The organism is Sorangium sp. So ce394, assembly GCF_051474665.1.
GTDB lineage: Bacteria > Myxococcota_A > Polyangia > Polyangiales > Polyangiaceae > Sorangium > Sorangium cellulosum_D.
This window is the reverse complement of the sequence record NZ_CP150339.1, coordinates 11377844-11434662: the sequence shown is the minus strand read 5'-3', so window position 1 is coordinate 11434662 and position 56819 is coordinate 11377844. Positions and strand designations below refer to the sequence as shown.

Here is a 56819-nt window from a genome sequence, read left to right as displayed (position 1 = left end):
GACGCGCTCCGCTTCGCCCACTGCGAGCGGGAGCCGCCCCCGCCGTCTCGCTTCGCGCCGCAGGCGATCCCGGCCGCCCTCGATCGGGTGATCCTGCGCGCCATCGCGAAGGCGCCCGAGCACCGCTTCCAGACGGCCGACGACATGGACGCCGCCGTGCGCCGGCTGCGCGACGGGGCGCCGCACGGCGCGGCGGAGGCAGCCAGCACGGCAGCGCTCACCCCGACCGCCTGCGACGTCCCCACGGCCCGCGCCGCCGCGCCCGCCGCCGCGCAGCGCCTCCCGCCGCTCGCCTCGCAGGGCGGTGGCCGCGCCGTCGCCGCGCCCCTCGCGCGCCGCCCGCCGTCGCGCTCGCGGCGGCGCGCATGCACGGCGCCGCGCGCCGCCCGCGCCGCGTCGCGCGCTGCCGCCCTCGGCGTGTGCGCGCTCGCCGTCGCGTCCGCCGCGCTCGGGCTCACGCTCGCGGAGCGCTGGCTCGCGGCGAGCGATCACCCCGCGCCGACGCCGTCGGCGCCCGCCGCGGCAGAGGCGCGCTCGGCTGTAAGGTAGCCTCGTCGAGCCCGTTCTCCGGTCGACACCGCAATGCGGAGTGGAGGGACCATGAACCGGACGCGACGAATCGGGCTGGCTTGTTTGGCGGTATCGCTCCTCGCGGGCGCTGCCTCGTGCGGCGGCGGCACCGCGGCCCGGCCGACGGACGCCGCGACATCGAGGGCAGCCGATCCCGCGCCTGGGTTCGTCGCCTCGGGCAGCTCCGGCGCCTGGGACGGCGCCGCCTCCGAGCCGGGCGCGCCCGCCCCGCCGCCGCTCTCCGCATCGCCGCCCGCGCCCGCGGCGCCCTCTGCCGACTTCGAGGCGCCCTCCGCCGCGCACGGCGCCGGCCGCGTCGAGGGGGCAGCGCGCCGGGCCCCGAGCAGCCAGGTCGCGCCGGAGCCGATCGAGCGCCCCGGCCTCGGCACCGAGTGGGGCGAGACGCGCGTGTCCCGCATCTCGACCGCGCCGTTCGTCCGCGCCGACGTCGAGCGGCCGTTCGCGCTCGCGAGCCTGTTTTACAACGACGCCGAGGGGGCCCGCGCCATGGCGAGCGCGTCCGGCTTCCGCCGCACGTCGCCGCAGGCCTTCACGCTCGCCGGCGGCGCCGTCGCGATCGGGCTGCGCGGCGAGGGCGGCGGCTTCCTGAGCGGCTTCGTCGCCGGCGAGACGAGCCACGTCGTCGGCGAGGCCGGCCAGCGCTACAGCGTCGTGCTGCGCAACCTCACGCCGAACCGGATCGAGTGCGTCGTCTCCGTCGACGGCCTCGACGTCATGGACGGCCAGCCCGCGGCGTTCGACAAGCGCGGTTACCTGGTCGAGCCCCACGGCGAGCTCGAGATCGACGGTTTCCGCCAGAGCATGGACACGGTCGCGGCGTTCCGGTTCGGCTCGGTCCGCGGCTCCTACGCGAACCAGAAGCACGGCGACACGAGGAACGTGGGCGTGATCGGCGTGGCCCTCTTCCACGAGCGCGGCACGGCGCCCTGGACGCTCGACGACGTCCGGCGCCGCCGGGAGGCGAACCCGTTCCCGGGGCAGTTCGCCACGCCGCCCGGACTTTGAGCCGTTCCAGCGGTGATCCCGCGCCCGCCCCGCCGTCCGATAAAATCAAGCTCCCGCTCCGGCCCACGCCGGGCTAGGCCACCGCACGGTGTCGGACTTATTGAACCCGTCTCAACGTGCGGCCGTCGAGCACGAGCTCGGGCCAATGCTGGTGCTCGCCGGCGCCGGATCCGGCAAGACGCGCGTGGTGACCACGCGGATCGCGCGCCTGCTCGATCGCGGCATCTCGGCGCGCTCCATCCTGGCGATGACCTTCACCAACAAGGCCGCCGCCGAGATGCACGAGCGCGTCGGCAAGCTCGTCGGCGCCAAGGTCGCGCGCGAGCTCAAGGTCTGCACCTTCCACCGCTTCGGCCTCGACGTGCTCGGCGCCGAGACCCGCGCCCTCGGCCTGCGCGGCGGCTCGTTCGCCATCTTCGATCAGTCCGACGCGCTGGGGGTCATCCGCGAGATCCTCCGCGAGCTCCGCGCCGGCAAGAGCTACGACGTCGGCGCGATCCTCTCGCGCATCTCGAACGCCAAGAACGCGTTCCTCGAGCCCGAGGCGTGGGCCGAGGCGCAGCGGCAGGGCAAGGGCATCGACGACTACGACGAGATCTCGATGCTCGTGTACCCGCGCTACAACGCGGCGCTGCGCTCGTTCCAGGCCTTCGACTTCGACGACCTCATCTGCGAGGTGGTCCGCCTCTGGCAGACGCGGGCCGACGTCCTCGAGCGCTGGCGGATGCGCTACCGCTTCGTGATCGTCGACGAGTACCAGGACACGAACCGCGCCCAGCTCGAGCTTTTGCGCCTGCTCTGCGGCGAGCACCGCAACGTGGTCGTCGTCGGCGACGACGACCAGTCGATCTACGCCTGGCGCGGCGCCGACGTGCGCAACATCCTCGATTTCGAGGAGCATTTCTCCGGCGCGAAGGTCGTCAAGCTCGAGCACAACTACCGCTCGCGCAAGCCGATCCTCGACGTCGCCAACGCGGTGCTCGCGAAGTCCGGCGCCCGGCGGCACAAGAAGTCGCTCATCGCCACCCGCCTGGACGGCGACAAGGTGCGGTCCATCATCTGCGTCGACCCCGACGTCGAGGCGAGCTTCGTGGCCACGGAGGCGCAGCGCCTCCTGGAGCGGGAGGCCGCGCGGCCGAAGGACATCGCCGTGCTCTACCGGTCGAACCTCCAGGCGGCCGCGATCGAGTCGGCCCTCAAGGAGCGGCAGATCCCGATCCGGATGATCGGCGGCCAGCAGTTCTTCGAGCGCAAGGAGGTCAAGGACCTCATCGCCTACCTGCGCGTCGCGCTGAACCCGCAGGACGAGATGTCGCTGCGGCGCATCCTGAACTACCCGGCGCGCGGCGTCGGCGACGCCGCGGTCGCCAAGCTCGGCGCCTACGCGACGGCGCACGACACCTCGCTCTGGACGGCGGTGTCGCGTCCGCACGCCGTCCATGAGCTGAGCGCCGCCGCGATCGAGGGGTGCCGCCAGCTGCTCCGGATCATCGAGGCCGCGCGCGGGCGGCTCGAGCGCGGCGAGCCCTCCGCGGAGGTCGCGCGCGCGCTGCTCGCCGACGCCGGCTTCAAGGAGGACATCATGACCGGCTCCTCCACGAACAACGCCGCCGCGCGCCGCTGGGGCAACCTCGAGGGGCTGCTCAACGTCTTCGCGCGCCGCGACGAGAAGGGGAAGGGGGACCGCGCGAGCTTCGCCGAGTTCCTGCGGCTGCTCGCGCTCCGGCAGGACTCCGAGGAGGAGGAGGCCACCGACCGCGTGACGCTCACCACGATGCACGGCGCGAAGGGCCTCGAGTTCCCGTACGTCTTCGTGATCGGCCTCGAGGAGGGGCTGATGCCCCACCAGCGCAGCCTCGACGAGCGCGCCACGGACGCCGCGCCCAGCGGCGCCGAGGGGGGCGACACGGGCGGGCACAGCATCGAGGAGGAGCGGCGGCTCTTCTACGTCGCGGTCACGCGGGCCCGCGATCGGCTCTACCTCACGCGGGCGAAGCACCGCGGCTCGCGCGGCAAGATGGTGCCGAGGACGCCGAGCCGGTTCCTGCTCGACATTCCCCCCGAGCTCATCGAGGAGCGCGAGGAGCTCGCGCCGGTCGCTCCGGGGATGGAGAAGGTCAAGGCGGGCGCCGCGGGGGTGCTGGCGGCGCTGGCGATGAACCCGTTCGCGGGCGATCCGCCCCTGATCCCCCGTCGTCGTTGAGTGGGGCTCGCCCGCGCAGGAGACGGGCCCAGATTACGTCTCCCGTCTCCCGTGCGCGTCTGCGTGCGCGTGCTCGTGCGCGCTGACTCCGGGGAATCGCGCACGCGCACGCGCACGAAGGACGAGCACGAAGGACGGGAGACGGGGGACGAAAGACGGAGGAGGGAAGAGGGGAGACGGGGACGAGAGACCGAGCACGGTCTCTCGTCCTAGCTGAGAACCGCTCTAGATCGCGGCACCCTCCGCCGCCGCGAAGCCGGCGCGGGTGATCTCCTGCACGCCCTTGCGCGTCACGAAGTCGCGGAAGCTCTCGCCCTCGGCGCGACCCGCCATGTAGAAGCGCGCGATTGCGGCGATCACCTTGGGCGTCTCCTCCTCGGGGATGCGGCCGTCGAGGCGCTCGCCGATGCGCGCGTTCGGGCCGCAGCCGCCGCCCACCCGGAGCGAGTAGTGCGGGCGCTCGACCCCGTCCTTGCCCTTCACCATCAGCCCCGTCATCCCGATGTCGGCGACGTGGTGCTGCCCGCACGAGTTCGGGCACCCCGAGATCTTGATGTCGAACTCGCCGAGGGCGCTCACGAAGTCGTCGGCCTCCTGGCGGCTGCCGTTCGGCACCAGGTGCTCCCGGATGCGCGACCCGACCTCCATGCTCTTCGTGATCGCGAGCGTGCAGTAGTCGCCGCCCGGGCAGGTCACCACGTCGGTGACGTGCCCCGCGTCCGCCTCGGCGAGGCCGATCTGCGAGAGCTCACGGTGCAGGTTGAGCAGCTGCCCCTCCGGCACCCAGCGCAGCACGAAGTTCTGGGTGTTCGTCGCCCGCACCTCGCCGTTGCCGTAGCGCCGCGACAGGTCGGCCAGGCGCTTCAGCTGCTCGCTCGTGATATCGCCGAGCGGCAGCTTGACCGTCGCCACCCGGTAGCCGGGCTGCTTCTGCGCGATCGTGTTGGTCCGCTTCCAGCGCGCGAACGCACCGTCGCCGAGCGTCTCCCGCAGCGGTGTGAGCGGGGGCGGATCGTTCTCCCGGTACCTGCCCACATTCTCCGCCAGCTCGGCCGCGAGCGCGTCGCCGCGCTCCGCCTTGATGCGATCGAACTCCTCGTCGAGCCTGCGAAGGAACTCGGCCTCGCCGATCTTGCGCAGCAGGAACTTGAGGCGCGCCTTCTTCCGGTTCTTCCGCTCTCCGTCCCGGTGGAACACGCTCACCACGGCCTCGCACAACGGCAGCAGATCCGACTCCGGGATGAACTCCTTCCAGAGGTGCGCGATCTCGGGCGTCGAGCCGAGCGAGCCGGCCACGTAGACCGCGAAGCCGCGCCCGCGGTCGCCGATCTTCGCGAACAGACCGATGTCGTTGATCATGACCTGCGCGTGGTCGCGCGCGCTCCCCGAGAAGGCCACCTTGAACTTCCGCGGTAGCCGCCGGTTGTGCTCGTGGAAGAGGAAGTGCTTGGTGACCGCGAGCGCGTAAGGCGTCACGTCGAACACCTCGTCCTCGACCACGCCAGCGAGGTGCGACGCGGTGATGTTGCGGAGCGTGTCCGCACACGCGCCGACCGTCGTCACCCCCGCGCGCGCGAGCACGCGCTGCAGGTCGATCGTCTCCTCGATCTCCAGGTAGTGGAGCTGGATGTCCTGGCGGGTCGTGACGTGCGCTAGCCCGCGACCCCACCGCTCCGTGACTTCCGCGAGGGCTTCCAGCTGCGCAGCCGTGAGCTGCCCTCCGGGAATCTTGATGCGCTGCATGTGCTTCACGTGCGCGAGCTGCGCGTAGACCCCCATGGCCAGCCGCAGCGGGCGGAACTGGTCCGGGGTCAGCTCACCACGTTTGAATTTGGCGACGTTCTCGGCGTGTTCGTCGATGGCCGCCGCAAGGCGCTCGACTGGATGCAACATAACCGATGGTATTCCCTATATTTCCGACGCGTCAAGTGCGACAATTCTGAAGGCCGGTGCACCGAAGATCCCGGCCCCTCGGCGCCCCCACCCCGGCGCCCCCCCACCTCAGCGCCCCCATGAAGACCGAACTGCCGAACTCGACCGATGCTGTGCACGCGGGTGTGCTCCGCGACCGGCCGTCCCACACCCTCGCCCCCGCGATCGCGCAGACGGCGACGTACACGTTTGCGAACACGGCGGATCTCGAGCGCTACTTCGCCGGGGGCGACACGGACCCGGAGCGCCAGGAGTACGGCCGCTACGGCAACCCGACCGTGCGCGAGGTCGAGCAGCGCATCGCGGCGCTCGATCGCGCGGAGGACGCCGTGCTCTTCGCGAGCGGCATGGCGGCGGTGACGACCACGGCGTTCGCCCTGCTCAAGGCGGGCGACCACGTCATCCTCTTCCGCGACGTGTACCGCCGCACGCGGCAGTTCGTGATCAACGTGCTCTCGCGGCTCGGCGTCGAGCACACGCTGATCGACCCGGGCGCGTTCGACCAGCTCGAGGCGGCCTTCAAGCCGCGCACCCGCTTCGCGCTGAGCGAGTCGCCGACGAACCCGTACCTGCACTGCATCGACCTGTCCCGCTTCGCCGAGATCTGCAAGAAGGCGCGCGTCAAGACGATCGTCGACGCGACGTTCGCGACCCCGTGCAACTCCGACCCGATCGGGCGCGGCATCGACCTCGTCGTCCACAGCGCCAGCAAGTACCTGTCCGGCCACAACGACGTCCTCGGCGGCGCGGTGTCCGGCTCGAGCGCGCTGATCTCGCTCGTCCGCGACATGCGCAGCGTCCTCGGCGGCGTCATCGATCCCCACGCCGCGGCGCTGATCGGCCGCGGGATGAAGACGCTCGCGCTCCGCGTCGAGCGGCAGAACGCGACGGGGCTCGCTGTGGCGCGCGCGCTCGAGGCGCACCCCGCCGTCGAGCGGGTGTTCTACCCCGGGCTCCCGTCGCACCCGGATCACGAGGTCGCGGCCGCGCAGATGCGCGGCTTCGGCGGCGTCGTGAGCTTCATCGTGCGCGGCGGGCGCGAGGCGGCCGCGCGCGTCGTCGACGGCACCCGCATCGCCGCGATCGCCCCGAGCTTCGGCGGCGTGGAGACGCTCATCGAGCAGCCCTGCATCATGAGCTTCCACGAGCTCAGCGACGAGCAGCTCGCGGCGATCGGCATCTCCCCCGCGCTCATCCGCCTCTCGGTCGGCGTCGAGGAGACGGAGGACGTCGTGAAGGACGTCCTCGCCGCGCTCGACGCGCTCGGCAACCGCTAGCCCCCGAGCTTCTTCAGCTTCCGCTGCAGCGTCCGCCGGTCGATCCCGAGCAGCTTCGCCGCGGTCGCCACCACGCCGCCCGACTCCCGGAGCGCGGCGCGGATCGCCTCGCGCTCCAGGTCGTCGAGCTTCAGGCTCCCGGGCGGCGGCGTCGGGGCCGACGCCGAGGAGGGGGGCGGCCGCTGCCGCTCGCGGAGGCCCGCGGCCTCGCGCAGGAGCTTGTCCGCGTCGACGGGCTTGCTGAGCAGCGTGTCCGCGCCCTCGCGCATCGCCGCCACCGCGAGCGGGATGTCCCCGAACCCGGTCAGCATCACGATGGCCGCGTCGGGCTGCAGCTTGCGGTACTTGGCGAGCGCGCTGAGCCCGTCGCCGCGCGGCATGCGGTAGTCGATGACCACGAGGTCCACCGGCTCGTACTCGAGCGCCACGAGCCCCTCGTCGATCGTCGCCGCGGTCCTCGCCACGACGCCGCGGCGGCGCAGCGCGCCCTGCAAGGTGGTGCGGAACGCGTCGTCGTCGTCCACGAGCAGCGCCGTCTCGATCCGTCGCGTCATCTTCACCTCAGGCCGCCCCGGCGCGCTTCAGCGCGGGGGGCAGATCCGCGTCCATCGGGCCCGGGGTTCCGTCGAGCCGGAGGCGCAAGGTCGCCTTCGCCCCGCCGGTCTCGACGCTCTCCATGCGCAGCACCGCGTTCATGCGCGAGGCCATCATCGAGCTGATGTAGAGCCCGAGCCCCATCCCGCCCTGCGACATCTTCGTCGTCTGGAACGGCTCCCCGAGCCGCCCGGCGATCTCGGGGCTCAGCCCCGGACCGCTGTCCGAGACCGCGATCTCGCAGACGTCGCCGCGCTCGATGACGCTCACCTCGATCCGCTGCTCGGCCCGGTCGTCGGTCGCCTCGGCCGCGTTCGCGAGCAGGTTGACGAGCACCTGGCGCAGCGCCGGCTTGAGCACGTTCGCCTGCACCGGCCGCGGCGTGTCGAACGCGATCTCGCCCCCGTAGCCGAGCCGCGCGAGCTCGGCCTTCGCGAGCTCGCGCACGAAGCGGGTGAGCTCCAGCGGCTCGAGCCGCTGGTCGAGCCGGATCTGCCCGCGCATTAGGCTGATGATGTCGCTCGCGCGCCGGGCCTCGCCGGCCACCGTCTCGGCCATGCGCGCCGCGTCCTCGGAGCCCGTCTCGCGCGCCACGTCGACGAGGTCCTTGCTCGCGAGGAGGATCGTCGCGAGCGGCGTGCTGAGCTCGTGCGACATGCCGCCGACCATGCGCCCGAGCATCGCCAGCCGCTCGTTCCGCTGGCTCTGCTGCCGGAGCTCCTCGAGCCTATGCGCGTACACGACGACGAAGAAGCCGAGGAACAGCGTCAGCGACGTGAGCGAGACGAGGTCGCCGAGCTGCCGGATGCGGTCGCCGTCGAGCGACGCGGACTCGAGCGGCAGCGGCTCCGCGTCGGTGAGCACGCCGATCGCGAGCAGCGTCAGGAGCCCCACGAGCACGGTCGTGCGCCGCGGGCAGAGCAGGCCGGAGAGGGCGATGTGGAAGGCGAGGAAGACCGCGAACGGGTTCTCGAGGCCGCCCGAGAACCAGAGCATCCAGGCGTTCGCGACCACGTCGCCCACGAGCTGGGCGCGCGCGAGCTCCTGCGCCGGCTCGCGCGCCGAGGGCTCGCCCCCGTCGAGCGGGCGCGCGCGCCGGACCCGGTAGGTCCAGGCGAGGTTCGCCACCGTGATCGCCGCGATGCCGAGGACGAGCGGCCCTAGCCGGAGGTCGGGCACGAGCTTCCGGCTCGCGACCGTCGTCGCGATCATCCCCGCGATCGCGACCCACCTGAGCTGGATCAGCCAGCGGTCGGCGGTGTCCCAGGACGGGGGCTTCGGGCCGGACAGCAGCACCGCGAGCCGCCGCCGCGCGGCCGGCGGCGCGCCGCTCTTGGTGGGGTCGGCGTCAAGCGCCCAGGATTGGAAAGAGGATTGCATCCGCGCGCGGACAGGGAGGGCTTCCAGGGCGCGGTCGAGGCGCCCGGCGTTCAGCCGGGAGCAACCTTTCGACGTTGCCTTTCAACCGCTCCCTTGTACCGCGCACCAAAGCCGCGAGCACGCGCGAGGTGCACCCGCGCCCACACCCGGGGGTCGGCAGGAGAAACCCCTGTAATTCCCGGAGCTTACGTTTGTGCGCCAGCTTACATCCGGCGCTCGACCGCGGGGCGCGCGGCCCCGCGGCCGGTCACTCGGTGCCCTGGTGGACCTGCTTGGGCGGCGGGGCCACCTTGTGCGGCTTCTTCACGACCCAGTTGTCGGCGGCGCGCTTGCCGTCGAACGGCGCCTTCCAGTCCGCCGGCCGCTCGGCCTCGATCTCCTCGGCCCGGCCCCGGTTGGTCGTGTCGAACATGGTGAAGCCGATGAAGATCGCCAGGAAGATGAGCGACGAGGCGAAGATCAGGGTGTGGAATTTGTGGTCCCACTTGAGGTGCATGAAGATGAACGCCACGACGCTCGCCTTCACCGTCGCGATGAGGACCGCGATGGCCAGGTTGGCGGCGCCGAGGTCGACGTAGCTCGCGCCCACGGTCACGACCGTGAGCACGAGCAGCGTGAGCCACGTGGCGATGTAGACCTTGAGCGGCAGGACGTGGGGCACGTGGTCGGCGCCGTGGCCGTGGCCGTGCCCGTGTCCGTGCGCGTCGGCTGCTTCTGCGTGTGTCGACATGCTGTCCTCTAGGCCTCAGCCCACCAGGTAGAGCAGGGGGAAGAGATAGATCCAGATGAGGTCGACGAGGTGCCAGTACAGCCCCACCCCCTCGACCGGCAAGTAGTAACGGCTCGAGAACTCACCGCGCGTATTGCGGATGAGGATCCACGTGATGAGCCCCATCCCGATGACGACGTGCAGGCCGTGGATGCCCGTCATCATGAAGTAGATGGCGAAGAAGATCCCCGCGTGGGCCGTGGTGAAGCCCTGGGCGGTGAAGTACTTCCCGGGCAGCAGGCCGTCGTGGAACTTGTGCTGGTACTCGAAGTACTTGATCACGAGGAACGCGGCCGCGCAGAGCAGCGTGATCACGAGCAGGCGCGTCGTGGTCTTCTGGTCGCTCTTCTGCGCCGACCGGACGGCGAGCGCCATCGTCAGGCTGGAACAGATGAGCACCACCGTGTTGATGCCGCCCATCACCTTGTCGAGGTGGTGGTGGGCCTCCACGAAGGAGTCGAAGAACCAGGTCCGGAAGATCGCGAACGCGCAGAACAGCCCGCCGAAGAGGAGGACCTCGGTGACCAGGAAGAGCCAGATGCCCATCCTGCTGGCGTCGAACTGCGTGTCCGCGGAGTCGAAATGATGGGCGACGTGGAAATTGGGGGACAGGACCGGCCCTGCCTTGTTCGGCCGATCGGCGGCCTCGGCGTGCGCGCTCATGCTTTCTCCGTGTTGAAGTCGTATGCGCCCTTGGTCACGATCGGGGTGCGGACGAAGTTCTCGGTGATGGGCGGGGAGGCGGTGGTCCACTCGAGGCTGAGCCCGCCCCAGGGGTTCTTCGGCGCCGGCGCGCCGGAGCGGAGCGACCGGATCAAGCAGACCAGCATCACGAGGATGCCGGCGCCCAGGATCCACGAGCCCACGGTCGAGAAGGCGTGCAGCGGCTGGAACTGATCGAGGTAGTTGTAGTAGCGCCGCGGCATCCCGCGGCTGCCCAGGACGAACTGCGAGAAGAACGTGACGTTGAAGCCGATGAAGACGAGCACGCAGGCGATGGCGGCGAGCCGCTCGGAGTACATCTTCCCGGTGATCTTGGGCCACCAGTGGTGGAGGCCGCCGAAGTAGGCGATGACCGTGCCGCCGACCATTACGTAGTGGAAGTGCGCGACGACGAAGTACGTGTCGTGCAGGTGCAGGTCGACGCTGAGCATCCCGAGGAAGACGCCGGTCAGGCCGCCGATCGAGAAGAGGATGAGGAACGACAGCGCGTACAGCATCGGCGCGTTGAAGCCGATCGAGCCGCGCCACAGCGTCGCGGTCCAGTTGAAGATCTTGACCCCGCTGGGGATGGCGACGAGGAAGGTCAGGAACGAGAAGATGATCGCCGCGAGCTCGCTCTGGCCGGAGGTGAACATGTGGTGGCCCCACACGAGGAAGCCGACCAGGGCGATGGCGACGCTGGAGAAGGCGATCGCCTTGTAGCCGAAGATCCGGCGCCGCGCGTGCACCGCGATGAGCTCGCTGATGATGCCCATGCCCGGCAGGATCATGATGTAGACGGCCGGATGGCTGTAGAACCAGAAGAAGTGCTGGTAGAGCACCGGGTCGCCGCCGAGCGCCGGGTCGAAGATGCCGATGTGGAACGCGCGCTCGGCGATGAGCAGGAGGAGCGTGATGCCGAGCACCGGCGTCGCGAGGATCTGGACGATGCTCGTCGCGTAGAGCGCCCAGAGCATGAGCGGCATCTTGTACCAGCCCATCCCGGGCGCCCGGAGCTTGTGCAGGGTGACGACGAAGTTCAGCCCCGTGAGCACGCTGGAGAAGCCGAGGATGAAGACGCCGAACGTGACGCTCAGGACCGACGTGGTGGTCACCGTGCTCGAGTAGGGCACGTAGAACGTCCAGCCGGTGTCGATGCCGCCCGTGACGAGCGACGAGAGGGTGAAGAGGGCGCCGATCCAGTAGAGGTACAGGCTGAGGAGGTTCAGCTTCGGGAAGGCGACGTCCTTCGCGCCGATCATGATCGGCAGGAGGAAGTTGCCGAGCGCGCCGGGGATGCTCGGGATGATGAAGAGGAACGTCATCACCGCGCCGTGGAGCGTGAACATCTGGTTATAGGCGTTCGCGCTCATGATCGTCGCCTTCGGCGTCAGGAGCTCGAGCCGGAGGACCAGCGCGAAGACCCCGCCCATGAGGAAGGCGATGAAGGTGCTGACGAGGTACATCAGGCCGATCCGCTTGTGATCGACCGTGGTGAGCCACGACATGATCCCGCTCTTGGCCCGGATGTAATCCGTTTCGTGGCCGCCGTGCGGTGCCGTATTGACGTCGAGGGTCGTTACTGTCTGCGACATGACTGCTTCTCCCCGGCGCTCACTTCACCGTCTTGAGGTAAGCGATGAGCGCGTCAACTTCTCTGTCCTTGAGGAGCCCCTTGAACGACGGCATCACCGGCGGGTAGCCGCGCACGATCTGGCCCTGCGGGTTGAACACGCTCTCGCGGAAGTAGTTCTCGTCCGCGGTGACCTTCGAGCCGTCCGCGAGCTCCTCCTCGCGGCCGAAGAGCCCCTTGAGCGACGGACCCTGGAGGCGCGTCCCGTCGAGCGAGTGGCAGGTCGCGCAGCTCCGCTTGGCGAAGAGCGTCTTGCCGAGCTCCTCGGGCGGGAGGTCGCTGTTGTTGTTGCCCTCGAGCCACTTCTCGAAGTCCGACGGCTCCATCACCTTGACGGTGGCCAGCATGTCCGAGTGGCCGGAGCCGCAGTACTCGGTGCACAGGAGCACGGTCTCGCGCGTGTCCGTCGCCTCGAACCAGACCGACGTGTACGACCCCGGGACCACGTCCTGCTTCACGCGGAACTCCGGGATGTAGAAGCTGTGGAGGATGTCCTTCGAGCTCAGGATGAGCCGCACCGGGCGCCCCCGCGGCACGGCGAGCTCGTTCACGGTCGTCGTCCCGTCGGGGTAGGTGAACGTCCAGATGTACATCTCGCCGGTGGCGTTGATCTCGTACGACTCGGCCGGCGCCACGGAGGCGTGCACGTAGCCGCGCATGCCCACGAAGAAGAGCGCAATGAGGATGGCGAGCGGGATCAGCGTCCACACGACCTCGACCGTCGCGCTGTGGTCGATGGGGCTCGTCTTGTCGTGCTCGCTGCGCCGCCGGTACTTCACGGCGAACAGCACGACCGCCCCGGTGACCAGGACGAAGAAGAGGACGGAGACCCAGTAGGCCGCGGCCCAGCCGGCGTCGATGTGCTCTGCGAGCGTCGACCCCGCGCGGGGCAGCCAGAAGGAGCCAAGTTCGATCGGGTTCTTATTCTCCATAATTGTGGCTCCGCCACCTTGTGTCCTAGGAAGCCTCGTTTACGCGCGCCCTCGTGCGGGCGCGTTCGGTCCGCCAGAAGCGCATGAGCCAGAGCCCGAGCAGCACGACCGTGAGGACGCCGGCGGCCTTCATCAGCCGCTGCGTCGCCAGGACGTACCCTCGGGCGTTGGGATCGTAATGGAAACAGAACAACAGCACCCGATCCCAGGCGCTCCCGACCTGCCCGCTGCCCGCTTCGCGCAGCGCGAGGCCGAAGTTCTTCTGTGGAAAGGAGATGCCGTACAGCGTGCGCGACAGGCGTCCGTCCGGCGTGAAGACGAACGCGCCCGCCGCGTGCGCGTACTGCTTGGTCGTCTCGTCCCATCGGTAGTTGAAGCCGACCGTGCTGGCGAGCGCCCGCACCGAGGCCTCGTCCCCGACGAGGAAGTCGAAGCCGTCGCCGGCGACCGGCCGGCCGTAGGCCTCGATGTAGTTCGCCCGCTTCTTGCGCGCCGCCTCGGGCGTGTCGCGGGGATCGAAGCTCACGACGAGGGTGCGGTACTCCTTGCCGGCGCTCCAGGCGCTCTCCTTCATCGCCTGGAGGACGCCGTTCAGGACCAGCGAGCACAGCATCGGGCACTCGAAATAGCCGAGCACCAGGACGAGGGGCTTGTCGCCCGCCGCGTACCGGCCGAGCTCGACCTCTTGTCCCGACTGGTCGCGGAGCCTGAGCTCGCGCGGCAGCTGGGCGCCCGGCCGCTCCTCGATGTCGATGCCGACGAGCTCTGTCGGAATGGTTGTGTCCGCCGCCCGCGCGCGCCGCGCCGGGGTGACGGTGGCCACCACGAGCGCGAGCACGGCGAGCAGGGCGGACAGCGGGCGAGACATCACTGCACCGGAGCGGACGACGGCGCCGGGCTGGCGGGCTTGGGGGCCGCGCCGCCAGGCTGCGCGGGCTGGGCGGGCTTGGGGGCCGCGCCGCCCGGCTGCGCGGGCTGGGCGGGCTTGGCGTCGGCGGGCTTGGGCGCGTCGGAGGGCTTGGCGTCGGCGGGCTTCGCGTCAGCGGGCTTCGCGTCGGCGGGCTTGGCGTCGGCGGGCTTCGCGTCGGCGGGCTTCGCGTCGGCGGGCTTGGCCGCGTCCTTGTCGCCGGGCTTCGCTGCGTCCTGTCCCTGGAGGGGCGCGCCGTTCTCGGCGTTCGGCGCCGCGGCCTCGTCGGGCTTCGTGCTGCTGTCCTCGGGCTGCCCGGGCTGCGCCGCCTGCGCGGGCGCGGCGCTCGCGCCGGGCAGCGGCTGCCCGATGCGCTTCTCCTGGTAGGCCTTCAGCGTGAGCGCCACGGCCTGGTCGACCGGGATGCGGACGACGCCGTCCTTCTCGCTCGCCCACTGGTAGTGGCTGAGGCGCTCCTTCTCCATGGCCCGGAGGCCGCGGAGCGCGCTGTTCGGCGGCTCGAGCACCTTGCTCGAGATCTCCCGCTCCATCGTCGCCTTGAAGACCTCGTTCACGAAGAGGACGGTCACCACGAGGGAGAGCAGCGTGGCGATCACGATCACGAAGATGAGCGAGTTCGGCGGTCGATCCGCCTCGGCATGCTCGTGCTCGGTCTCCGCGTGCTCGGTCGCAGTGTTGTCGGTCGCTTCGCTCATGGCCGGCTCCTTACGGGTTGTCGATCCGAGCCGCTTCGGCAAGGTGGGGGTCGTTCAGAGGATACAGCGGGCTCTTGGCCGCTTGAAGGGAGAGCATCCACGCTCCCACGCCCAGCGGGCCGAGCAAGCCGGCGAGGTCGATCCAGCTCAGGTGCGCGCCGTGGTGATCCATGTTCGGCATGACCAGCCAGTAGAGGTCGACGTAGTGCATCACGAGGAGGAGCACCGACGCCGCCCCGAGGACCAGCGGGCTCCGCTTGGCGTGCCGCGACAGGAGGACGAGGAACGGCACGACGAAGTGGCCGAACAAGAGGGCCAGGCTCACGACCTTCCACGAGCCCTCCCAGCGGTGACGATAGAAGATCGTCTCCTCCGGGATGTTGGCGTACCAGATCAGCAAGAACTGCGAGAACGCGATGTAGGCCCAGAAGATCACGAAGCCGAAGAGGAGCTTGCCGATGTCGTGCTGGCGCTCGACGTTGCTCACCTTGCGCAGGAGCCCCGCCTTGTGGAGCGCGATCGTGATCAGCGCGAGCGCCGAGAGGGAGCTCGTGGCCGCGCCGGCGAACACGTAGACGCCGAAGATCGTCGAGTACCAGTGCGGGTCGATGCTCATCAGCCAGTCGAACGCCGCGAACGAGAGGGTCAGGGCGAAGACGATGACGGCCGGGGCGCTGCTGGCCCGCATCTTCGCGGTCGGGCGGAAATCGGCGCTCTCGTCCTGCGCGCGGGAGGTCTTGATGAACCAGAGCGCGAGGCCCGTCCACGCCGCGAGGAACACCGCGGCGCGGATGTAGAAGAAGGTCGGGTTCAGGTACGCCGCCTTCTCGTGGAGCACGTGATCGTTCGCGGCCTCGGGCCCCATCCAGTGGTGGTAGACGTCGTGGGCGAGCACCGCGATCGGGAGGAACAGCACGACGCACGCCGGCAGGACGCCGCTCATCCACTCCATGTGGCGGCGCGCGGCCGCAGACCAGCGCGCGCGCGTCAGGTGCTGGATGATCACGAAGAACAGCGCGCCGAGCCCGATCGTCACGAGCCAGGTGAAGCCGGTGAGGTACGAGAACGCGAAGCGCTTCGTGTCGACGATCGCCGCCAGCGCCGAGAGCGCCACGCCGACGACGGCGAGCACCATGCTCCTCGAGACGAGCCGCTTCGCGACCGCCTTATCGAGGACCTTCGCGTCCTCGGCCAGAGCACTTCCGTGGGACTTCATGGAGTTCCGCTCTCCTTCGCGATGTTGCTCCGCTGGGCCTCGGGGACATCGTCGATGCGCCCGTGCTGGCTTTGCTGCAGGACGCGCACCCACGTGACGATCGCCCACCGGTCCTTGACCGGGATCTGCTTCCGATATGCCGGCATGTTCCGCACGCCGTTCGTGATGACGTTGAAGATCTCGCCGTCGGGCAGGCCGCGCGCCCGGTCGGACGCGAGGTCGATGGGCGGCGGGTACCCGCGCTTCACCACCATGCCCTGCCCGCTGCCGCTCTGGTCGTGGCAGGGCGCGCAGTAGATGTTGAAGCGGTCCTGGCCGCGCCGGATCACCGTCTCGTCGACGGTGATGGGCGCCATCGCCAGGAACGCCTCGCCGTCCTTGCCGGTGCGGTAGGCGTCGCTCTCGTCGAGCGCCCCCTGGTGCACCGTGCCCTGCACGAGCGGGCGCATCGCCCGGCCGTCGGCGAAGAGGCGCGTGCCCTCCTCGGGCTGGAACTTGGGCTGCCAGTCCATGTCCCCGAAGACGTGGATCGGCGGGTCGCTGCTCGCCTGTCCTCGACAGCCCGCGAGGACGACGAGGAGGGGAATACACCAGCGGTTCACGAGGACACCTCCCTGATGCCCTGCGCGCCTACGCGCTGGAGGAGGTTGCGCGTCTCCGTGGCATCGAACTTCGGGTCGCTCACCTCGACGCTGATGAAGAAGGCGTCGTCGGTCGCGCGCGGAAATGAGGGGTGCGTCATGGTGGGGTGGAAGAACGACGGCAGGCGCCCGAGCGCGAAGAGCGAGAAGAAGCACGTGAGCGCCGCGAAGAGGACCGTGAGCTCGAAGAAGATCGGGATGAAGGCCTGGTACGAGAACGACGGCTTGCCGCTGATGATGAGCGGATAGTCGTGGAGCTGCGTGTACCAGGCGAGCAGGATGGCGCTGATGAGCCCCGTCGCCCCGCCGCCGAGCACGAGCCACGGCAGCGGCGTCGGCTTGAGCCCCATCGCCTTCTCCAGCCCGTGCACGGGGAAGGGCGTGTGCGCGTCGAAGCGGCTGTAGCCCGCGTCCCGGAGCGCCTCGCACGCGTGGTAGATGTCCGCCGGGGTCGAGAAGTAGCCCATCAGCGCGTAGGGGGCCGACGCCGCGGCCGCTGCCTCCTCGGCCCGGTGCTCCAGCTTGCGCTCGAGCCCGAGCGCGGCCTTCCCGTGCGGCCCCTCCGCGTGGGGCTTGTCGTACTCCGCCTCGTCCTTGGGCACGAAGCCCTGCGCCTCGTCGTCGCCGGGCTGGCTTTCGCGATCGGAGTCCTTGAGCTCTCCTGCCTCCTCGGCCGAGGCAGGCTCCCCGGAGCGCTTCTGGCTCGGAGGGTCGCTGTCACGCTGCATGATGAGCCTCGTCGTTGCTGTGCGAGCCGTGAGGATCGGCCGCCGGCGTGATCCCCTTCACCTCGCTGATCGCGACCATCGGGAGGTAGCGGACGAACAGCAGGAAGAGGGTGAAGAAGAGGCCGAACGAGCCGAAGAACGTCGACATGTCCCAGATGGTCGGGCGGAAGTAGGTCCAGCTGGACGGGAGGAAGTCGCGGTGGAGGCTCGTCACGATGATGACGAAGCGCTCGAACCACATCCCGATGTTGACCAGGATCGAGATGATGAACATCGCGGGGATGCTGGTGCGCACCTTCTTGAACCAGAAGAGCTGCGGGAAGATGACGTTGCAGCTCACCATGGTCCAATACGCCCAGGCGTACGGCCCGAGGATGCGGTTCGCGAAGGCGAACCGCTCGTAGGCGTTGCCGCTGTACCACGCGATGAAGAGCTCCATGCCGTACGCGTAGCCGACCATGGTGCCCGTCGCGACGATGACCTTGTTCATGTTCTCGAGGTGCCGGATGGTGATCAGGCCCTGGAGACCGAACGCCTTGCGCGCGAACACCATCAGCGTGACGACCATCGCGAACCCGCTGAAGATGGCGCCGGCGACGAAGTACGGCGGGAAGATGGTGGTGTGCCAGCCGGGGACGATCGAGACCGCGAAGTCGAACGACACGATCGTGTGCACGCTGAGCACGAGCGGCGTCGAGAGGCCGGCGAAGATGAGGTAGGCCTTCTCGTAGTGCAGCCAGTGCCGGTGCGAGCCGCGCCACCCGAGGCAGAGGATGCCGAAGACGATCTGCTTCGTCCGCGTCGTGGCCCGGTCGCGGAGCGTGGCGAGGTCGGGGATGAGCCCGACGAACCAGAAGAGGGCCGAGACCGTCGCGTAGGTCGAGACGGCGAACACGTCCCAGAGCAGCGGGCTCTTGAAGTTCGGCCAGATGCTCATCTGGTTCGGGATCGGGAACAGCCAGTGGGCGAACCAGATCCGGCCCAGGTGGGCCACCGGGTAGATGGCGGCGCACGCGACGGCGAAGATCGTCATCGCCTCCGCCGCGCGGTTGATGCTCGTCCTCCACTTCTGGCGGAAGAGGAAGAGGATGGCGCTGATGAGCGTGCCGGCGTGACCGATACCGACCCAGAACACGAAGCCGGTGATGTCCCACGCCCAGTTGACCGTGGTGTTCAGCCCCCAGATACCGATGCCGGTCCCGACGAGGTGGACGAGCGAGCCGCCGAGGACGAGCAGGAGGCTGACGGCGAGGCAGAACAGGATGAGCCACCCCGAGGGCGGCTTGTTGAGCACGATCCCCGCGACCTTGTCGGTGAGGGAACGGAAGTCGTCCTTCCCCTGCACGAGCGGCGCCTCGTCCAAGAGGGCAGCGCGGTCGGAGATCCGGGGGTGATCGACCTGGAGGGGTGCAGTGGCGCTCATGCGTCGGCGAGCTCCGGGTTCTTGTTGCGGATCCTGGCGAGGTAGGTGACCCGCGGCTTTGTGTTGATCTCGTCAAGCATCCGGTAACCGCGCGGGCTCGCGGACGTCACGGACACCTGGCTGTTCTGGTCGTTGAGGTCGCCGAAGACGATGGCCTGCGTCGGGCAGGCGCCCTGGCACGCGGTCACGATCTCGCCGTCCTTGATGTGCTCCCGGCCCTCTCGCTTCGCCTCGATCTTGGCGTGGTTGATCCGCTGCACGCAGAAGGTGCACTTCTCCATGACGCCCCGCGATCGGACGGTGACGTTGGGGTTGAACTGCATCTTCCGCGACTCCGAGTCCGGCTGGCCGTATTCGAAGAAGTTGAACCGGCGGACCTTGTACGGGCAGTTGTTGGCGCAGTACTTCGTGCCGACGCAGCGGTTGTACGCCATGTCGTTCAGCCCCTCGGGGCTGTGCGTCGTGGCGGCGACCGGGCACACCTGCTCGCACGGCGCGTTCTCGCAGTGCTGGCAGGGGAGCGGCTGCTGGATGCTCTCCGGCTCGTCCGGGTTCGTCCCCTGGAAGTAGCGATCGACCCGCAGCCAGTGCATCTCGCGCGTCTGGCGCACGCCGTCGGCGCCCACGACCGGGATGTTGTTCTCGGCCTGGCAGGCGACCACGCACGCGTTGCACCCGATGCAGGCGTTGAGGTCGATGCTCATGCCCCAGGCGTGCCCCTGCCGTCGGTTCGGCTCCTGGAACAGGCTGAGGAGCGGCGGCACGTGGACCTGCTTCTTCGCGAACTCCGGGTCGTTCTCGAGCTCGGCGAGCGTCCCCTCGCGCGCGAGCGGGCGGCCCTCCATGACGAAGTGCTCCTGCGTCCGCGCGAGCTCCACCTTCTCGCCGGTCCTCTCCAGCGAGAAGCCGCCGGCGAGCTCGAAGGCGTCGCTCTTGCGGAGCGGCGTCGTGTCGACGCCGACGCCGCGCCCGACCCGGAGCGCCGCGCGCCGGCCCTGGCCGACGCCGATCGCCACCGAGTCGTCCGCCTGCCCCGGCGCGACGACGACGGGGATCCGGACCTGGGCGCCGCCGCCCGACAGCGTGACGACGTCGCCGTCCTTCACGCCGAGCCGCGCCGCCGTGGACGGCGAGAGGTTCGCGCCGCTGCCCCAGGTGAGCTTGGTCATCGGGTGGGGCAGCTCCTGGAGCCAGCCGTTGTTCGCGAACCGCCCGTCCCACGCGTGCATGTCGGGCCGGAAGGTCACCTCCAGGCCCTCGGCCGCGGCGGGCGCGAACGCCCGCAGCGCGTCGACCGCGGCCTGCGTCGTGGCGGTCACCTGCTCGTCCGCGAGCGCGGTCCCCGCGAAGAGGCCGTCGTGCAGCGCGCGGCGGAGGTCCTGCTCGGTGCGCTTCGCGCCCTCGGCGTTCAGCCAGGTCGCCCGCACGAGGTCGTACGCGGTCCGCGAGCCGCCGAGCAGGAGCTCGATGATCTCGGCGTCGGTCCTGCCGCCGAAGATCGGCGCGATGAGCGGCTGCACGACGCTGGCCGTCCCGTCCTCCGCCCGGACGTCGCTCCACGACTCCAGCGGGTGGGCGCGGTTCAGGTGCCAGCGGGAGCGCTCGCTCGTCTCGTCGACGTGCGTCGAGACGTGCACGCTCACGGGCACCTTGGCGAGCGCGTCGGCGAAGCGCGCGTCCGCGGGCGCGTCGAACGCCGGGTTGCCGCCGAGGATGATCAGCGTCTCGACCTCGTTCTTCTCGATGGCGCGCGCGAGCTCGACGAGCGCCTCGGGGCCCTCGCGCGACTCGTCGAACGGCGCGACGAGCCGGACGGCCTTGCCGGTGTTGTCGAGGGCGAGGTTGATGAGGTGCGCGAGGGCGTGGACCTCCTTCGGCAGCGAGCGCCCGACCACGACCGCGCCTTGCCCGCGGTTCGCCGCGAGATCGGCGGCGATGGCGGCGACGTGGCGGGTCGCCTTGGCGTCGAGCCCGCCGGCCTTGCCCTCGATCGCCTTCAGCAGCTCCGCGTCGAGCGCGACCCCGCGCTTGCCGAGCTCGGCGGCGAGCGCGAAGGCGAAGGCGGGGATCTTGCGGCTCTGGATCCGGAGCCGGTGATCCGCCGACGCGCCGGTGATCGTGAAGGTGCTCTCGACCGCGTAGAGGCGGTTCATCACCTTCGGGTCCTTGTCGACCGTGCGGCCCGCGGCGAACGCGCGCGCCTGCTTGACCGGGCTGCCGTCGGTGCCGAACAGGTCGGCGTCGAGCGCGACGATGACGCGCGCCTTCGCCAGGTCGAGCGTGGTCTCGAGCGGCTTGCCGAACGCGAGCCGCGCGCCCTCGCGGGCGGCGTCGCGCGAGAACGGCTCGTACCGGACGACGCGCGCCTCGGGCAGCGTCTTGCGGAGATCGGCGAGGCGCGCGGCCAGGGTGGGCGATCTGTGCGCCTCGGTCAGGATCGTGAGCCCCTTGCCGCCGCGGCCGCGGAGCTTGTCGCCCTGCTCGCGCAGGAACGCCGCCGCGTCGTCCCAGGACTTCTCCGCCGCGCCCTCGCGCGGCGACTTGCTGCGGTCGGGATCGTAGAGGTCGAGGACGGCGGCCTGGGTGTAGATGGTGGTCGCGCCCAGGCTCTCGGGGTGCTTCGGGTTGCCCTCGATCTTGGTGGGCCGCCCCTCGTGGCTCTCGACGAGGACGCCGAAGGCCGTGCCCATCATCGGCAGCGCGGTCGCGAAGAAGAGCGGCTGGCCGGGGATGACCTCCTCGGGGGCGCGCGAGTACGGCAGGATCTGCTCGACGGGCCTGCGGCAGCCCACGAGGCCGCCGAGGGCGAGCGACGCGCCCATGAGGCTGAGGAAGGTGCGCCGCCCGACGCCCTCCGGCGGCTCGAACGCGGCCGGAGGGAACTCGCGCCCGAGCGCATCGACGAAGTCGGGCGAGCCGGCGAGCTCGTTCAAGCTGCGCCAGTAGGTCTTTCCAGAGATGTCCTGGGCGAGGGGGAGGGGAGTTCGTTTCATCGGTGGCACCCCGAGCAGTGGAGCGGCGCCTGCACCTGCCGCCCGGAGGTAGTGACCGCTGGCACGCGATCTTGATAAGGTTCCGGGTTCGGGGGGACCCCGGCGCCCGCCATGACGGCCGTCGAGGGCGCCATATCCATCTTGGTGACGTCGGCGGGATTGCGGAGGTGGGGGCCCGGATTGCGGTGGCAGTCCAGGCACCATCCCATCGTGAGCGGCGCGACCTGCCGGACCTTGTGCATCTGGTCGATGCGGCCGTGACAGCTCACGCAGCCGACCCCTGCGGCCAGATGGGCCGAGTGGTCGAAATAGGCATAGTCGGGCAGGTTGTGGACGCGCACCCAGGGAATGGGTTGATCGTTCGCCCAGCTCTCCTGAACGAGCAGGAGCTTTTCGCTGTCCCTCCGCACCTTGGCGTGACAATTCATGCACGTCTCGGTCGGTGGAACGGCGGCGAAGCCGGAGACCTCCACTGTGTTGTGGCAGTAACGGCAGTCGATACCGAGGTCGCCGGCGTGCAGCTTGTGCGAGTAGTCAACCGGTTGATCCGGCTGATACCCGACCTCGAGGTGTTTGTTGGTACCGTAGTACCAGAATCCGCCGATCACAGCGGCGCCGAGGGGCAGAACTCCGAAGAGCAGCCCCAGGGGCACCACTTTGTTGGCCCATCGTGGGAACAGGAACCGAGCCATAGGGTTGTGTGGTGCGTCGGGAGCGACGCGCGGCCCAGTTATGGCTTGCTGGCGGGGTGCGACAAGACGGCAAAGTGCCGCGTGACCGCGGCAGATTGCCGCTGTGGATAACTGAAGCCCCACGGAGCGGCAGGTCGCCGCTGGGTGCGGCAACTTGCCGCGGCTGCCGGCGTTTGTCCTTACGGATGCGCGGGCGGCGCCGGCCCGGCGCTGGATCGAAAAAGGAGCGGAAACATCAGGCGAAGCGCGCGCCGGGGGGAGGGCGGCCGGTCGGGGAGGGGCCGCCGCGGCCGCCGCGCCCGCCGTACCGCGGGGAGCTCAGAACACCGGGGTGAACGCGCGCGGCGCCCTTTTCTTCCTGAGGCAGCGGGTCGCCCTGCTCATGTAACAGACGGTGACGGCCCGCCGCGGCCGGCCGCTCCGGTTCGCCCCGGAGCAATGCCAGAGGTAGTTGTGGATCAGCAGGGCCTCGCCCGCGGCCGCCGGCAGCGCGATCTTGCGGGCGTCGGCGTCGGCGGCGCGCACGACCGCGCCCGGGACGACGCCGCCGAGCGGCGTCGCGAGCCCGCCGAGGTGGCTGCCTTCCAGCACCTCCACGCAGCCGCCGTCCGCGGGGGCGTCGTCGAGCGCCGTCCAGATCTGCAGCTCGGGGTCGCGATCGAGCCCCCAGTAGCTGCCGCCGTCCTGGTGCCAGGGCAGCGGCGTCCCGCCGGACGCGGCCTTGTTGAAGAGCACGGCCCGGTAGATCGAGATCTCCCCGTGGATGAGCGAGCGCGCGATCCGCTCGAAGAGCGGGTTCTCGATCCAGGCGAGGAACAGCGGGTCCTTCTCGAGCTTCTCGAGCTTCCGGTACGACGTGCTCGGCCCCTCGTAGCCCTTGCCGTAGGGCAGGTCCTCGTAGCGTCCGGACGCGGCGTCGTGCTGGAAGAAGAGCCCAGGGTACGTCACGCGCCCGAGCATCAGGTCGTCCGAGCGCGCGCGGAGCGCGGCGAGCCCCGCGTCGGTCATCACGCGCCCGAGCCGGGCGTACCCGCGCGCGGCGTAGTCGGCGAGAGGGCCCGCGAGGTCGAGCGCCCTGGCCTCGGGCAGCAGGAAGTCGCCCGCGCGGCCGCTCGTGACGCCGTCGCTCGCGGCGCGATCGCTCGTCGTGCCGTCGCTCATCGCGCGTAGCTCGCGTCGGTGCCCAGGTGATCGCGGTAGAGCGCGTCCATGCGCCGCGCCGCCTCCGGCGAGAGCGGGCGCGCCATCGCGTCGGCGGCCGCGTCGAGGTGCTCGGCCAGAGTCGGGCCGACCAGGACGGAGTCGACTACCTCGCGCCCCGCGAGCCAGGCGTACGACAGCGCGAGCAGGCTCATCCCCTCGTCGGCGGCCACGGCCGCGTAGCCGGCGGCGAGCTCGAACATCCGCGCGCTCCAGTACCGGCGCTGGTAGAGGCGGTTGCCCTCGAAGCGCGAGCCCGCCTGCGCCGCGTCCGGCCCCGCGTGCCGCCCGGTCAGGAGCCCGCCCGCGAGCGGGTTGTACACCGCGGTGGGCACCGAATACCGCCGCGCGAACGCGGCGTACTCGAGGTCGAGCTGGCGGATCAGCGCGTTGTAGAGCACCTGCGAGACCGCGGGGCGCGCCTTCCCCTCGGCGTCGCGGCGCGCGATGATCTCCAGGATCTGCCACGAGGCGTGGTTGCTGACCCCGAAGCGCAGGATCTTCCCCTGCTCCAGCAGCGCGTCGATCGCCGCGAGCGTCTCCTCGACGGGCGTCTCCGGGTCCGGCGCGTGGAGGTAGCAGACGTCGACGCGGTCGGTGCCGAGGCGCCCGAGGCTCTCCTCGACGGCGCGGATCACCTGCGCGCGCCCGAGCCCCTCGGCCTTGCCCCGGACCCGGCGGAGGCCGACCTTGGTGGCGATCTGCGCCTCGGCCCGGCGGCCGCGCAGCGCCCGGCCGAGGATCCGCTCGGACGCGCCGTCCTGGTAGAGGTTGGCCGTGTCGAACGCGGCGATCCCGCGCTCGAGCGCGCGGCCCACGATGCGCTCGGCCTCCTCGGGCGGCGTGCGGCCGCCGAAGTTCATCGTGCCCACGACGAGCGCGGGCGGCGCGCCCGGGCGCCGCTTCGCCGTCATTCCAGCCATTTCGTCCGCGATCACGCCGCCCTCATCACGCCCGCGCGACGAGGAGCGCGAGCACGTACACGATGAGCCACACCAGCCACAGGGTGCTCATCCGGCGCCACCCCTGCCGAAACCCGTACATCGGCGCGAGCGGCGGCACCACGAGCGCGACGAGCCCGCGCCATCGAGGCGCGCTGCGGAGCATGAGCCGCGCTGCCAGCGCGACGTGGGTGGTGACCCAGGTGGCGAACGCCAGGATGAGCGTCGCGGTCGCCGCGATATCCTTCACGGGGCGAAGCCTAGCGTCGCCGGCGCGCCACGCCCCTGGAAATCAGCGACGCAGGAACGTGGAGAGGGCGGCCCGGCGCCCCTCCCGCGCGCCGCGCGCCCCGGCTCTGTCGCGCTTGCAAATCCGGGCTAAGCTTGGCCCGTGCCCCTGCGCGACATCCCGTGTTTTCGTCCGGATTCCTTCCTCGCCGCGCGCGCCGTCCCCCTCGCGACCCGCTTCGGGTCGGCGATCGCCGGCGCGGCGCGCGCCCTCGTCGAGCGCGAGGGGCGCCTCATCCCCATGAGCCTGCTCGCCGGCGCCGCGTGCAGCGTCGCTGTCGGCCTCGGCGCGGCGCACGCGATCTCCACCCCGCCCGACACGCTGCCGGTCGCCGAGGTGAAGCCGGGAATGAAGGGATACGGCCTCACCGTCTTCTCCGGCACCACGCCCGAGAAGTTCGACGTCGAGGTCATCTCCACCCTCCGCAATTTCCGCCCGAACCAGGACCTCATCCTCATCAAGACCCAGCACCCGCGCCTCGAGATCGCCCGCACCGTGGCCGGGATGAGCGGCAGCCCGATCTACCTGAACGGCAAGATGATCGGCGCCTACGCGTACGGCTGGCTCTTCGGCGCCGAGGCGATCGCCGGCGTCACCCCGATCAAATCGATGCTCGACGAGCTCGCGCGGCCGCTCCCGCGGTCGATCGCCCCGAAGGTCGGCGGCCCGCTGCCCGCCCCGGTGAGCGCCATCGGCGGCGCGCCGCGCGGCAACGCGCCGCCCCGGGCCGCCGCGCCGGCCCGCCTGCACGGGGGCCGCGGCTTCGCGGGGCCCGTCGACGCCTACGATCTCGCCGGCCACGCCAGCCAGCTCGCCGCGCGCGTCGCGCCGGCGCTCGCCCCGCCCGAGGCGACGAGCCTCGCGCGCGCCTCGACGCCGGTGATGCTCGGCGGGCTCGGCGGCACGTCGCTGCGCATCGCCAGCGACCTGCTCGGCCCCATGGGGCTCGAGCCGATGCAGGCCGGCGGCGGCTCGTCCGCGAACCCCGATCCGGGCGCGCCGACCAAGTACGTCGACGGCGGCGCGATCGGCGTCGAGCTCGTGCGCGGCGACATCTCCGCCATGGGCATCGGCACGGTCACGCGCGTGTCCGGCGACAAGCTCGTCGCGTTCGGCCACCCGATGATGAACGGCGGCGTCACGAACCTCCCCACCGCGATCGCCCAGGTCCACTGGATCCTCGCGAGCCAGAACCGCAGCTTCAAGATCGGCGAGGCGGTGCGCACGGTCGGCTCGCTGGTCAACGATCGGCAGGCCGCGATCGTCGTCGACAGCGCGGCCAAGGCGCCGGTCTTCCCGATGCGCGTCCAGATCGACGGCGTGAACGGCGCCCCGCACCCGACGTGGAACGTGGAGGTCGCGCACGACCAGTTCCTCGCGCCCTCCTTCGTGTCGATGGCGCTCGGCAACGCCGTCGAGGCGACCACGGCCGAGCGGCGGGACATGACCTGGCGCGCCGTGAGCCAGCTGAAGATCGGGCGCTACGGCACGATCTCGCTCGTCGACTTCGGCGCCGGCAACGGCGCCCCGCTCACCTCCGACGACTTCGTCCGCAGCCGGCTCGTCCGGTCGATGGGGGCGCTCCTCAACAACCCGTGGGAGGAGGTCGCGATCGAGCGCGTCGACACCCGCGTGAAGGTCACGTTCGACCGCGAGGTCGTCCTCCTGCGCGGCGCCAAGGTGCTCGAGCCCGAGATCGACGCGGGCGCGCCCGCGCGCATCCGCCTGGATCTCCAGCCCCACCAGGGCCCCCTGGAGTCGCGCGTCATCGAGGTGCCGATCCCGCGCGAGCTCGCCGGCGGCCAGGTGGAGATCGAGCTCTCGCCCGGGTACGAGGTCGAGCGCCCGATGGCGACCCCCAACAACGTCGCCGAGCTCGTGGCGATGCTGCCGCTCCAGAACCACGACGCGGAGAGCGTCGTCGCCACGTTCAAGCTCCGGGAGAACGGCGCGGCGTACCGCGGCAAGGTCGCCTCGAGGCTCCCCCCGGGCGCGATGGACACGCTGCGCCCGAGCTCCGACTCCGACGCGCCCGAGGCCTTCGGCGCGCAGGTGCAGGTGCCGATCTCCCTCAAGCGGTTTATGGTCGGGAAAGACACCGTGAGCGTCAAGGTTCGGCCTATCCTTCGCTGACCGCGCGGCCGCCCGCCTCCCTCCTCTCCGCCCTGACCCCCTCCTTTCCCTGCGACCCATGAGCACAGAGCGCTCTTCTGCCCGTCCCCTTTCGTCTCGCCCTCACGCCCTCTCCTCGCCGCGCCGGCTGCTCGCGGCCGTCCTCGCCGCCGCGGGGCTCGTGGCGCTCCCGGCCCACGCGGTCGGCACGCGCAGCTTCGAGCTCAAGTCGCTCGAGGACCTCAAGGGCGGAGATCTCACCGGCGTCAGCGTGGACTCGAACGGCATCGTGCGCGCCGGGCTGACGCTCGGCGCGACGCCGCTACCGGACGCGACGTCCGTCTGGAGCTCCGTGGTGCTGCCCGACGGCACCGTGCTGCTCGGCACGGGCAACGAGGGGAAGATCTACAGCGTCTCGGGCGGCCGGGTGACGCTCGCGGCGACGACCGGGCAGATGGCGGTCAGCGCGCTCGCGCTCGCGGAAGGCGGCGACGTCATCGCCGGCACGTTCCCCGAGGGCAAGCTCTACCGCTTGCCGCGCGGCGCCGGCAACGGCGGCCCGGCCCAGCTCTTCGCCGAGCTCCCGCAGACCGAGGACGTGTGGGGGCTCGCCTACGACCCGAAGGCGAAGGCGCTCTACGCCGCGACCGGCTCCGAGGGCAGGCTGTTCCGCGTCGACGCCGCGGGCAAGGCCCAGGTGTACTTCGACAGCGACGAGCCGCACCTCGTGAGCGTCGCGGTCGCGGACGACGGCGCCGTCTACGCCGGCTCGAACGGCAAGGCGCTCCTCTACAAGCTCACGGCGCCCGGCCGCGCGACCGTGCTCCACGACTTCGACGCGGACGACGTGAAGGCGATCGCGATCGCGCCGGGCGCGAAGGGCGGCGCGGTCTACGCCATCGCCAACAAGTACGCCGAGGCGTTCGCCGCCCCGAGGCGCAACCGGAGCGGGCCGCCGACCCCGCAGCCGACGCGGGCGCCGAAGCCCGGCAAGGGCGTGCTCGTGCGCTTCGATCGGAGCGGCGTCGCGGAGAAGATGATGAGCGACGACGACACGCACTACGTCTCGCTCGGCCTCGGCGACGACCTCATGCCCTACGTCGGGACCGGCGCCGAGGGCCAGCTCTACACCGTGAGCGACAACCACGTGGCGCGGCTCGTCGCCGACACCGACGAGCGCCAGGTCGGCGCCTTCGTGATGGCCGGGAAGCGCAGGTTCGTCGCGACCACCGACCCCGCCGTCTTCCACGAGGTGAAGGGCGTCGGCGGCGCCGAGGCGGTGTGGACGAGCAAGGTGCTCGACGCCGGGCTGCGGGCCGCGTTCGGGCGCCTCACGTGGCGCTCCGACGGCGCGCTGGAGCTCGAGACGCGCAGCGGGAACACCGACACGCCGGACAGCACCTGGAGCCCGTGGTCCCCGGCGCTCGCCGCGCCGGGGGACACGAAGAGCCCGCCGGCGCGCTTCGTCCAGATCCGCGCGCGCTGGAGCCGGGATCCGGGCGCCGCGCTCCGCGAGGTGAAGCTCTCGTTCGTGACCGACAACGCGCGCGCCGTGGTCACCTCGATCGAGGCGGCGCCCAAGGGCCAGACCAAGCCCCCTCGCACGAACCTCCCGCCGTCCGGCGGGGAGGCGCCCAAGCCGGTGAGCGCGCTCCAGCTGACGTGGAAGGTCGACAACCCCGATCAGGACGACCTGCGTTATCGCCTTTCGTACCGCATGGAGGGCCAGTCGACCTGGCGCAGCATGCTCAAGCCGGGCGAGAAGGTGACGCGCGCCGAGCACGTGTGGGACACGACCGCGCTCCCCGAGGGCGAGTACCGCATCCTCGTCGAGGCGAGCGACGAGCTGGCGAACCCGCCCGAGCGCACCCAGCGCCATAGCCTCGAGTCGGGCACCGTCCTCGTCGACAACACGCCGCCGGTGTTCCGGGCGCTGTCGCTGCAGGGGCGCCGGCTCACCGGCGAGGTGGCGGACGGCCTCGGCCCGGTCGCGCGCGTCGAGGTCTCGATCGCCGGCCTGGAGGAGTGGCGGCCCATCTTCCCGACCGACGGCATCTTCGACGAGCCGGTGGAGCCGTTCGAGGCGGACCTCAGCGCCCTCGTGCCGCCTGGATCTCACCTGCTCGCGGTGCGCGCCTACGACAGCGCGGGCAACGTGGTCACCCGCGACATCGAGGCGCGGTAGCCGCCGTCCCATGCCGCCCTCGCCGATCGCCATCGCAGCGCTCGGCGCGACATGGGCGTCATGCTTGCGCCAGGAGCGCCGGCGGCCGAGGCGCACCCGCGCCCGGCGCGCGCGCGGAACATGCGCTCGAACATGCGCCCCGACGTCGCGTCCACGGGGGCTCCTGCGTCCTGGAGAGCACACCCCGGGACGGCACATTCTGTGGATACCCGAGGACGACATGATAAGCTCGCTCTGCTTGTCCTTTTCTCGTGCCCCTGGAATGAGCTCCCCCCGCGCCCTTCTGGTTGTCGGTCTCGCCGCGATCTCGGCGTTTGCGGTCTCCGCGTGCGGGATGTCGGACGCCGCTTCCTCCGGCGAGGTGTCCAGCGATGATGGGGGGTATGGCGGGTTCAACTCGGGATACGGGGACGGGGGCGGGTCGGCCGCGACGGCCGGATCGGGCGGCACCCCTCCGTTCGATGGCGGCGGCGGCGCCGTGGACGAGAGCGTCGATATCCCGGGGCCAACGGCGTCGCCGGACCCCTACACGCGCTTCGCGCACCTGTGCGGCGACGGCTGCACGCCGGGGGGCGATCCGACCGAGTGCTCGTCCAGCAGCGGTGACGGGTCCGGAACGGGGGGCACCACGGCGCAGCCGCTGCATTGCCAGCTCGTGCTCGGCGAAGGCGACGCGATCCCGAGCTGCCGGCCGGTGGGCCGCTACGCGGCGGGCGGCCCGTGCCACCGCGGCATGGACTGCGCTGCGGGGCTGGGGTGCGCGGCGGCCGACGGGCAGGGCGGGGTGTGCCGGCAGTACTGCTGCGGCAACGTCGAGAGCTGCGCGCCGGGCACGTACTGCGAAGAGCGATCGATGGCCGAGTCGCTCGCCGAGGGGAACACCCCGGTCACCATCCCGGTCTGCGTCCCCGCGACGAGCTGCGAGCTCCTCGACGACAGCGTGTGCCCGGCGGGCCTGACCTGCACGATCGTCCGCGAGGACGGCACGACGAGCTGCGTCGTGCCCGGCGACGGGCGCGCCGACGACCCTTGCCCGTGCGCGCCCGGCTTCGTGTGCTCGATGCTGACGAACCAGTGCAAGCAGCTCTGCCGGATCGACGGACGATCGCAGGACTGCGGCGCGAACGCCAAGTGCCAGGGCGGCAGCACGGTCTACCCCCCCGGGTTCGGCGTGTGCGTCAGCACGATGTAGCTGCGGCCGGTCGGGGTCGCGCCGCGGACCGGCCGGGGTCGCTTCGTGAAAAAATGTTGGCGCGCCGCGCTCCGGCGTGAATCGGAGCGGCGGGCGCGTCCAGCCGTGGTCATGCTGGACGCGTGCAGCGCCCCCTCCTCTCCTTCGTTCTTTTCATCGGCATCTTCAGCGCCATCGTGGCCGGCGTTCACTACTACCTCTGGCAGCGCCTGATCCGCGCGCCCGAGCTCGGCCCGCTCTGGCAGCGCATCGGCAGCGTCGCCCTGGTGGTGCTCGCGTCGCTGGTGCCGCTCGGCCTCTTTCTGAGCCGCGCGCTGCCCCGGCACATCGGCGGTGTCGTCGCCGGCGTCGTCTACACGTGGGTCGGGCTCGCCGTCCTGCTCTTCTTTCTCCTGCTCACCTCGGAGGTCGTTCGCCTCGGCGCCCACGGCGTCACCGCGCTCCTGAACCAGCCGCTCGACGGCGACCGCCGCACGTTCCTCTCCCGCGCCATCGCCGGCACGGCCGGCGCGCTGGCCGTGGGCTTCGGCGTCGCCGGCGCCGCGAGCGCCCTCGGCGAGGTCGCCGTCCGCCCGGTGCGCGTCCGCCTCCGCCGCCTCCCCGCGGCCATGTCCGGCTTCCGGATCGTCCAGCTCACCGACCTTCACATCGGCCCCACGATCGGGCGCGCGTGGCTCGAGCGCGTCGTCGCGCGGGTGAACGCCCTCGAGCCGGATCTCATCGCGATCACGGGCGATCTCGTCGACGGCTCGGTGGAGGAGCTCCGCGAGCACACCGCGCCGCTCGCCGCGCTGCGCGCCAGGCACGGCGTCTTCTTCGTGACGGGCAACCACGAGTATTACTCCGGCGTCGAGGCGTGGATCGCGGAGCTCGGCCGGCTCGGGGTGAGGGTGCTCCGCAACGAGCGCGTCTCGATCGGCGACGGCGACCACAGCTTCGATCTGGCCGGCGTCGACGACTGGAGCGCGCGCGGCATGGGCCGCGGCCACGGCCCGGATCTCGGCCGCGCGCTCGCGGGGCGCGACCCTTCGCGCGAGCTCGTGCTGCTCGCGCACCAGCCCAAGCAGATCCTCGACGCCGCGGAGCGGGGGGTGGGCCTCCAGCTCAGCGGCCATACCCACGGCGGCCAGATCTTCCCCTGGGGCCTCTTCGTGCGGCTCGACCAGCCTTACGTGGCCGGCCTGTCCTCGCACGGCGAGAGCCAGATCTACGTGAGCCGCGGGACGGGCTACTGGGGTCCGCCGATGCGCGTCGGCGCGCCGTCCGAGATCTCGTTGATCGAGCTCGAGGGCGCCGCCGTGACCGAGGCCGTGGCGTAGCGCGACCCAGATGGCCTAGAGCGGGCGCGCCGGGTCCTTCTTGCAGTTGATGACCGCCGCCGGGTAGCTGCTCGGATCGGTGATGCGCTCCATGGCGAAGGTCGAGCCCTTGAGGTCCAGGCTGATCGGCCTCGCCACGGTGCCGGTCACGGCGCCGCACACGAAGTCGGCGGGCGCGCAGAGCGTGCCCGACAGCGTGATGGTGGCCTCGAGCTCGCCGCCCGAGATCGGGTTGGCGTTGCCCGGCACGACGATCGTGGGCAGCTCCGCGGCGAACGTCCCGTCCTCGGACAGCGCGAAGGGGCCCACGTCGACCGACGGACCGGTGGGCGTCCGGCGATCGGCGGCCTCGAGCGGCTGGAAGGTCATCGAGAAGCTCAGTCCGTCGTCGCTCGCCTCGGTGGTCAGGTCGGCCACGAAGACGATCGGGGTTCGCGGGCTGATGCGCGCCGAGAGGTTGAAGAAGAACTCGCCATCGACGGCGCCTGGCTCCGGCGGACAGCCTTCCCCGCCGCCCCCCGTCCCGTCGCTGCCGCCGCCGCCCGCCTGGTGTTCACGGACGGTGGTATCGCGAGCTTCGAAGTCACCGAATCTGCCCTCCGGGTCGGCGCACCCGACGAGGAGCGCGGCGGACGCGAGGCAAGGGAGCGCGGCGGATGCGAGCGTTGTCCGGATGGAGCGGGAGAAAAGCATTTGACACCGTGCGAGAGGTGACATTTCACTCGATCGGGTCGAGCATCCCGCGACCCTCAGGGGACGCAACCCTACCATGCAGGGTCTGTCGCAGGCGCCGCATTCCTCCCCTCAGAATCGAGAACACCGGCAATGCCCATCCACCGCCACCGTCTCGCGCTCTCCGTCGGCCTCCTCGGCGGCCTTGTCTGGACCGCGCCTGCGTTCGCCGGCGGCTTCGCGACCGCGCGCTTCGGCGGCGAGCACGGCAACCCGATCACCAGCAATCCGACCGCGATCTACTACAACCCCGCTGGCATCGCCGAGAGCGAGGGGATTCACCTGTTCCTGGACGGAAATCTGGCGTTGCGCGCGGCCTCCTACACACACCCGCAGGCGCCGTCCGATGATGTGACCGCGCCGGGGGCGAACACGGGGTCGGCGACCCTGCTCAACCTGGCCGCCTCGCCGATGCTCGGCGCGTCGGCCAAGCTCGGCGACCTGGCGCTCGGCGTCGGCGTTTACGTGCCCTTCGGCGGCGCTGCGTCCTGGGACACGAACGGCGCCTTCGAGGGCCATGGCGAGCTCGCCGGGCCGGTCGACGGGGTGCAGCGCTGGCACTCCATCGAGTCCGAGCTCCAGGCGATGTACTTCACGCTCGCCGCGGCCTACCGGATCCCGGCGCTCCGCCTCAGCCTCGGCGTCTCCGGGAACCTGATTCGGGCCCAGGTGAACACCGTCCGCGCCCGCAATGCCTCCGGCGACAACCTCCTTGCGACGGAGGGGCGCTCGCTGCTCGAGGTGAGCGGGCTGCACGGCAGCTTCGGCGTCGGCGCGCTCATCGAGGCGGTGCCGGAGAAGCTCTGGATCGGCGCGTCGTACCAGTCGCGGCCGAACGTCACGGGGGGAGAGACCCTCGAGGGCACGCTCACCAACCGCTTCAACGGCGTCTCGAGCCCCCCGACCGACGTCGAGCTGCACCAGGACCTGCCCGACATCGTGCGGCTCGGCGCCCGCTTCGCTCCGGCCGAGCGCCTCGAGCTCCGGGTCTTCGGCGACTGGACGCGCTGGAGCACCATGGAAAACCAGTGCCTCACCATGGTGGGCGCGGCGTGCGAGATCCGGAGCGACGGCTCCGCCGCCGACCCGGCCGGCGTGGTGCAGAACATCGCCCGCCGCTGGAGCGACACGTTCGGCGTGCGCGCGGGCATTAGCTACTGGCCGCGGCCCTCGAGCGAGGTCTTCGGCGGCGTCGGCTACGACTCCAACGCGGTCCCCGACGACACCCTGGACCCCTCGGCCACCGATTTCCACGATGTCTCGTTCTCCGTGGGGGGCCGCTTCCAGGTCGCGGAGCGGCTGCACCTCGCCGCGTCGTACACGCACCTCTTCTACGTCGGCCGGGACACCACGGGGAAGAGCATCGCCGCGGGCCTGGCGGGCAGCTCGCGGGCGCCCGACTCGGGCGGGATCTACACGCAGAACATCGGCGTGCTCAACCTCAACGTGGACGTCGCCTTCTGACTCAACGTGGACGTCGCCTTCTGAGCGGCGCCGCGGCGAGGCGCGGCGGCGCGGCGAGGCCGCTCACGGGGCGCTGCGCCGGGTCCGGCGGAGCAGGCTGAAGATCCGCGCCCCCAGCTCGGGGGCGCGGAACGGCTTCACCATGTAGTCGTCGGCGCCGCTGGCGAACGCGTAGACCATGTCCTGCGACGAGGCGTTCGCCGTCAGGAAGAGGACCGGCAGATCGCGGAGCCCTGGGTCCTGCCGCAGCGTCCGGCAGAGCTCGATGCCGTTCATCCTCGGGAGGTTCCAGTCGAGCACCACGAGGTGGAAGGGCGCGCTGTGGACGCGCTCCAGCGCCTCCTCCGCGCTGGCGACCGCGACGACGGCGAGCTCGACCGCCTCGAGCATCGTCGACAGCATCTCCCGGATCTGCGGATCGTCGTCGACGACGAGGATCCGCGAGCCCTTGCCCTTCAGCCGGAGCGGCGCGGTGGGCGAGGGGACCCGGCCCACCGCGCCGGCGCCCTTTCCGCCGGGGGGCGCGGCGGGCCGGACCTCGGCCTCGGCGCGGACGAGCGCCGCCGCGTCGGTGTCGGGCATCGAGCCGGGGCGGGTCGCCTCCGTCCGCGCGAAGTGGGCGAGGCGGCGCCAGTCGCGCGGCTCGAACGTGAGCCGCGCCCCTTCGGGCGAGACGGAAGCGCACGCCGCGGCCGACGTCGCGCGGCGGTTTTCGCCCAGCTCGAAGACGGCGAGCACCCACTCGCCATCCGCGACGATCTCCCCCGCGGGCAGCCCGAGCTCGAGGTCGCCCTCCTCCGGATCGCCGACGATTCGCTCGAACTGCTGCAGATCCGGGAAGCGGTAGAGGACGCTCCGCACGTCTTGACGCTACACCCGCGCTAGCATCTCGCAAAGGGTCCGACTAAGCTCGCGCCGCGATGTCATTCCTGCGCTGGATGCCGCCGCTCCTCGCGTTGCTCTCGATCGGCGTCACGGGCTGTCCTGGCAACTCGGGCTCGAGCGAGCCCAAACCCGCCCCGCCCCAGGAGGTGTCGGTCTCGCTTCCGGGGGTGGACACCTCGTCGCTCACGCCCCGCGAGCGTCGAGAGTGGGCCGCCCAGGTCTCAGAGCTCCTCTCCCCCTGCCCGGACACGCCCGTGAACATCGCGCAGTGCGTGAAGGAGCAGCGCGCCTGCAAGGCGTGCCTCCCCGCCGCGCAGCTCCTGCTCAAGCAGGTCAAGGACGGCCGGTCGAAGAAGGAGCGCGAGGAGGCGTTCCGCATGCGCTTCGACGCGAACAAGGTGAAGACGCTCGCCACCGACGGATCGCCCGAGATGGGGCCGCCCGACGCGCCGGTCACGATCGTCGAGTGGGCCGACTTCGAGTGCCCGTTCTGCCGGCTCATGTCGCCGCTGCTCGAGGGCCTCGTGAGCCGCTTCGATGGGCAGGTGCGGCTGGTCTTCAAGTTCTATCCGCTCCAGGCGCACGTCCACGGCGAGCCCGCCGCGCGCGCGGCGATCGCCGCGATGAACCAGGGCAAGTTCTGGGAGATGCACCACCTCCTCTTCGAGAACCAGGACAAGCTGGAGCAGGCCGACATCGAGCGCTACGCGCAGCGGCTCAAGCTCGACCCGGTGAAGTTCCGCGCCGACCTCGTCTCGACCGAGACGAAGGCGCGCATCGAGAAGGACAAGAAGCAGGCCGAGGAGGTCGGGCTCGAGGGGACGCCGCTCATCTACATCAACGGCCGCGAGGTCGACCTGCAGCTCCTCACGAACCCGGGCCAGGACCTCGAGGACTGGGTGAAGCTCGATCTGGAGCTCCTCGGCAAGACGCCGCGGCCGGCGCCGCCGAAGCCGGCCGGCACCGAGGCGGGCGCGCCCGACGCGCCCCCCTCCGGCAGCACGACCCCCGCCGCCAGCGCGACGCCCGCCGCCGGCGGCAGCGCGCCGGCCGGCAGCGGCAGCGCGGCGCGCCCCGCGGCCTCTGCCGGCCCTGCCAAGCCCGTGCAGCCCGCCCAGCCGAGGACGCCTTGAAGGTCGCCGACCCGTGCGGCTGTTTCCCGACGGGCCGGCACTACCCTGGGATCGCGCACCTCCTCAAGGTGCGCGCCGTCGGCGTCGCGTCCGAGATCGACGCGGGCAGCGCCTGGATCGACCAGCCCATCGCCTTCATCGACGTCGAGACGACGGGGCGCGATCCCGCGGGGGATCGCATCATCGAGCTCGGCATCGTCATCGGCCGCTCCGGGGAGATCCTGACGCGCTACAACTGGCTCATCCATCCGGGGCGGCCGATCCCGGCGGAGAGCACCGCGATCCACGGGATCAAGGACGCGGACGTCGAGGGCAAGCCGTCGTTCGCCGAGGTCGCGGAGGAGATCCTCGCCTGCTTCAAGGGGGCGATCCCCGCGGCGTACAACGCCGCCTTCGACCGCTCGTTCCTGCTCGCCGAGCTCGATCGCGTGGGCATGCGCCCGCGCGAGCCGCCGCCCGCCATGCGGCGGGAGGTCGACTGGATCGACCCGCTCACGTTCGCTCGTGAGCTCTACAAGAACGAGGAGAGCCGCGCCCTCGGCGACATGGCCGCTCGGCTCGGGATCACCTTGGACAACGCGCACCGCGCGACGGACGACGCCGAGGCGGCGCTGCAGGTGCTGTACGCGCTCGCGAAGGATCCGCGGGTGCCCCGCGCCTACGGCGGCCTGATCCAGGAGCAGCGGCGGCTGGTCCGCCTGCAGGACGAAGCGCGGCGGCTCTGGCGGAAGGCTCCGGCCCCCGCGGCGCCTCCGACCACGAAGCCCAGCTGACGCCATGGTCGACGGGCCGAAGCGGCGCCTCCCGGTCGTCGGCAGCGGCCCGACGGCGGGGCCCGGCGCGCCGAGCGCGCCCGGCGCGGGGCCTCCCCGCGGCGCGACGGGCTCGCCGGAGAAGCGCAGGCTGCCGGTGCTGCAGGGCGGCGGCGACGACGACGGCGAGGAGCGCCCGCCGTGGCACTGGATCGCGCTCGGCACGGTGGCGATCTTCATCGTGTGGCTGCCGCTCGCGGGGCTCGCGAACACGCTGCTGCGCCGGATGATCGAGCGGACGGGAGACGCCGCGGCGGAGGGGTCGGTGCGGCTCGCGATGGTGGGCCTCAACGCGATCGCCTTCGCGCTCGCCGGCCTCGCCGGCGGCTACCTCGTGGGGCGGTTCGGCGGTCGCGCCGGGCGGCGCGAGGCGGCCGCGAGCGGGGCCGTGGTCGCGGCGCTCGCGTGGACGCTCGCGCTCGCCGAGGGCGCGCCGGCGGGCGCGCTGGGGTGGGCGCTGCTGCTCGTGGTGATGGTCGCGATCGGCGCCGCGGCGTCGTACGCCGGCGGCCGCGTCGGCCTCCGGGCGCGCGCCGGAGCGCCGCCCTCGAGCTGAGGGCGCGCGGCGGCGCGCCGAGTGCCGCGCGCCGCTCAGCTCGGATCGAGCCGGCGAATGGGCGCGCTCGCGTCGGGGAGCGAGGCGTACGCGACGGCGGTGCGCGGATCGCGCGCGTCGGGGGCGACGTCGAGCAGCGGCCTCAGCGCGAAGGCGCGCCCGCAGAGCCGCGGGTGCGGCACCACGAGATCCGGCTCGGCGACGACCTCGCCCTCGATCCAGAGCAGATCCAGATCGATCGTGCGCGGCCCCCACCGCACCGGATCGGGGCGCGTGCGCCCGAGCGAGCGCTCCACGGCGAGCGTGCGCTCGAGGATCTGGCGCGCGGGCAGCGACGTGGCGAGGAGCGCCGCGGCGTTCACGTAGTCGCTCTGCGGCGGGCCGCCCGCGGGCGGCGACTCGTAGCGCGACGACTCGCCGACCAATTCGAGCTCGGGATCCGCGGCGAGCGCGTCGATCGCGGCGCGAAGGGTGGCGAGGCGATCGCCGAGGTTCGACCCCAGCCCGATCACGACGCGCCTGCGGGATGTCATGGCGAGACCCTACCACGCCGCGCGCGGCGGTTCGCTGCGCGCGGCGGATCGGCGCGCGTCGTCACTCCGCCGGGTCGGTCGCGCGGCGCCCGCCGCCGAGCCGCCGGCCTTCCGGGCGCGGCGGGAACACGCGCCGGTCCTCGGGGTTCCGGCGCGGGATGGGAGAGCGCCGCTCGACGGCCACGTCGCGCGGAGGCGGCTGAACGCCGCGCTGGAGCCCCACGAAGAGCTCGCGCATCTCCTCGAACGTCTCCGGCATCGCGGCGGCGACGGTCGCCGCGTGCGTCCGGCACAGGCTCAGCGAGCGCCCCTGGATGACCACGCGCGCCATCCTCGTCCTCGCGCGAGGATCCCCGGGCGCACCGCCCTCCCGCTCGACCAGCTCGCCGTCCTCGCATACGGCACATCGCTCGAATGACTCGCCCATGGGGGAGCCTTCGCAGAACCGGGGCCTCCGGGCCAACTTTCCCGGCGTACCGTGGATCCCGGGCGCGGGTCGGGGTCCGCCCGCGCGGCGGATCACGCGCGCGCCGCTCGGCCGCGCGCCCGCTCCTCGGCCCAGGCGATCACCCTGTCCGCGGGATCGGTGCCGGTGAAGCGCCCGAGCTCCTGGATGCCGGTCGGGCTCGTGACGTTGACCTCGGTCAGGCGCTCGCCGATGACGTCGAGGCCGACGAAGTGGAGGCCGTCGGCGCGCAGGCGCGGCGCGACCGCGCGGACCAGCTCGAGCTCGCGCGGCGAGAGCTCCGTCGACACGACGCGCCCGCCGACGTGGATGTTCGAGCGGTGATCGTCGTCGCGCGGCACCCGGAGGATCGCGCCGAGCGGCTCGCCGTCGAGCAGGAGGACGCGCTTGTCGCCCTGGACGACGGCGGGCAGGTACTCCTGGACCATCGCGAGGCGGTGCCCCTCGTTCGTCATCATGTCCGCGATGGCGCGCGCGTTCTTGTCGCGCTCGCTGATCTGCAGCACGCCGAGGCCGCCCGCGCCGTCGAGCGGCTTGATCACCGCCAGGCCGCCGAGGGCGCGCACGAACGCGTGGATCTGCTCGCGGTCGGCCGTCACCAGCGTCTTCGGCGTCCACTCGGGGAAGTTCAGCGCGTAGAGCTTCTCGTTGGCGTCGCGCAGCCCGCGGGGGTCGTTCACGATGAGCGGGCAGCGCCGCGCGCGCTCCAGGAGCAGCGTCGCGTACAGGTAGCTGCGATCGAACGGCGGGTCCTTGCGGATGAAGATCGCGTCGACGTCCGCGAGCCGGAGCCGCCGCGGGCCCGCGGCGAGATCCAGCGAGATGTACGGCGGCGCGTCGCCGATGCGCACCGGGGTCGCCGAGGCGAGCGCCTCGCCGCCCTCGATCGAGAGGTCGCGCGGAAGGCAGTGGTAGCTCTCGTGGCCGCGCGCCTGCGCCGCGCGGATGAAGGCGAACGACGTGTCCTTGTCGTGCGTCACGCGGCTCAGCGGATCCATGACGAAGACGAAACGCATGCGGTCTCTCGCGGGATAGGGGAATGGAGGGGAGGGGGGCGCCCGCTCGCGCGGGCGCGGGCGGATCACTGCATCGCGGCGAGGACGAGCTGCGTGCTGAGGTCGTCGCCGAGATCCGAGGCGAGCGCGTAGCCGACGCCGCTGTGCTCGGCGGCGACGACGGAGTAGCCGTTGATCTTGCCCACGTACACGGGGCGCTCGCGCACGACGCGCGGCTGCAGGATCGGCTGCGCCTTCTGCACCGGGACCGCGCGCGAGTTGAAGAGGTAGACCGTCACCCGGTGGTTGCCCCTCACGATGTACTGGAGCAGCGCGGCGCGCCGATCGCGCATCGTGTGCACGCGGGCGCCCATGAAGTTCACGGGCATCGACGGGAACTCCGGCCTGCGGACCGGCACGCCGACGAACGGATCGAAGCGCGGCAGGTCCTCCGGGTTGGTCGTCTCCGGCGGGAGCGGCTGCGCGTGCTGCGTGACGAGATCGTCGAGCAGGACCTCGACGCTCTCGGCGCGGGCGAGCTCGACGTCCGCCTTCGTGCTCGCCTTGGCCGTGTCCGCCGGGGCGGCGGCCCGCTCCCGCGTCACGCCCACCATGAACGCGACGCCCGCGGCCGCGGCGAGCGCGACGGCGTACCCCCTGTGCATGAGCCGCGGCCTCGCGTCGGCCGACTGCGCCGCCGCGCGCGCCGCGCCGCGCGCCTGCTCGTGCGCCATGGCCGCGGCGATGCGCGCCCGCAGCGCGTCCGGGCACGCCGCCGGCTTCGCCCGCTTCAGGCTCGTCCGCAGCGAGCGCAGCATCTTCACCTGCTCGAAGCACGGCGGACACTGGACGAGGTGGGACTCGAGGTCGACCGCGTGGTCCGGATCCAGCTCGCCGTCGGCGTAGGCCGACAGCGCGTAGTCGAACCGCGCGCAGCTCTCGATCGACTTCGCGGCGCTCATGCGACACCCCGCTTCCGCTTGCGGTACGCGTCCAGGTCGGCGGGCGCGTCCTTCGCCGCGTCGTCGCTGACGATGCCCATCAGCACCGCGTGCTCGCGCAGCGTCTTCTGGAGGAGCTTGCGGCCGCGGTGCAGCCGCGACATCACCGTGCCGATCGGGCACCCCATCGCCTCGGCGATCTCCTTGTAGGAGAGCTCCTCGATGTCCGACAGCACCACCGCCAGGCGGAACTCTTCGGGCAGCTCGTCCAGGGCGCGCTGCACCTCCGCCTCGATGAGGGGCGTGAGCGCCTGGGTCTCCGGATCGCGCATCGCGCGCATCGTCGTCGCCCCGACCCACCCGTCGGTGAGCGGCTCGGCGTCCGGCCCGTCGAAGATGCCCCGCTCGAGGCCCCCCCGGCGGTACCGGTTGATGAACGTGTTCGTGAGGATCCGCAGCAGCCAGGCCTTGAGGTTGGTGCCGGGCTCGAACTGATCCCGGGCGCGCATCGCCTTGACGATGGTGTCCTGGACCAGGTCCTCCGCCTCGGTCGAGCTCTTGGTCATCCGGCAGCTCACGCCGTACAGCGTGTCCAGATGACCGAGCAGCTCGATCTCGAAGGCGTCGGCGCGGCCCCCCTCGCAGCTGGCCAACGAAAGGTCCTGCGCTACGGACGCAGGTTTCTTGCTGAAGAAGAACGGCATGGGCTCGACGGGGGCAACAGGGGAACGGCCAGGGCTATTCCAGCCGGCTCTCGTCCCCCGGTCCCTCGCCCGCGGGTTCGTCCGCGGCGGAGCCAGCTTGAGGAGGAGCGGCGTCCTCGGCCCGTTCACCCGCGCGTTCCTGGAGCTTCGCCTCCAGCTCGTCAATGCGCTGCGAGAGGCGCTTGACATCGGCCTGAAGATCGCGGACCAGCCCGAGCCCCGGGAGGATGGCGCGGATGCGCTCGTCGACGGCCTGCTGCCACTGATCGAGCGTCTGCTTCGAGCTCTCGACGATCCCGCTCAGGCGCCCCTTCGCGTGGCTCGACTTGTCGGCGTCGAGCGGCGGGGGCGGCTGCGACCCCGGCGCCGCGGACGCCGCCGGCTCCTGCGCGGGGGCCGGCGCCGCGCCGGGCACCGCCGCCCCGCCCTCGCCCGGGACCGCGCCGGGGATGAGCCGGCCGATCGGGCCCTCGCGCAGCTGCGACAGCAGCCGCTCGCCGCGCTCCTGGATCAGATCCCGCAGCGTGCCGAGCGGTACCGAGCGCGGCTGCGATTTGAGATCTTCCGAGATGATCAGCGCCAGCGTGACCTCGGTCTTGTCCTCCTTGGTCGCGTTGTCGATGATCTGGACCTCTTCGCCAGCCCGGACCATCTCCCCGATCTGCTGCAGGGTGACGTAACGACTGTCCTTCGTGTCGTAGAGCTTCCGATTGGAGTAGCGCTTAATAACGCGACGCGGTACCTCGCCGCCTCCCAGGGTCTCCTTCGCCGTTTCCATCTCCTCTACGCCTCGAGTCGATTGGACCACCGACAGATCGCTCGCGCAAGGAAAGATGACTCGATATCACTCATAAATTGGGCGACGTGCAGGAGCCGGCGATCGAGCTGCGAGACGTGGCGGCCAGCTATCCCACAGGGAGGCTGGCGCTGGAGGGGATCAGCCTGGAGGTGCGCGCGGGCGAGCTCTGCGCCGTCCTCGGGCCGAACGGCGCCGGCAAATCGACGCTGGTCCGGGTCCTCTCGGGGGCCCTGCGGCCGGCGCGGGGCGGGGCGACCCTGCTGGGCAGGCCGCTCGGCGGCATGGACCGGCGGGCGATCGCGCGGTGCGTGGCGGTCGTGCCGCAGGGGATCGCCTCGGCGCCCGGGTTCTCGGCGCGGGAGGTCGTCATGATGGGCCGCGCGCCCCACCAGGGCGCCTGGATGCGCGCCTCCCGCCGCGACGAGGAGGCGGTCGCCCGCGCCCTCGAGGCCTGCGATCTCGTGGAGCTCTCGGAGCGGCCGGTGGCCGAGCTCTCCGGCGGCGAGCAGAAGCGGGTCGCCATCGCGCGGGCGCTCGCGCAGGAGGCGCAGGTGCTGATCCTCGACGAGCCGGGGGCCCACCTCGACATCCGCCACTCGATCGAGGTCCACGAGGTCGTGCGCCGCGAGGTCGCCGAGCGGCGCCTCGCCTGCGTCGCGGTGCTGCACGACCTCAACGCGGCCGCCCAGTACGCCGACCGCGTCGCGCTCCTCAAGGCCGGGCGGCTCGTCGCGCAGGGCACCATCGAGGAGGTGATGACCTACCGCCGGCTCAAGGACGTGTTCGAGGCGGAGCTCTACGTCGGGGTGAACGAGCTCGACGGCAGCCGGTACTTCCTCCCCGTCCGGGGCGCGCGGCCAGGGGAACCCGGGTAGGGAAGCGCCGGGGCGAGGCCGCGCGGCGCGGAAGCGGCGGGCGCGGGCGCGGGCGCGGCGAGCGTCGGCGCGGGCGCGGCGGCGTCGGCGCGCCGATCTCCGCAATCTCGACCGCCCGGGCGGCGCGGTTTATAAGCGGCGCCATGCGCGGATCTCCACCCTGGAGAGCTCTCTCTCTCGGCTTCCTGCCGTGCCTCCTGGCCCTCCTGGCCCTCCTCGGCGGGGCCGGCTGCGCCGAGAGCAGGACGGCGCCCGAGCTCCTCAGCGTCATCGACGTCGTGCCGCGCGAGGTCGACCTCGGCGACCGCATCGAGATCCTCGGGACCAACCTGCCCACCGCGCAGGCGAGGGAGGCGGTCGTCACGTTCCGCGGGACGCTGCGGCGCCCCGGCCAGGCGCCGCTCACCGGCCAGAGCATCGAGATCGACGGCGCGCAGATCAGCAGCAACAAGGTGTCGCTCGTCTTCTCCGAGGGGATGCAGGCGCGCTTCGCCGGCCGCGGCGACGACGCGGTGCACACGACCTTCCACGGGGACGTGACCGTCGAGGTCCCCGCGACCGCGCACGGCGCGCTCCCCGTCTCCGGCACGGTGCGGGGCGTCACGATCGACTTCATCCCGCCGACCCCGCGCCGCGCCGTCATCGAGGCGCGCGAGAAGGAGGGGGCGCGCGCGCTCGCGTTCTTCGGCGTCGAGGTCGCGGCCGAGTCGCCGCCCGCCGGCGGGCTCGTCGTGACCTCCGTGCGCGACGGGAGCCCCGCGAGCCGCGCGCAGATCCTCGCCGGCGACGTCATCACGAGCTTCGAGGGCGTGAAGGTCCTCTCGAAGGGCGACGTGGCCCCGAGCGGCCACGAGCGGCTGTCGCCGGTCGGGATCCGGCGGGGCGGGGCGCCGTCCGAGGTCAAGCTCTCGACCGAGGGGTTCCACGCGAGCGCCCCGACCGATCTCCTCGGCGCCGGGATCATCCTCGGCATCGCCGCCGCGATCATCCTGCTCTTCATGGCGCCGACCGCGGGGATCATCACCTGGGTCGAGCGCCGCGTCTCGGCGCGCATGCAGTCGCGCATCGGGCCGAACCGCGCCGGGCCGCAGGGCCTCCTCGTGTGGATCGCCGACGGGATCAAGTCGATCCTCAAGGAGGACGTCATCCCGGCCGAGAGCGACCGGGCGCTCTTCCGGCTCGCGCCCTACCTCGTCTTCGTCGGCGTGTCGGCCACGTTCGTGGTCATGCCGTTCGGGCAGTACCTCATCGCGGCCGACCTCGACATCGGCATCCTCTTCGTCATCGCCGTGACGTCGCTCGTCACGATCGGCCTGATGACCGGCGGCTGGGCGTCGAACAACAAGTGGTCGCTCCTCGGCGGCATCCGCTCGGCGGCGCAGATCATCAGCTACGAGATCCCCGGCGCGGTCGCGATCGTGTGCATCGTGATGATGACCGGCTCGCTGCGGCTCCAGGACATCATCGCCGCGCAGGGCGGCGCCGGGCCCTCGCTGCTCGACGTGGGCGGCTGGCCCTGGCACTGGTTCGTCTTCCGCAACCCGATCACGTTCGCGCTGTTCTTCCTCTACTTCACGACCGCGCTCGCGGAGGGCAACCGCGCGCCGTTCGACCTGCCCGAGGCGGAGAGCGAGCTCGTCGCCGGCTACTCGACCGAGTACTCGGGGATGCGCTACCTCTTCTTCTTCTTCGCCGAGTGGGCGAACGTCTTCGTGATGTGCGGCATCGCGAGCGCGCTCTTCCTCGGCGGATGGCAGATCCCCGGCGTCTCGCCGGCCCAGCAGGAGGGGAGCTTCGGCCTCCAGCTCCTCGGCGTTTTCCTGTTCCTGCTGAAGAGCTGGGCGCTCGTCTTCGTGGTCATCTGGATCCGCTGGACGCTGCCGCGCGTCCGGATCGACCAGATGATGAACCTGTGCTGGAAGTGGTTCGTCCCGCTCTCGTTCGTGGCGTTCCTCCTGACGGCGCTCTGGATGGTGATCGGCGTCAGCAAGACGGTCCAGCTCGTCATCAGCGTCGTCACGTTCTCCGTCTGGGCCTACCTGCTCGTCCACTTCATCCGCAGGGTCCAGCACAACCTGCGGGAGGCCAAGGTTGCGCTCCACCTGAATCCGTTCCTGTGAGAGCAAACCCCGGTGCCACCTCGGCCTTGCGCTGAGGTATGCTGTCGGCGTGGCGGTCCCGTCGAGCCCGGCCTCCGACTTCTGCGCGGCGTGCGGTTTCCCGCTGCGCGGGCCGCGGTGCGAAGCGTGCGGGGTCGACCGCGCGCCGGCGCTCTCGCTCTCGCGCAAGCCGCCGCCGGCGGACGGCGACTGGGACGGCAGCTCGATCGACGCGTGGCGCACGCGGGATCCGGTGCGCTTCGTGGCCCACTGCGCCTCGGCCGAGGCCGGGACGGCCGTCCAGGCGACCACGCTGCAGGACGGCGTGGGCTGGCTCGTTCCGCTCGGGGCGGCGATGCTCTTCGTCGCGCTCGACGCGGCGAACGAGCGGGTGTCGATCGACGTGCCGGTCGTGCGCGTCGCCGAGCGGCAGCGGGTGCCGCTCTTACGGGCGGCGCTGGAGCTCTCGGGCGGCGCCGAGCCGTTCCGGCTTTGCTTGCGGGACGATCTCTTGCTGCTCCGCCGCGTCGGCCGCGTCGCCGCCCTCGCGCCGGAGGCGCTGCGCCGGGCGCTGCGCGACAGCGGCGAGGCGGCGCAGCGGCTCGCGGCGACGCTCGGCGCCTGGTTCGACGCGCGGCCGCCGTTCTCGGAGGAGCAGCGGGCGAGCCTGACCTGGGCGTCGGCCGGCCGCGCCCGGCCGCTCAAGAGCTTCTCCATCCCGCCGGCGCCCGGCCGCGCGCAGGGCGCGCCGTCGGTGCGGGCCGCCGGGCCGCCGACGCCGGTCTCGGCGGTGCGGCTGCCGGCCGAGGAGCTCTCCGCGTGGGCGGCGCCCCCGCTGCCGCGCCTGCCCGAGTCCGTCGCGCGCCCGATCCGCGACGCGGACGCGATCCCCGACATCCTGTCCCCCTCGCTCGCGTCCACGCCGTTGCCGGTGTCGATGGGCGCCGCGTCGGGCGGCACGTCAGGCGTCACGTCGGGCAGGAACGGCGGCGCGCCCGCGCCCAAGGCCGGCATCCTGCCGCCGGCCCACGACGGTGGCGTCGCGTCCAAGGCGATCAGCAGCATGGCGATGCCGGGGCCCGAGCCCTCCGCCGCGAAGCCGGCCGCGGCGGGCGCGGCGACCGCGACGCCGCTGTCGGGCGAGCCCGCGCCGGCCGCGGACGCGCCGGCGCAGGCCAGCGATCGCCGCAGCGCGCGCACCGTGCCCTTCCGCCGCTCGACCTCCTCGGGCATGGCCGCCGTGGCGGCGACGCCGGCGTCGACGCCGGTGTCGGTGCGCCCGCCCGCGCTGCCCGAGGTCGAGATCGATCCGCCGTCGCGCCAGAACGGCGCCGCGCGCTCCGAGGGGGCGAACACGCCGGCCGATCGGTTCTGCCAGCTGCTCCGGGACGCGCAGGTGCTCGGCGCGGCGCTCAGCTTCCAGGAGCGGCCGGGCGTCATGGTGCTCCTCATCCGGTGCACCGTGTTCCGCGCGATCTACGAGCACGGCGAGGCGATGCCCGACGCCGTGGCGCACCTCTACCGCTGCACGGCGGCGGCGACCCGCGAGCTCGCCCAGGCCGAGGGCGGCGCGCGCCGCGGCAACGCCGCGGGGGTCGCCGAGCCGGCGTTCCTCGCGATGGAGCGGCTCGTGACGCTGCGCGGGCAGGTGCCCGAGGAGAAGCCGCTCCACATCGATCCGCTCACCACGGCGGCGCTCGCGCGCGAGCACCTCGGCCGTTACCTGCGCGAGATCGAGCGCGCGCCGGCCGATCCGGTGCTCCGCCACTTCCTCGCGATCGGCGCGCTGTCGGAGCTGCTCGTGCGCACGAAGCTGCCGGCCAAGACGGAGCAGCGGCTGCGCGACATCGTCGCGTACGCGCAGCGCGACGGCGCCAAGCCGGGCACGATCGATCTGCTGATGACGGCGCTGTCGAGGATCGTCGCCCAATGACGTCGCAGCTCGCGGCGCACGGCGACGGCGATCTGGCCCTGCTCCACGAGCGCGTCGCCCGCGCGCGCCGCTCGGTGGTGGCGATCCGCGCCGGCGCGCTGGTCACGACCGGCTGGGTGGCGCTCGGCAACGGCGTGGTGGTGACGAGCCGGCGCGGGCTCGGCTACCCGACGGAGGTCGCGCTGACGTTCGAGGACGGGCGGAGCATGGCGGGGCGCGTGGTCGCGGCCGACGTGGGGCGGGACGTCGCGCTCGTCGCGCCGGCCGAGCCGCCGGGCGTCGCGGCGCTCGCGGTGCGCGCGCCGGCGGAGCCGCGGCTCGGCGAGCGCGCCGCGGTGCTGAGCTGCCTGCCGGGGCAGAGCCTGCGGCTCGCGGTCGCGCGGGTCAGCCACGTGGCGCGCAAGGTCGACGGGCAGCTGCCTGGGTTCGAGCTCGACGTGACGGCGCCGCTCGGCGCGCCGGTGCTCGATCCGGAGGGGCGCGCGATCGGGGTGGTCGCCGCGCTGCCGGGCGTCGCCGGGGAGCTGGCGGGCCACAGCGCGGTGCTCCCTGCGGGCGCGTTCCAGCCGCTGCTCGCGCTCGTGGATCGGCCGCTCGGCGAGCTCCGGGATCGGGCGCCGGTGTACCGCTGTCCGGCGTGCGAGGAGCCGTTCGACATCGAGAGCGACCGGTGCCTGGGCTGCGGTCGGCTGTTGCCGCACGCGTTCGCGCCGTCTCCGGCGCGCGCGGGCGTCGAGCGGATGATCCGGCAGGGCCTGTCGTCGCTCGGGATCATCGCGAACCGGGCGCGGGTCGGGCCGCGGGCGTGGCGCATCGCGCAGCGGCCGTTCCCGGCGGCGGAGACGGCGACGCAGGTGGACATCGAGCTCGACGAGGCGGGGCGCCTCTTGACGCTGCGCGCGCCGGTGGTGGGCGTGCCGGCGGCGAACCACGAGCCGTTCTACCGGTTCTTGCTCACGATGAACGACCAGACGACGGGGGAGTTCCGCGTGTCGATCACGGGGGACGAGGTGGCGGTGTCGTGCGTGGCGGCGCTGGAGGGGTTCGCGGATCACGAGGTGGCGCTGCTCATCGACGGGCTGGTGCAGATCGCGGACGAGTACCGGCGGACGCTCGCGGAGACGTTCGAGGCGGCGCCGCGGTTCGAGTCGGCGGGGAGATAGGCCTCGACGAGCTGCCCGCCCCGAGGGCCTACCGCCTTGCGATGGGAAGGCCAGGTGCGCGCGTCGAGGCAGAGGACGCGCGCCGGAGGGATTGCAGGACGTCCGCGAAGGTGCTCGGCGCCGGCATGGAGGCTTCCCGCGCGGTCCGGAGGGTTTCCCGCGCGGCCCTGAAGCTTCGCGCGCGGTCCTGAAACCTTCGCGCGCGCTCCGGAAGCTTCCCGCGCGGGGCGCAGGGTCGAATTTCCCGAGAAATTCGCCGCCCGGCGAGCGCCGGACGGCGCCGGGGGCGCGGCGGACGCCGCTAAGTGCGCGAAACTTCGTGCTCCGGAGCGCGCGGGAGAGCTTCCGGACCGCGCGCGAAGCTTCCGGAGCGCGCGCGAAGGTCTCGGGCGCGCGCGGGAAGCTTCCGGCGCGCTCCGAAAGCTCGGATTGGTGCGACGGATTACTCGATGTCGGCGTCGCCGGTCTCTTCGTCCGACGCTGCCGGCGTGGGCGGGGGGGCGACGGGCTTGGCCGGCGTGGTCGTGGGCTTGCGCTGGGGCGCCTTGCGGCTCGCGAGGCCGATGCGGATGAGATAGCTGCGCTTCTTGATCACGGCGCGGGCCGTGGTCGACCACTCGTCGAACCAGCCGCGCAGCTTGACGAGCGCCTCGCGCCGGCGCGCGGCCTCCGGGAGCTCGGTGTGCTCGGGCAGAGGCGATGTCGGGCCGAGCGCCACGTCGACAAGGCCCTTGAGGCGCTTGCGCTCGGCCTTGTCGAGGCCGCGGGTGGCGAGGAATGCGACGGCCTTCTTGTCGCTCTGCTTCGACCCGGCGCGGTCCGGATCGGTGCCATTCTCGAGGACGTCGAGCCGCGCGAGGAAGGTGGCCACTCCCCGGACGGAGGCGGTGCCGGTGGAGGGCGCGAGATCCTTGAACACGTAATCGTGCACGTCGGCGAAACGCCGGCGGAGCGCGGCGCCATAACGGGCGTAATTGGGCTCGTCCCACTGATCGAGCTCCCCCGTCGCGGCGCGCTGCGCCCTGGCATCGTCGGTGTCGGCCGACGCGCCGGCCCTGCGGGGCGCGGCGAGGACATCGAGGAGGAGCGTTCGGCCCTCCAGAATATCGTCATCGGTCATCCCGCCCCGGCCATCAACGTGCGAATCGCGGCGACGGCGCCTATCCCCATCAGGAGCTTTGTTGCGCGCTCCGGCGTGGCCTCGAGGACCGCATCCGAATACTCCATAAATATTTCCTCCCCTGCCGACCGGGAGATCCGGACGGCGGCAATGAGAGCGGAAGCTACAATGGGAGTTTCGGAGATGAGAAGAGGATTCTTGAGCTCCGGCCGCTGGATTCTTGCTCTTCCGGTGGGGCCCTCGGCCCTTGGCCCTCCAGCCCTTCAGCTGCGATGGTCTGTACGCTGAAGACGGACGGGACGGAGTTTCGCGCGCGCTCCGGCGCGCTCCTCGGCTGAGCAATGTCCTATCGCTCCGGCCACGACGCTTGCCGCAGGAGAATGGGCGGGCGAGCTTGCGCGGGCGAGAAAAATTGCGGGGTGGAGATAATGAGCATGAGAAGGAACGCGAGGCGAAAGGCGATCCTCGTGGCGGCCGTGGCCGCCCTGGCGCTCGGCGCGCTGGGGTCAGGGTGCTTGTGGGTGCGCGAGGAGCACGCGCCCGGTCGATTTTGCGCGCAATCGAACACCAGCGTGGTCGAGCACTGCGTGGACGCGAGCGAGGGCCCGGGCAGCGCGTGGAGCAAGGCCGAGGAGGACGGCGAGCTGCCGATCCAGATGTGGGCGTTCGGGCCGAACGGCGTGATGTCCGACGAGCTCGCCGCGAACGAGGCGGAGCTCCGGGCCTGGTTCGACAACATCGATCGGGCGGTGGCCCACGTGCGCGACGAGGAGAAGAACGCCGAGTCGCTCCGGGCGACCCTGCACGGCAGGCTCCTCGGGCTGCTCTCGCAGTCCAGGCGGCGCCAGGAGACGATCTTCGAGGAGGAGCCGGTCCGCGCGGCCGACAACTTCCAGCGGGCGATGACCGACAAGGCGAGCGCCGAGAAGGAGCCGCTCGCGGCCGCGCTGGCGGCCGACAAGCAGGCGATGGCGGTCGTGCAGGCGATCTTCGAGCAGGCGCGCAGCGACGCCGCGCCGCTGCGATTCAGGTACGCGGGTGTCGCGGCGCGGTTCGCCGCGTATCGCGACACCGAGGCGGCGGAGACGGCGGCGTACGCGGCGCTCTCGGAGCGGGCGTCGCGGTCGGACATCGACGGCCTCGACGGCGCGGAGCAGGCGGTGCTCGCGGCGGCGCGCGAGGCGAGCCGGGCGCCGAACGAGCTCGCCGCGGAGATCATGACGCTGTCGGCGGAGCTCCAGGCGCTCGCGGTGTCGTTCGAGGAGGCGATCGCGCCGCACAAGGAGGTGCTCGCGACGCACGGCGCGGTCGTGCCGGACATGACCTCGGGGGCGCTGCGCTCGCTGAGCGCCATGCTGGGCTACGCGCAGCGGCGGGTGGCCCGGAGCGACGCGACGGCGACGGCGCTGCTCGGCGGCATCGCGCTGCGGCGGCAGGCGCTCGAAATCCTGAAGGCGGACGAGGGGGCGCGCGAGGCGATCGCGCGGTCGCGGATCGAGAGGGCGTCGGAGGTGTTCAGCGGGGGAGCGCGCGCGCGGGTGGAGGCGCTGTCGGCGGCGCCGCCGGTCAGCGAGAAGCTCGGGCTGCCGCTGCTCGCCGAGCGGTGCGGGGCGCTCGTGGCGCTCGTGCAGATGCGGCCGCTCTGCGAGGCGGCAGGGTCGTCGTGGCGCGAGGCCGGGTGCGCGGCGCTCCGCGGGTCAGACGATCAGCGCGTTCGCGGGGGCGATGTCGACGGTCGGGGAAGGCGTCGAGGCTTACGCGGAGGTGATGCAGACGCTCGTTCACGCGACGACGCGCATCGGGGTGGGGTTCGTGCCGGTGGTCGGGCCGGCGCTCGACCTCTGCGAGGCGGTGACGGGCAAGGCGTGGTGTTTGCCGTCGGGGGAGGAGCTCAGCGACGAGGAGCGAATCTTTTCGGGGGTGGGGTTCGGGCTCGGGGCGGTCGGGCCGATGTGGCGCGCGGTCAAGACCAGCGGGGGGCTCAGGCCGTCCGCGATCCGGGTGGCCGGGGAGATCGCCGAGATCGAGGAGGCGTTCGCCCAGATCGTAAAAACGAACCGCGTCAGGGGCTACAAGGGGCTCACCGGGGCGATCACCAAGGGCAAAGTGGACGTCTTCGAGAAGAAGGCGGCCAAGTTCCTGGTGGACGACGGCCGATCGCTCGTCGGGGTCGGCGACGACGGCGTGCGTAAGGTGCTCGGCATACCGAAGGAGTCACGTCCTGGTACCATCGAGGGGATGGCGCCCGACTTCGTCTCGGTGTCCAGCGGACACAAGCTCATCCTGAGCGAGGCAAAGGGCGGCGGAACGATCCCGGTTAGCGACGTGCGCAATCAGCTCACGAATGCCATGGAGGCGGTGACGAAGAGGGGTCTGGCCGGCGACGTGGAACGGGTCGAGCTCATCATGGAGCAGGGCGCCAAGTTCAATCCGGAGAAGTTCGCTGTCAAGGACGGCTACCTGTTCGACACCGAGACAGGGAAAACCGTGACCCTGAAAGGCTTCAAACAATTCATCCTGGTGATCCGGCTATGAGCGAATCAAGACCTCACTTCTTCGCCTGGTGTAACGAGCCAGAACGGGTCGATGCGTTCGCGGCGGCACTGTCCGCACTGGTTGTCCCGGGGGAGCTTATCTCGGTGGACATGAGCCCCGACATTTGGTGCAAGACGTCGTCCATGGATGATGCGCTCGCGATGATCCGCGCCCACTTCGGAGGACGGAACAGCGCTCACGTGCTGTCCGGTGTGACGCTGAACGATTCCGAACGCATCATGGTCTTCAGCGCCGCGTGCTATCCCGAAGAAAGCGAACGTCGCCATCCTTTCGGCCCCCTTAGATTGGAGGCGGGCGAACGCAAGTGGGACTTTTACCCCTACGAGATCCCTGTGAGCGGCGGCCCGCGCTGCGTGGAGGCCGAGGCTGCCGTCGCTTGCCACCTGATTCAGAGCGACATCGAGGATCTCCTGCTGCGCCTCTGCGCGCCGGACACGAGCGGGCGGGTGCCGACCGGCGCCTGCACGGACAAGGAGGACTGGATCGCACCGGTCGAGATGTGCGCGACCTACAACGCGAACGCCGAGCAGCTCGCGCGCGATCTCGCCCTGTCGTGGGTGAGCCTGCACGACAAGCAGAGCGTCTCGCGCATCGCAGGCACGTCGCTGGAGGCGCTGCACGCGCGCGTCGACGCCACGCCGCGCGGCGCGCGCGTGCCCATGAAAGGCACGAGCGAGCTCACGCGTACCCTCACGCGCGAGACCGTTCTCAGGGCGCTCGCGACGCCGCCGGTCACGCTGCTAGACGCCCTCGAGGCCGCGGCTGTGCCCGACGATGCGTGGCGCGCCGCAGAGCCCCAGGCGCACGAAATCATGGAGCTGCTCCGCCACCTCGGGGAGGCAGCCGAAGGCGAGGGCCTGCCTGCGTGGCGGGCCGACATCACGACGCGCGGGCACGTCCGCTTCCTCGAAGAACACGCCCCGTTCCACGTTCGGCGCCTCCCGAGCGGCGGTGTGTTGCTGGCGACCCATCCCTACCGCACGCTCTGGCCGCTCTGGTCCGACGCGCTCTTCGTGCTTGGCCTGACGTCCTGACGCACGTCGTGCGCGTTCCATCTTCTCCGGATTCGCAGCAGATCCGCAGGTTCGCGCAGTCGGCGCATCGGAGGACATCGACGCCATCCAGGTCGTCGTCGAACTCGCCTCAGGCGAAGCGGTCCAGGCGTTTCAAACTCGGGCTCACGCGCGCGACAAGGCCCGATCGAACCGCGCGCCGGCAGCCTCGTCGAACAGAGCGCGCACGCCCGCGAAAGCAACGGCGGCGCGGAGCGGCGCGCGGCGCACGCCTGGTACGCACACCCTCCGGACGAAGTCAAGCCGCTCACGCCCACGCACCGCCGCGCCTGCGGGCGAGGTCGCCAAGCCCGCGGGCGAGGTCGCCACGCCCACAGGCGACGCCGCCGCGCCCCACGCAGCCCGCCGCGCCTCACACAGCCCGCCGGGCCCCTCGCCCAGCCGCGCGTGTTAGCTTGCTCCGCGCCAGCACGATGCCGTGCGGCCACCCCCGTCATCGAGGAGATCATGAAGCGAGAGAAGCGACTGACCAAGCGCGAGCGGAAGGCGCTCGCGCCGCCGCGCCCGGCGCAGCAGCAGCAGCACGAGCACCAGCACATCCACTGCGTCGCCTGCGGCAAACACCTCGATGCGGTGGAGTTCGGGGCGCAAGGGACGGCGACATGGCTCCAGTGCCAGCACCGCTCGCGCTTCGCTTCCTGCACCGTGTGCGTCGACATGTCGAAGCGCCTCCTCGCCGAGCACGACCGCACCGGACGGCCGGTGCAGTCCGCCCAGGCCTGGCACTGAGACGCCGAGAACGGAACGCGGCGCGCCCGCCGCCGCGCCCGACCGCGCCCGACAGCGCGCCCACAACCCCCTGAGCTCGCTCGCCCGCACGCAGCAGACGCCCCGGACCGGTATCGGTCACACCAGGGACGGTCAATCGATGGAAGCCGTGGCGTATCGGTAGTCCAAAGTACGCTGTCGTGTCCGCTCCTGTGCGCCGCCCCCCATGGCTGCCGTCGTCCGGTGTCGCACACCCGCGCTGAAGCGTGCGGCTTCCCACCTCGACCGGCCGTTCTTCGCCGAACTCCGCGCCGACGACGCGCGTCCTCGCTCGCTCACCCCCGCGGCCGTCCACCCCGGATACGCTTGCGCCCGGCGCCCTTTGCGCCAATGGTTCGCGCCCCATATTCATCATCTCGGAGGATCTGCATGACGAAACCAATCCGCCGCGCGGGCGTCATCGGCGCGGGCGTCATGGGCAGCGGCATCGCCGCCCACTTCGCCAACGCCGGCATCGAGGTCCTGCTCCTCGATATCGTGCCCCCGAACCTCACCGACGCCGAGCGGAAGGACCCGGCCGCGAGGAGCCGGTTCGCCGCAGGCGGGCTCGAGAAGGCCCTCAAGGCCAGGCCCGCCGCGTTCTTCCACCCCTCCCACGCCCGCCTCGTGCGCACCGGCAACACCGAAGATCACTTCGCCGAGCTCGCCCAATGCGACCTCGTTATCGAGGCGATCATCGAGAAGATGGAGCCGAAGCGCGCCCTCTTCGCGCGCCTCGAGCAGGTCATGCGCAAGGACGCGATCGCGGCCTCGAACACCTCCGGGCTGCGCATCGAGGAGATGATGCAGGGGCGCTCCGAGGACTTCCGCAAGCGATTCCTCGTCATGCACTTCTTCAACCCGGTCCGGTACATGAAGCTCCTCGAGCTCGTCGCCGGCCCCGACACCGACCCGGCCGTCGTCGCCCGCGTGCGCAAGTTCGGCGAGGACGTGCTCGGCAAGGGCATCGTCTTCGGCAAGGACACCCCGAACTTCGTCGGCAACCGCATCGGCACCCACGCGATGCTCACCGCCATCCACCTCATGATCGAGGAGGGCCTCGCGCCCGAGGACGTCGACGCCATCACCGGCGTCGCCATGGCGCACCCGAAGAGCGCGAGCTTCAGGACCGGCGATATCGTCGGCCTCGACACCTTCGCCCACGTCGCCGACAACTGCTACGCGGCGCTCGAGCGCGACGAGGACCGCGAGGTCTTCAAGGTGCCCGCCTACATCCGCAGCATGATCGAGGCGAAGCTCCTCGGCGACAAGACCAAGGGCGGCTTCTACCGCAAGGCCAAGGAGGGGCTCGAGACGCTCGACCCGGCGAAGCTCCAGTACCGCCCGCACGGCGGCGACGAGGCGATCAAGAAGGCCACGAAGTCCTGCGAGAAGATCGAGGACCCCGCCGCGCGCGTGAAGAAGCTCGCGAACGACCCCGGCAAGGCAGGGCAGTTCGCCTGGAAGGTGCTCTCCCGCTCGCTCGCGTACACGGCGCGCCGCGTGGGCGAGATCGCCGACAGCATCGTGGCCATCGATGACGCCATGCGCTGGGGGTACAACTGGGAGCTCGGGCCGTTCCAGACCTGGGACGCGCTCGGCTTCGCCGAGACCGTCGAGCGCATGCAGAAGGACGGGATCAAGCTGCCCGAGTCGATCCTCCGCATGAAGCAGAGCGGCGCGACCTCGTTCTACCGGCAGGACGGCGCGGTGTTCGACCTGCTCAAGGGAGAGTACGTCGCCCGCGAGGTCGATCCGCGCAACGTCACGCTCGCCGGCGCGCGCCGCGGCGTGAAGCCCGTGCTCGTCAACGACGGCGCCGAGGCGTGGGACCTCGGCGACGGCGTGCTCGGCGTCACCTTCAAGACCAAGGCGAACAGCCTCGATCCGGACTCGATCGGGATGCTCTCGCTCGCCGCCGAGAAGGCCGAGCAGGACTTCCGCGCGCTCGTGGTCTTCAACCAGGGCGAGCACTTCTGCGTCGGCGCCAACCTGTTCCTCGTGGTGATGGCCGCGGGCAACAAGGACTGGGAGGCGATCCGCAAGATGGTGAAGGGCTACCAGGACGCGACGCAGCGGCTGAAGTACGCGAGCGTCCCGGTCGTGGCCGCGCCCTACGGGATGACCCTGGGCGGCGGGCTCGAGCTCTGCTTCGCGTGCGACGCGGTGCAGGCCGCGGCCGAGACGTACGCGGGGCTCGTCGAGGTCGGCGTCGGGCTGATCCCGGGCGGCGCGGGGACGCTGAACATGCTCTGGCGCGCGTTCGAGGGGATCCCGGAGGGCGTGCCGGTGAACTCGTACGACCTCGTGACGCAGGTCTTCAAGAACATCGCCCTCGCCAAGGTCGCGACCAGCGCGGACGAGGCGAAGGCGCTCGGGTTCTTCCGCAAGACCGACGGCGTGTCGTTCGACCGGGCGCGCCAGCTTTACGAGGCGAAGGCGCGCGCCGTGGGCCTCGCCGAGGCCGGGTACCACGCGCCCGTGCCGCGCGCCTACAAGCTCCCGGGCGAGAGCGGGATCGCGACGCTGCAGATGATGATCGACACGCTCGTCGCCGGCGGCCACGCCAGCGAGCACGACGCGAAGATCGCGCGCAAGCTCGCCGAGGTGCTCTGCGGCGGCGCCGGCGGCGCGGCGCGCGAGGTGACCGAGGAGGAGATCCTCGAGCTCGAGCGCGAGGCGTTCGTCAGCCTGTGCGGCGAGCCCAAGAGCGCTGAGCGGATGCAGTACATGCTGATGAACAACAAGCCCCTCCGGAACTAGGTGAACGCCATGGTCGACGTCGTAATTGCAGAGGCCGTCCGCTCGGCCGTTGGCCGGGCCCACAAAGGGTCGCTCGCGCAGAAGCGCCCCGACGAGCTCGCCGGCGAGGTCGTCGCCGCGCTGCTCAAGCGCGTCCCCCAGGTGAAGCCGGAGGACGTCGAGGACCTCGTCCTCGGCTGCGCCATGCCGGAGGGCGAGCAGGGGCTCAACGTGGCGCGCCCCGTCTCGCTCCTCGGCGGGCTGCCGCAGGAGTCGTCCGCGATCACCATCAACCGCTTCTGCTCGAGCGGTCTCCAGGCGATCGCGATCGCGGCGGGCAGCATCGCGATGGGGTCGCTCGACGTCGCCGTCGCCGGCGGCGTCGAGTCGATGACCATGGTGCCGATGACCGGCAACAAGCTGAGCGCGTCGCCGGAGGTGATGGAGCGCTGTCCGACGGTGTACACGCCGATGGGCATCACCGCGGAGAACGTGGCGAGCCGGTTCCAGGTGAGCCGCGCCGACCAGGACGCGTTCGCGCTGAAGAGCCACCAGAAGGCGGCCGCGGCGCGCGAGGCCGGGCGCTTCGAGGACGAGATCGTGACCGTGAAGGGCGTGCGCTACGAGAACGGCAAGCGCGTGACCTTCGACTTCCGCGCCGACGAGCTGATCCGCAAGGAGACCACGGCGGAGGCGCTCGCGGGGCTGAAGCCGTCGTTCGCGGCGAAGGGGAGCGTCACCGCGGGCAACAGCTCGCCGCTGTCGGACGGCGCCGCCGCCGCGCTCGTGATGAGCAAGGCGAAGGCGGACGCGCTCGGCGTGAAGCCGCTCGGGTACTTCCGGTCGTTCGTGACCGTCGGCGTCGACCCCGCCATCATGGGGATCGGCCCGGTGCCCGCGGTGCGGAAGCTGCTCGCGA

General features: G+C 71.6%; 49 protein-coding genes (2 of these 49 running past the window's edge). 22 read left to right on the top strand and 27 right to left on the bottom strand.

Going from position 1 to position 56819, the window contains the following annotated elements:
• The 3 genes from WMF33_RS42270 to WMF33_RS42260 all read left to right on the top strand — a co-directional run.
• Positions 1-549, top strand: the 3' end of a protein-coding gene (locus WMF33_RS42270) for a serine/threonine-protein kinase (RefSeq protein ID WP_437333896.1). It extends 933 nt beyond the left edge of the window; the window shows 549 of its 1482 coding nt (coding positions 934-1482); its start codon lies beyond the left edge, outside the window; its stop codon occupies positions 547-549.
• A 51-nt stretch (positions 550-600) separates the two neighbouring features.
• On the top strand, positions 601-1596 hold the full coding sequence (locus WMF33_RS42265; protein WP_437333895.1) for a hypothetical protein: 996 nt from the start codon (positions 601-603) through the stop codon (positions 1594-1596).
• An 88-nt stretch (positions 1597-1684) separates the two neighbouring features.
• Positions 1685-3799, top strand: a complete 2115-nt coding sequence (locus WMF33_RS42260) for an ATP-dependent helicase (RefSeq protein WP_269084088.1) — start codon at positions 1685-1687, stop codon at positions 3797-3799.
• Positions 3800-4024: 225 nt separating this feature from the next.
• On the opposite strand, the gene WMF33_RS42255 is transcribed toward WMF33_RS42260, so the two are convergent.
• Positions 4025-5692: a nitrite/sulfite reductase gene (locus WMF33_RS42255; protein WP_437333894.1), complete on the bottom strand. Its 1668-nt coding sequence runs from the start codon at positions 5690-5692 to the stop codon at positions 4025-4027.
• A 119-nt stretch (positions 5693-5811) separates the two neighbouring features.
• Here WMF33_RS42255 and WMF33_RS42250 point away from each other — a divergent pair, with 119 nt between their 5' ends.
• Positions 5812-7008, top strand: a complete 1197-nt coding sequence (locus tag WMF33_RS42250; protein ID WP_437333893.1) for a trans-sulfuration enzyme family protein — start codon at positions 5812-5814, stop codon at positions 7006-7008.
• Here WMF33_RS42250 and WMF33_RS42245 read toward each other — a convergent pair.
• The 17 genes from WMF33_RS42245 to WMF33_RS42165 all read right to left on the bottom strand — a co-directional run bounded on the left by WMF33_RS42245 (position 7005) and on the right by WMF33_RS42165 (position 24725).
• Positions 7005-7562: a response regulator transcription factor gene (locus WMF33_RS42245; protein WP_437315626.1), complete on the bottom strand. Its 558-nt coding sequence runs from the start codon at positions 7560-7562 to the stop codon at positions 7005-7007. The two genes, WMF33_RS42250 and WMF33_RS42245, sit on opposite strands and share 4 nt — an antisense overlap.
• A 7-nt stretch (positions 7563-7569) precedes the next feature.
• Positions 7570-8982, bottom strand: coding sequence for a sensor histidine kinase (locus tag WMF33_RS42240; RefSeq protein WP_437333892.1), 1413 nt, complete (start codon positions 8980-8982; stop codon positions 7570-7572).
• A 247-nt stretch (positions 8983-9229) separates the two neighbouring features.
• Complete coding sequence (locus WMF33_RS42235) at positions 9230-9712, bottom strand: cytochrome C oxidase subunit IV family protein (RefSeq protein ID WP_437333891.1); 483 nt, start codon at positions 9710-9712, stop codon at positions 9230-9232.
• Positions 9713-9727: 15 nt separating this feature from the next.
• On the bottom strand, positions 9728-10414 hold the full coding sequence (locus WMF33_RS42230) for a cytochrome c oxidase subunit 3 family protein (protein ID WP_437333890.1): 687 nt from the start codon (positions 10412-10414) through the stop codon (positions 9728-9730).
• Entirely contained in the window at positions 10411-12048 is a 1638-nt protein-coding gene (gene ctaD, locus WMF33_RS42225; protein WP_437333889.1) for a cytochrome c oxidase subunit I, read from the bottom strand. Before ctaD ends, WMF33_RS42230 begins: the two co-directional genes overlap by 4 nt.
• A 19-nt stretch (positions 12049-12067) precedes the next feature.
• Positions 12068-13018: a cytochrome c oxidase subunit II gene (gene coxB / locus WMF33_RS42220; RefSeq protein ID WP_437333888.1), complete on the bottom strand. Its 951-nt coding sequence runs from the start codon at positions 13016-13018 to the stop codon at positions 12068-12070.
• A gap of 25 nt (positions 13019-13043) precedes the next feature.
• Complete coding sequence (locus WMF33_RS42215) at positions 13044-13886, bottom strand: SCO family protein (RefSeq protein WP_437333887.1); 843 nt, start codon at positions 13884-13886, stop codon at positions 13044-13046.
• Complete coding sequence (locus WMF33_RS42210) at positions 13886-14641, bottom strand: hypothetical protein (RefSeq protein ID WP_437333886.1); 756 nt, start codon at positions 14639-14641, stop codon at positions 13886-13888. Before WMF33_RS42210 ends, WMF33_RS42215 begins: the two co-directional genes overlap by 1 nt.
• Before the next feature lie 10 nt (positions 14642-14651).
• On the bottom strand, positions 14652-15857 hold the full coding sequence (locus WMF33_RS42205; RefSeq protein WP_437333885.1) for a hypothetical protein: 1206 nt from the start codon (positions 15855-15857) through the stop codon (positions 14652-14654).
• Positions 15854-16459, bottom strand: coding sequence for a c-type cytochrome (locus tag WMF33_RS42200; protein WP_061629773.1), 606 nt, complete (start codon positions 16457-16459; stop codon positions 15854-15856). Before WMF33_RS42200 ends, WMF33_RS42205 begins: the two co-directional genes overlap by 4 nt.
• A complete protein-coding gene (locus WMF33_RS42195) occupies positions 16456-17226 on the bottom strand; it encodes a DUF3341 domain-containing protein (RefSeq protein WP_437333884.1) in 771 nt (256 codons plus the stop codon). The genes WMF33_RS42200 and WMF33_RS42195 overlap by 4 nt, the downstream gene beginning before the upstream one ends.
• Positions 17216-18649 carry an NrfD/PsrC family molybdoenzyme membrane anchor subunit gene (nrfD, locus tag WMF33_RS42190; RefSeq protein WP_061629775.1) on the bottom strand — a complete coding sequence of 478 codons (1434 nt, stop codon included), beginning with the start codon at positions 18647-18649 and terminating at the stop codon, positions 17216-17218. Before nrfD ends, WMF33_RS42195 begins: the two co-directional genes overlap by 11 nt.
• Positions 18646-21642 (bottom strand): TAT-variant-translocated molybdopterin oxidoreductase, encoded by a 2997-nt coding sequence (locus WMF33_RS42185; protein WP_437333883.1) that lies wholly within the window; start codon positions 21640-21642, stop codon positions 18646-18648. The genes nrfD and WMF33_RS42185 overlap by 4 nt, the downstream gene beginning before the upstream one ends.
• Positions 21639-22334: a cytochrome c3 family protein gene (locus WMF33_RS42180; protein ID WP_437333882.1), complete on the bottom strand. Its 696-nt coding sequence runs from the start codon at positions 22332-22334 to the stop codon at positions 21639-21641. The genes WMF33_RS42185 and WMF33_RS42180 overlap by 4 nt, the downstream gene beginning before the upstream one ends.
• 318 nt (positions 22335-22652) lie before the next feature.
• Positions 22653-23495, bottom strand: coding sequence for a phytanoyl-CoA dioxygenase family protein (locus WMF33_RS42175; protein WP_437333881.1), 843 nt, complete (start codon positions 23493-23495; stop codon positions 22653-22655).
• Complete coding sequence (locus tag WMF33_RS42170; protein ID WP_437333880.1) at positions 23492-24472, bottom strand: aldo/keto reductase; 981 nt, start codon at positions 24470-24472, stop codon at positions 23492-23494. Before WMF33_RS42170 ends, WMF33_RS42175 begins: the two co-directional genes overlap by 4 nt.
• Before the next feature lie 10 nt (positions 24473-24482).
• A complete protein-coding gene (locus tag WMF33_RS42165; protein WP_061629779.1) occupies positions 24483-24725 on the bottom strand; it encodes a hypothetical protein in 243 nt (80 codons plus the stop codon).
• Positions 24726-24866: 141 nt separating this feature from the next.
• Here WMF33_RS42165 and WMF33_RS42160 point away from each other — a divergent pair, with 141 nt between their 5' ends.
• The 4 genes from WMF33_RS42160 (at position 24867) to WMF33_RS42145 (ending at position 31572) form a co-directional block, all read left to right on the top strand.
• Positions 24867-26897: a SpoIVB peptidase S55 domain-containing protein gene (locus WMF33_RS42160; protein ID WP_437333879.1), complete on the top strand. Its 2031-nt coding sequence runs from the start codon at positions 24867-24869 to the stop codon at positions 26895-26897.
• 58 nt (positions 26898-26955) lie between these two features.
• Positions 26956-29061 carry a hypothetical protein gene (locus tag WMF33_RS42155; RefSeq protein ID WP_437333878.1) on the top strand — a complete coding sequence of 702 codons (2106 nt, stop codon included), beginning with the start codon at positions 26956-26958 and terminating at the stop codon, positions 29059-29061.
• A gap of 334 nt (positions 29062-29395) precedes the next feature.
• On the top strand, positions 29396-30253 hold the full coding sequence (locus WMF33_RS42150) for a hypothetical protein (RefSeq protein ID WP_437333877.1): 858 nt from the start codon (positions 29396-29398) through the stop codon (positions 30251-30253).
• Between the two features lie 122 nt (positions 30254-30375).
• Positions 30376-31572, top strand: coding sequence for a metallophosphoesterase (locus WMF33_RS42145; RefSeq protein ID WP_437333876.1), 1197 nt, complete (start codon positions 30376-30378; stop codon positions 31570-31572).
• A gap of 15 nt (positions 31573-31587) precedes the next feature.
• On the opposite strand, the gene WMF33_RS42140 is transcribed toward WMF33_RS42145, so the two are convergent.
• Entirely contained in the window at positions 31588-32265 is a 678-nt protein-coding gene (locus WMF33_RS42140; protein ID WP_437333875.1) for a hypothetical protein, read from the bottom strand.
• Between the two features lie 132 nt (positions 32266-32397).
• Here WMF33_RS42140 and WMF33_RS42135 point away from each other — a divergent pair, with 132 nt between their 5' ends.
• Positions 32398-33768: an OmpP1/FadL family transporter gene (locus WMF33_RS42135; protein WP_437333874.1), complete on the top strand. Its 1371-nt coding sequence runs from the start codon at positions 32398-32400 to the stop codon at positions 33766-33768.
• A gap of 63 nt (positions 33769-33831) precedes the next feature.
• Here WMF33_RS42135 and WMF33_RS42130 read toward each other — a convergent pair whose 3' ends face one another.
• A complete protein-coding gene (locus WMF33_RS42130) occupies positions 33832-34629 on the bottom strand; it encodes a response regulator transcription factor (protein ID WP_437333873.1) in 798 nt (265 codons plus the stop codon).
• A gap of 59 nt (positions 34630-34688) precedes the next feature.
• On the opposite strand from WMF33_RS42130, the gene WMF33_RS42125 reads away from it, so the two are divergent.
• The 3 genes from WMF33_RS42125 to WMF33_RS42115 are packed head-to-tail and all read left to right on the top strand — an operon-like array spanning position 34689 to position 37154.
• Positions 34689-35786 (top strand): thioredoxin domain-containing protein, encoded by a 1098-nt coding sequence (locus WMF33_RS42125; RefSeq protein ID WP_437333872.1) that lies wholly within the window; start codon positions 34689-34691, stop codon positions 35784-35786.
• Positions 35783-36559, top strand: a complete 777-nt coding sequence (locus tag WMF33_RS42120) for a 3'-5' exonuclease (RefSeq protein WP_437333871.1) — start codon at positions 35783-35785, stop codon at positions 36557-36559. Before WMF33_RS42125 ends, WMF33_RS42120 begins: the two co-directional genes overlap by 4 nt.
• Before the next feature lie 4 nt (positions 36560-36563).
• Positions 36564-37154 carry a hypothetical protein gene (locus WMF33_RS42115; protein ID WP_437333870.1) on the top strand — a complete coding sequence of 197 codons (591 nt, stop codon included), beginning with the start codon at positions 36564-36566 and terminating at the stop codon, positions 37152-37154.
• A gap of 35 nt (positions 37155-37189) precedes the next feature.
• Here WMF33_RS42115 and folK read toward each other — a convergent pair whose 3' ends face one another.
• From folK to WMF33_RS42085, 6 genes are all read right to left on the bottom strand, one after another.
• Complete coding sequence (gene folK / locus WMF33_RS42110; protein WP_061623837.1) at positions 37190-37687, bottom strand: 2-amino-4-hydroxy-6-hydroxymethyldihydropteridine diphosphokinase; 498 nt, start codon at positions 37685-37687, stop codon at positions 37190-37192.
• Between the two features lie 61 nt (positions 37688-37748).
• The gene (locus tag WMF33_RS42105; RefSeq protein WP_061623838.1) at positions 37749-38114 is read right to left on the bottom strand and encodes a hypothetical protein; all 366 of its coding nucleotides are present in this window, start codon (positions 38112-38114) and stop codon (positions 37749-37751) included.
• 92 nt (positions 38115-38206) lie between these two features.
• Positions 38207-39169 (bottom strand): glutathione synthase, encoded by a 963-nt coding sequence (gene gshB / locus WMF33_RS42100; RefSeq protein ID WP_437333869.1) that lies wholly within the window; start codon positions 39167-39169, stop codon positions 38207-38209.
• A gap of 65 nt (positions 39170-39234) precedes the next feature.
• Positions 39235-40110, bottom strand: coding sequence for an anti-sigma factor family protein (locus tag WMF33_RS42095; protein WP_437333868.1), 876 nt, complete (start codon positions 40108-40110; stop codon positions 39235-39237).
• Positions 40107-40742, bottom strand: a complete 636-nt coding sequence (locus tag WMF33_RS42090) for a sigma-70 family RNA polymerase sigma factor (protein ID WP_437333867.1) — start codon at positions 40740-40742, stop codon at positions 40107-40109. The genes WMF33_RS42095 and WMF33_RS42090 overlap by 4 nt, the downstream gene beginning before the upstream one ends.
• Positions 40743-40827: 85 nt before the next feature.
• Complete coding sequence (locus WMF33_RS42085) at positions 40828-41571, bottom strand: polyhydroxyalkanoate synthesis regulator DNA-binding domain-containing protein (protein ID WP_437333866.1); 744 nt, start codon at positions 41569-41571, stop codon at positions 40828-40830.
• 86 nt (positions 41572-41657) lie between these two features.
• Here WMF33_RS42085 and WMF33_RS42080 point away from each other — a divergent pair, with 86 nt between their 5' ends.
• The 4 genes from WMF33_RS42080 (at position 41658) to WMF33_RS42065 (ending at position 47662) form a co-directional block, all read left to right on the top strand.
• Positions 41658-42467, top strand: a complete 810-nt coding sequence (locus WMF33_RS42080) for an ABC transporter ATP-binding protein (protein ID WP_437333865.1) — start codon at positions 41658-41660, stop codon at positions 42465-42467.
• 143 nt (positions 42468-42610) lie between these two features.
• Entirely contained in the window at positions 42611-44587 is a 1977-nt protein-coding gene (gene nuoH, locus WMF33_RS42075) for an NADH-quinone oxidoreductase subunit NuoH (RefSeq protein WP_437333864.1), read from the top strand.
• A 49-nt stretch (positions 44588-44636) separates the two neighbouring features.
• Positions 44637-46499 (top strand): hypothetical protein, encoded by a 1863-nt coding sequence (locus WMF33_RS42070; RefSeq protein WP_437333863.1) that lies wholly within the window; start codon positions 44637-44639, stop codon positions 46497-46499.
• Positions 46496-47662 (top strand): trypsin-like peptidase domain-containing protein, encoded by a 1167-nt coding sequence (locus tag WMF33_RS42065; protein ID WP_437333862.1) that lies wholly within the window; start codon positions 46496-46498, stop codon positions 47660-47662. The genes WMF33_RS42070 and WMF33_RS42065 overlap by 4 nt, the downstream gene beginning before the upstream one ends.
• Before the next feature lie 442 nt (positions 47663-48104).
• Here the strand turns inward: WMF33_RS42065 and WMF33_RS42060 are convergent, their stop codons facing one another.
• A complete protein-coding gene (locus WMF33_RS42060; protein ID WP_437333861.1) occupies positions 48105-48782 on the bottom strand; it encodes a hypothetical protein in 678 nt (225 codons plus the stop codon).
• Positions 48783-49123: 341 nt separating this feature from the next.
• Here WMF33_RS42060 and WMF33_RS42055 point away from each other — a divergent pair, with 341 nt between their 5' ends.
• From WMF33_RS42055 to WMF33_RS42030, 6 genes are all read left to right on the top strand, one after another.
• A complete protein-coding gene (locus WMF33_RS42055) occupies positions 49124-50974 on the top strand; it encodes a hypothetical protein (protein WP_437333860.1) in 1851 nt (616 codons plus the stop codon).
• Positions 50889-51317: a hypothetical protein gene (locus tag WMF33_RS42050; RefSeq protein ID WP_437333859.1), complete on the top strand. Its 429-nt coding sequence runs from the start codon at positions 50889-50891 to the stop codon at positions 51315-51317. The genes WMF33_RS42055 and WMF33_RS42050 overlap by 86 nt, the downstream gene beginning before the upstream one ends.
• Positions 51314-52372: a hypothetical protein gene (locus WMF33_RS42045; protein ID WP_437333858.1), complete on the top strand. Its 1059-nt coding sequence runs from the start codon at positions 51314-51316 to the stop codon at positions 52370-52372. Before WMF33_RS42050 ends, WMF33_RS42045 begins: the two co-directional genes overlap by 4 nt.
• A gap of 486 nt (positions 52373-52858) precedes the next feature.
• Positions 52859-53140, top strand: coding sequence for a hypothetical protein (locus WMF33_RS42040; RefSeq protein WP_437333857.1), 282 nt, complete (start codon positions 52859-52861; stop codon positions 53138-53140).
• Positions 53141-53548: 408 nt separating this feature from the next.
• Positions 53549-55921 (top strand): 3-hydroxyacyl-CoA dehydrogenase/enoyl-CoA hydratase family protein, encoded by a 2373-nt coding sequence (locus WMF33_RS42035; RefSeq protein ID WP_437333856.1) that lies wholly within the window; start codon positions 53549-53551, stop codon positions 55919-55921.
• Between the two features lie 9 nt (positions 55922-55930).
• A protein-coding gene (locus tag WMF33_RS42030) for a thiolase family protein (protein WP_437333855.1) crosses the window boundary here: on the top strand, positions 55931-56819 show its 5' portion. The gene runs 293 nt beyond the window's last position; the window shows 889 of its 1182 coding nt (coding positions 1-889); it begins with the start codon at positions 55931-55933; its stop codon lies beyond the right edge, outside the window.

Bases quoted from the DNA above. Each gene is read 5' to 3' on its own strand.
- WMF33_RS42265 (WP_437333895.1), top strand. From the start codon at position 601: ATGAACCGGACGCGACGAATCGGGCTGGCTTGTTTGGCGGTATCGCTC.
- WMF33_RS42255 (WP_437333894.1), bottom strand. From the start codon at position 5,692: ATGTTGCATCCAGTCGAGCGCCTTGCGGCGGCCATCGACGAACACGCC.
- WMF33_RS42250 (WP_437333893.1), top strand. From the start codon at position 5,812: ATGAAGACCGAACTGCCGAACTCGACCGATGCTGTGCACGCGGGTGTG.
- WMF33_RS42245 (WP_437315626.1), bottom strand. From the start codon at position 7,562: ATGACGCGACGGATCGAGACGGCGCTGCTCGTGGACGACGACGACGCG.
- WMF33_RS42240 (WP_437333892.1), bottom strand. From the start codon at position 8,982: ATGCAATCCTCTTTCCAATCCTGGGCGCTTGACGCCGACCCCACCAAG.
- WMF33_RS42235 (WP_437333891.1), bottom strand. From the start codon at position 9,712: ATGTCGACACACGCAGAAGCAGCCGACGCGCACGGACACGGGCACGGC.
- WMF33_RS42230 (WP_437333890.1), bottom strand. From the start codon at position 10,414: ATGAGCGCGCACGCCGAGGCCGCCGATCGGCCGAACAAGGCAGGGCCG.
- ctaD (WP_437333889.1), bottom strand. From the start codon at position 12,048: ATGTCGCAGACAGTAACGACCCTCGACGTCAATACGGCACCGCACGGC.
- coxB (WP_437333888.1), bottom strand. From the start codon at position 13,018: ATGGAGAATAAGAACCCGATCGAACTTGGCTCCTTCTGGCTGCCCCGC.
- WMF33_RS42215 (WP_437333887.1), bottom strand. From the start codon at position 13,886: ATGTCTCGCCCGCTGTCCGCCCTGCTCGCCGTGCTCGCGCTCGTGGTG.
- WMF33_RS42210 (WP_437333886.1), bottom strand. From the start codon at position 14,641: ATGAGCGAAGCGACCGACAACACTGCGACCGAGCACGCGGAGACCGAG.
- WMF33_RS42205 (WP_437333885.1), bottom strand. From the start codon at position 15,857: ATGAAGTCCCACGGAAGTGCTCTGGCCGAGGACGCGAAGGTCCTCGAT.
- WMF33_RS42195 (WP_437333884.1), bottom strand. From the start codon at position 17,226: ATGCAGCGTGACAGCGACCCTCCGAGCCAGAAGCGCTCCGGGGAGCCT.
- nrfD (WP_061629775.1), bottom strand. From the start codon at position 18,649: ATGAGCGCCACTGCACCCCTCCAGGTCGATCACCCCCGGATCTCCGAC.
- WMF33_RS42185 (WP_437333883.1), bottom strand. From the start codon at position 21,642: ATGAAACGAACTCCCCTCCCCCTCGCCCAGGACATCTCTGGAAAGACC.
- WMF33_RS42180 (WP_437333882.1), bottom strand. From the start codon at position 22,334: ATGGCTCGGTTCCTGTTCCCACGATGGGCCAACAAAGTGGTGCCCCTG.
- WMF33_RS42175 (WP_437333881.1), bottom strand. From the start codon at position 23,495: ATGAGCGACGGCACGACGAGCGATCGCGCCGCGAGCGACGGCGTCACG.
- WMF33_RS42155 (WP_437333878.1), top strand. From the start codon at position 26,956: ATGAGCACAGAGCGCTCTTCTGCCCGTCCCCTTTCGTCTCGCCCTCAC.
- WMF33_RS42150 (WP_437333877.1), top strand. From the start codon at position 29,396: ATGTCGGACGCCGCTTCCTCCGGCGAGGTGTCCAGCGATGATGGGGGG.
- WMF33_RS42140 (WP_437333875.1), bottom strand. From the start codon at position 32,265: ATGCTTTTCTCCCGCTCCATCCGGACAACGCTCGCATCCGCCGCGCTC.
- WMF33_RS42135 (WP_437333874.1), top strand. From the start codon at position 32,398: ATGCCCATCCACCGCCACCGTCTCGCGCTCTCCGTCGGCCTCCTCGGC.
- WMF33_RS42125 (WP_437333872.1), top strand. From the start codon at position 34,689: ATGTCATTCCTGCGCTGGATGCCGCCGCTCCTCGCGTTGCTCTCGATC.
- WMF33_RS42115 (WP_437333870.1), top strand. From the start codon at position 36,564: ATGGTCGACGGGCCGAAGCGGCGCCTCCCGGTCGTCGGCAGCGGCCCG.
- folK (WP_061623837.1), bottom strand. From the start codon at position 37,687: ATGACATCCCGCAGGCGCGTCGTGATCGGGCTGGGGTCGAACCTCGGC.
- WMF33_RS42105 (WP_061623838.1), bottom strand. From the start codon at position 38,114: ATGGGCGAGTCATTCGAGCGATGTGCCGTATGCGAGGACGGCGAGCTG.
- gshB (WP_437333869.1), bottom strand. From the start codon at position 39,169: ATGCGTTTCGTCTTCGTCATGGATCCGCTGAGCCGCGTGACGCACGAC.
- WMF33_RS42095 (WP_437333868.1), bottom strand. From the start codon at position 40,110: ATGAGCGCCGCGAAGTCGATCGAGAGCTGCGCGCGGTTCGACTACGCG.
- WMF33_RS42085 (WP_437333866.1), bottom strand. From the start codon at position 41,571: ATGGAAACGGCGAAGGAGACCCTGGGAGGCGGCGAGGTACCGCGTCGC.
- nuoH (WP_437333864.1), top strand. From the start codon at position 42,611: ATGCGCGGATCTCCACCCTGGAGAGCTCTCTCTCTCGGCTTCCTGCCG.
- WMF33_RS42065 (WP_437333862.1), top strand. From the start codon at position 46,496: ATGACGTCGCAGCTCGCGGCGCACGGCGACGGCGATCTGGCCCTGCTC.
- WMF33_RS42060 (WP_437333861.1), bottom strand. From the start codon at position 48,782: ATGACCGATGACGATATTCTGGAGGGCCGAACGCTCCTCCTCGATGTC.
- WMF33_RS42055 (WP_437333860.1), top strand. From the start codon at position 49,124: ATGTCCTATCGCTCCGGCCACGACGCTTGCCGCAGGAGAATGGGCGGG.
- WMF33_RS42045 (WP_437333858.1), top strand. From the start codon at position 51,314: ATGAGCGAATCAAGACCTCACTTCTTCGCCTGGTGTAACGAGCCAGAA.
- WMF33_RS42040 (WP_437333857.1), top strand. From the start codon at position 52,859: ATGAAGCGAGAGAAGCGACTGACCAAGCGCGAGCGGAAGGCGCTCGCG.
- WMF33_RS42035 (WP_437333856.1), top strand. From the start codon at position 53,549: ATGACGAAACCAATCCGCCGCGCGGGCGTCATCGGCGCGGGCGTCATG.